At 44.7% G+C, this 57,671-nt stretch carries 53 protein-coding genes; 32 read left to right on the forward strand and 21 right to left on the reverse strand.

Translation table 11 applies throughout. The annotated features are described in order from the left end of the window. Window positions 1-53: 53 nt before the first annotated feature. Window positions 54-1,280, forward strand: a complete 1,227-nt coding sequence (locus tag CLV98_RS04675) for a PAS domain-containing sensor histidine kinase (RefSeq protein WP_229203215.1) — start codon at window positions 54-56, stop codon at window positions 1,278-1,280. Between the two features lie 45 nt (window positions 1,281-1,325). Beyond that, window positions 1,326-2,390 carry a response regulator gene (locus CLV98_RS04680; RefSeq protein WP_109673161.1) on the forward strand — a complete coding sequence of 355 codons (1,065 nt, stop codon included), beginning with the start codon at window positions 1,326-1,328 and terminating at the stop codon, window positions 2,388-2,390. Between the two features lie 29 nt (window positions 2,391-2,419). Here the strand turns inward: CLV98_RS04680 and lpxB are convergent, their stop codons facing one another. Next, entirely contained in the window at window positions 2,420-3,538 is a 1,119-nt protein-coding gene (gene lpxB, locus CLV98_RS04685; RefSeq protein WP_109673162.1) for a lipid-A-disaccharide synthase, read from the reverse strand. Window positions 3,539-3,574: 36 nt separating this feature from the next. Continuing rightward, entirely contained in the window at window positions 3,575-3,994 is a 420-nt protein-coding gene (locus CLV98_RS04690) for a 6-pyruvoyl trahydropterin synthase family protein (RefSeq protein WP_109673163.1), read from the reverse strand. A 224-nt stretch (window positions 3,995-4,218) separates the two neighbouring features. On the opposite strand from CLV98_RS04690, the gene rfaD reads away from it, so the two are divergent. The 3 genes from rfaD to CLV98_RS04710 all read left to right on the forward strand — a co-directional run bounded on the left by rfaD (window position 4,219) and on the right by CLV98_RS04710 (window position 9,287). Continuing rightward, complete coding sequence (rfaD, locus tag CLV98_RS04695; protein ID WP_109673164.1) at window positions 4,219-5,184, forward strand: ADP-glyceromanno-heptose 6-epimerase; 966 nt, start codon at window positions 4,219-4,221, stop codon at window positions 5,182-5,184. 276 nt (window positions 5,185-5,460) lie between these two features. Then, window positions 5,461-6,906 (forward strand): Fe-S cluster assembly protein SufB, encoded by a 1,446-nt coding sequence (gene sufB / locus CLV98_RS04705; RefSeq protein WP_109673166.1) that lies wholly within the window; start codon window positions 5,461-5,463, stop codon window positions 6,904-6,906. Between the two features lie 101 nt (window positions 6,907-7,007). Beyond that, window positions 7,008-9,287: a monovalent cation:proton antiporter family protein gene (locus CLV98_RS04710; protein ID WP_109673167.1), complete on the forward strand. Its 2,280-nt coding sequence runs from the start codon at window positions 7,008-7,010 to the stop codon at window positions 9,285-9,287. Here the strand turns inward: CLV98_RS04710 and CLV98_RS04715 are convergent. Next, entirely contained in the window at window positions 9,271-10,176 is a 906-nt protein-coding gene (locus CLV98_RS04715) for a 1-aminocyclopropane-1-carboxylate deaminase/D-cysteine desulfhydrase (protein ID WP_109673546.1), read from the reverse strand. The two genes, CLV98_RS04710 and CLV98_RS04715, sit on opposite strands and share 17 nt — an antisense overlap. A 77-nt stretch (window positions 10,177-10,253) precedes the next feature. Here CLV98_RS04715 and CLV98_RS04720 point away from each other — a divergent pair, with 77 nt between their 5' ends. Both CLV98_RS04720 and CLV98_RS04725 read left to right on the forward strand, forming a co-directional pair. Then, window positions 10,254-11,285, forward strand: coding sequence for an RluA family pseudouridine synthase (locus tag CLV98_RS04720; protein WP_109673168.1), 1,032 nt, complete (start codon window positions 10,254-10,256; stop codon window positions 11,283-11,285). A 50-nt stretch (window positions 11,286-11,335) separates the two neighbouring features. Beyond that, window positions 11,336-11,779, forward strand: coding sequence for a GNAT family N-acetyltransferase (locus CLV98_RS04725; RefSeq protein ID WP_109673169.1), 444 nt, complete (start codon window positions 11,336-11,338; stop codon window positions 11,777-11,779). Between the two features lie 15 nt (window positions 11,780-11,794). On the opposite strand, the gene trmD is transcribed toward CLV98_RS04725, so the two are convergent. The 5 genes from trmD to CLV98_RS04750 form a co-directional block, all read right to left on the reverse strand. Beyond that, entirely contained in the window at window positions 11,795-12,469 is a 675-nt protein-coding gene (gene trmD / locus CLV98_RS04730) for a tRNA (guanosine(37)-N1)-methyltransferase TrmD (RefSeq protein ID WP_109673170.1), read from the reverse strand. Beyond that, window positions 12,459-13,019 (reverse strand): ribosome maturation factor RimM, encoded by a 561-nt coding sequence (gene rimM / locus CLV98_RS04735; RefSeq protein ID WP_109673171.1) that lies wholly within the window; start codon window positions 13,017-13,019, stop codon window positions 12,459-12,461. The genes trmD and rimM overlap by 11 nt, the downstream gene beginning before the upstream one ends. Before the next feature lie 146 nt (window positions 13,020-13,165). Then, complete coding sequence (locus CLV98_RS04740; RefSeq protein ID WP_109673172.1) at window positions 13,166-13,732, reverse strand: 30S ribosomal protein S16; 567 nt, start codon at window positions 13,730-13,732, stop codon at window positions 13,166-13,168. Window positions 13,733-13,834: 102 nt separating this feature from the next. After that, window positions 13,835-14,110, reverse strand: coding sequence for a hypothetical protein (locus CLV98_RS04745; protein ID WP_109673173.1), 276 nt, complete (start codon window positions 14,108-14,110; stop codon window positions 13,835-13,837). A gap of 119 nt (window positions 14,111-14,229) precedes the next feature. Continuing rightward, window positions 14,230-14,511: a YtxH domain-containing protein gene (locus CLV98_RS04750; RefSeq protein ID WP_109673174.1), complete on the reverse strand. Its 282-nt coding sequence runs from the start codon at window positions 14,509-14,511 to the stop codon at window positions 14,230-14,232. 329 nt (window positions 14,512-14,840) lie between these two features. Between CLV98_RS04750 and CLV98_RS04755 the strand changes: the two genes are divergently transcribed. Next, window positions 14,841-15,209, forward strand: a complete 369-nt coding sequence (locus tag CLV98_RS04755) for a response regulator (RefSeq protein WP_109673175.1) — start codon at window positions 14,841-14,843, stop codon at window positions 15,207-15,209. A gap of 90 nt (window positions 15,210-15,299) precedes the next feature. Here the strand turns inward: CLV98_RS04755 and CLV98_RS04760 are convergent, their stop codons facing one another. The 4 genes from CLV98_RS04760 to pgmB form a co-directional block, all read right to left on the reverse strand. After that, window positions 15,300-17,579: a tetratricopeptide repeat protein gene (locus CLV98_RS04760; protein ID WP_109673176.1), complete on the reverse strand. Its 2,280-nt coding sequence runs from the start codon at window positions 17,577-17,579 to the stop codon at window positions 15,300-15,302. 117 nt (window positions 17,580-17,696) lie between these two features. After that, entirely contained in the window at window positions 17,697-18,431 is a 735-nt protein-coding gene (locus tag CLV98_RS04765) for a 3-keto-disaccharide hydrolase (RefSeq protein WP_109673177.1), read from the reverse strand. A gap of 534 nt (window positions 18,432-18,965) precedes the next feature. After that, on the reverse strand, window positions 18,966-21,287 hold the full coding sequence (locus CLV98_RS04770) for a glycoside hydrolase family 65 protein (protein ID WP_109673178.1): 2,322 nt from the start codon (window positions 21,285-21,287) through the stop codon (window positions 18,966-18,968). A 24-nt stretch (window positions 21,288-21,311) separates the two neighbouring features. Further along, window positions 21,312-21,986 (reverse strand): beta-phosphoglucomutase, encoded by a 675-nt coding sequence (pgmB, locus tag CLV98_RS04775; RefSeq protein WP_109673179.1) that lies wholly within the window; start codon window positions 21,984-21,986, stop codon window positions 21,312-21,314. Between the two features lie 141 nt (window positions 21,987-22,127). Between pgmB and CLV98_RS04780 the strand changes: the two genes are divergently transcribed. From CLV98_RS04780 to CLV98_RS04790, 3 genes are all read left to right on the forward strand, one after another. Continuing rightward, a complete protein-coding gene (locus CLV98_RS04780) occupies window positions 22,128-23,873 on the forward strand; it encodes an alpha-amylase family protein (RefSeq protein WP_109673180.1) in 1,746 nt (581 codons plus the stop codon). A 184-nt stretch (window positions 23,874-24,057) separates the two neighbouring features. Continuing rightward, on the forward strand, window positions 24,058-24,921 hold the full coding sequence (locus CLV98_RS04785) for an N-acetylmuramoyl-L-alanine amidase-like domain-containing protein (protein ID WP_109673181.1): 864 nt from the start codon (window positions 24,058-24,060) through the stop codon (window positions 24,919-24,921). After that, a complete protein-coding gene (locus tag CLV98_RS04790; protein ID WP_109673182.1) occupies window positions 24,914-25,978 on the forward strand; it encodes a mechanosensitive ion channel family protein in 1,065 nt (354 codons plus the stop codon). The genes CLV98_RS04785 and CLV98_RS04790 overlap by 8 nt, the downstream gene beginning before the upstream one ends. A gap of 313 nt (window positions 25,979-26,291) precedes the next feature. Here CLV98_RS04790 and CLV98_RS04795 read toward each other — a convergent pair whose 3' ends face one another. From CLV98_RS04795 to CLV98_RS04805, 3 genes are all read right to left on the reverse strand, one after another. Then, entirely contained in the window at window positions 26,292-27,662 is a 1,371-nt protein-coding gene (locus tag CLV98_RS04795; RefSeq protein ID WP_109673183.1) for a sensor histidine kinase, read from the reverse strand. Continuing rightward, the gene (locus CLV98_RS04800) at window positions 27,659-28,336 is read right to left on the reverse strand and encodes a response regulator (RefSeq protein ID WP_109673184.1); all 678 of its coding nucleotides are present in this window, start codon (window positions 28,334-28,336) and stop codon (window positions 27,659-27,661) included. The genes CLV98_RS04795 and CLV98_RS04800 overlap by 4 nt, the downstream gene beginning before the upstream one ends. 225 nt (window positions 28,337-28,561) lie before the next feature. Then, on the reverse strand, window positions 28,562-29,119 hold the full coding sequence (locus CLV98_RS04805; protein WP_109673185.1) for a DinB family protein: 558 nt from the start codon (window positions 29,117-29,119) through the stop codon (window positions 28,562-28,564). A gap of 235 nt (window positions 29,120-29,354) precedes the next feature. Here CLV98_RS04805 and CLV98_RS04810 point away from each other — a divergent pair, with 235 nt between their 5' ends. Both CLV98_RS04810 and CLV98_RS04815 read left to right on the forward strand, forming a co-directional pair. Then, a complete protein-coding gene (locus CLV98_RS04810; RefSeq protein WP_109673186.1) occupies window positions 29,355-29,963 on the forward strand; it encodes a DUF4136 domain-containing protein in 609 nt (202 codons plus the stop codon). Window positions 29,964-29,998: 35 nt separating this feature from the next. Further along, the gene (locus CLV98_RS04815) at window positions 29,999-30,652 is read left to right on the forward strand and encodes an outer membrane beta-barrel protein (RefSeq protein WP_109673547.1); all 654 of its coding nucleotides are present in this window, start codon (window positions 29,999-30,001) and stop codon (window positions 30,650-30,652) included. Window positions 30,653-30,712: 60 nt separating this feature from the next. Here CLV98_RS04815 and pheA read toward each other — a convergent pair whose 3' ends face one another. Together pheA and CLV98_RS04825 are read right to left on the reverse strand one after the other, a co-directional pair. After that, on the reverse strand, window positions 30,713-31,786 hold the full coding sequence (gene pheA, locus CLV98_RS04820; RefSeq protein ID WP_109673548.1) for a prephenate dehydratase: 1,074 nt from the start codon (window positions 31,784-31,786) through the stop codon (window positions 30,713-30,715). A 36-nt stretch (window positions 31,787-31,822) separates the two neighbouring features. Beyond that, window positions 31,823-33,697, reverse strand: coding sequence for a DNA topoisomerase IV subunit B (locus CLV98_RS04825; RefSeq protein ID WP_109673187.1), 1,875 nt, complete (start codon window positions 33,695-33,697; stop codon window positions 31,823-31,825). 271 nt (window positions 33,698-33,968) lie between these two features. Here CLV98_RS04825 and CLV98_RS04830 point away from each other — a divergent pair, with 271 nt between their 5' ends. From CLV98_RS04830 to CLV98_RS04915, 18 genes are all read left to right on the forward strand, one after another. Further along, window positions 33,969-36,467, forward strand: a complete 2,499-nt coding sequence (locus CLV98_RS04830) for an SLBB domain-containing protein (protein WP_109673188.1) — start codon at window positions 33,969-33,971, stop codon at window positions 36,465-36,467. A gap of 5 nt (window positions 36,468-36,472) precedes the next feature. Beyond that, complete coding sequence (locus CLV98_RS04835) at window positions 36,473-37,543, forward strand: hypothetical protein (protein ID WP_109673189.1); 1,071 nt, start codon at window positions 36,473-36,475, stop codon at window positions 37,541-37,543. A gap of 9 nt (window positions 37,544-37,552) precedes the next feature. Further along, window positions 37,553-38,380: an ABC transporter permease gene (locus CLV98_RS04840; RefSeq protein WP_374755172.1), complete on the forward strand. Its 828-nt coding sequence runs from the start codon at window positions 37,553-37,555 to the stop codon at window positions 38,378-38,380. Window positions 38,381-38,396: 16 nt separating this feature from the next. After that, window positions 38,397-39,650, forward strand: coding sequence for an ABC transporter ATP-binding protein (locus CLV98_RS04845; RefSeq protein ID WP_109673191.1), 1,254 nt, complete (start codon window positions 38,397-38,399; stop codon window positions 39,648-39,650). Beyond that, window positions 39,643-40,725 carry a DegT/DnrJ/EryC1/StrS family aminotransferase gene (locus CLV98_RS04850; RefSeq protein WP_109673192.1) on the forward strand — a complete coding sequence of 361 codons (1,083 nt, stop codon included), beginning with the start codon at window positions 39,643-39,645 and terminating at the stop codon, window positions 40,723-40,725. The genes CLV98_RS04845 and CLV98_RS04850 overlap by 8 nt, the downstream gene beginning before the upstream one ends. Window positions 40,726-40,729: 4 nt before the next feature. Next, window positions 40,730-42,778: an ArnT family glycosyltransferase gene (locus tag CLV98_RS04855; RefSeq protein WP_109673193.1), complete on the forward strand. Its 2,049-nt coding sequence runs from the start codon at window positions 40,730-40,732 to the stop codon at window positions 42,776-42,778. A 56-nt stretch (window positions 42,779-42,834) separates the two neighbouring features. Further along, entirely contained in the window at window positions 42,835-43,533 is a 699-nt protein-coding gene (locus tag CLV98_RS04860) for a WbqC family protein (protein WP_109673194.1), read from the forward strand. A gap of 3 nt (window positions 43,534-43,536) precedes the next feature. After that, the gene (locus tag CLV98_RS04865) at window positions 43,537-44,196 is read left to right on the forward strand and encodes an acetyltransferase (RefSeq protein WP_109673195.1); all 660 of its coding nucleotides are present in this window, start codon (window positions 43,537-43,539) and stop codon (window positions 44,194-44,196) included. Between the two features lie 65 nt (window positions 44,197-44,261). Continuing rightward, on the forward strand, window positions 44,262-45,488 hold the full coding sequence (locus tag CLV98_RS04870) for a glycosyltransferase family 4 protein (RefSeq protein WP_109673196.1): 1,227 nt from the start codon (window positions 44,262-44,264) through the stop codon (window positions 45,486-45,488). Then, window positions 45,485-46,468, forward strand: a complete 984-nt coding sequence (locus CLV98_RS04875) for a glycosyltransferase family protein (RefSeq protein ID WP_109673197.1) — start codon at window positions 45,485-45,487, stop codon at window positions 46,466-46,468. The genes CLV98_RS04870 and CLV98_RS04875 overlap by 4 nt, the downstream gene beginning before the upstream one ends. Beyond that, the gene (locus CLV98_RS04880; protein WP_109673198.1) at window positions 46,468-47,250 is read left to right on the forward strand and encodes a DUF5672 family protein; all 783 of its coding nucleotides are present in this window, start codon (window positions 46,468-46,470) and stop codon (window positions 47,248-47,250) included. The genes CLV98_RS04875 and CLV98_RS04880 overlap by 1 nt, the downstream gene beginning before the upstream one ends. Before the next feature lie 14 nt (window positions 47,251-47,264). Then, window positions 47,265-48,218, forward strand: coding sequence for a hypothetical protein (locus tag CLV98_RS04885; RefSeq protein ID WP_109673199.1), 954 nt, complete (start codon window positions 47,265-47,267; stop codon window positions 48,216-48,218). Between the two features lie 30 nt (window positions 48,219-48,248). Further along, a complete protein-coding gene (locus CLV98_RS04890; protein ID WP_109673200.1) occupies window positions 48,249-49,127 on the forward strand; it encodes a glycosyltransferase family 2 protein in 879 nt (292 codons plus the stop codon). After that, on the forward strand, window positions 49,124-50,455 hold the full coding sequence (locus CLV98_RS04895; protein WP_109673201.1) for a hypothetical protein: 1,332 nt from the start codon (window positions 49,124-49,126) through the stop codon (window positions 50,453-50,455). The genes CLV98_RS04890 and CLV98_RS04895 overlap by 4 nt, the downstream gene beginning before the upstream one ends. Before the next feature lie 61 nt (window positions 50,456-50,516). Beyond that, complete coding sequence (locus tag CLV98_RS04900; protein ID WP_109673202.1) at window positions 50,517-51,587, forward strand: acyltransferase family protein; 1,071 nt, start codon at window positions 50,517-50,519, stop codon at window positions 51,585-51,587. A gap of 51 nt (window positions 51,588-51,638) precedes the next feature. Then, the gene (trxA, locus tag CLV98_RS04905) at window positions 51,639-51,935 is read left to right on the forward strand and encodes a thioredoxin (protein ID WP_109673203.1); all 297 of its coding nucleotides are present in this window, start codon (window positions 51,639-51,641) and stop codon (window positions 51,933-51,935) included. A 14-nt stretch (window positions 51,936-51,949) separates the two neighbouring features. Continuing rightward, window positions 51,950-53,065: an N-acetylglucosamine-6-phosphate deacetylase gene (gene nagA, locus CLV98_RS04910; protein WP_109673204.1), complete on the forward strand. Its 1,116-nt coding sequence runs from the start codon at window positions 51,950-51,952 to the stop codon at window positions 53,063-53,065. A gap of 211 nt (window positions 53,066-53,276) precedes the next feature. Continuing rightward, complete coding sequence (locus tag CLV98_RS04915; protein WP_109673205.1) at window positions 53,277-54,734, forward strand: alkaline phosphatase D family protein; 1,458 nt, start codon at window positions 53,277-53,279, stop codon at window positions 54,732-54,734. A 12-nt stretch (window positions 54,735-54,746) separates the two neighbouring features. Here the strand turns inward: CLV98_RS04915 and CLV98_RS04920 are convergent, their stop codons facing one another. Beyond that, complete coding sequence (locus tag CLV98_RS04920) at window positions 54,747-55,259, reverse strand: VOC family protein (protein WP_109673206.1); 513 nt, start codon at window positions 55,257-55,259, stop codon at window positions 54,747-54,749. Window positions 55,260-55,527: 268 nt separating this feature from the next. Here CLV98_RS04920 and CLV98_RS04925 point away from each other — a divergent pair, with 268 nt between their 5' ends. Then, on the forward strand, window positions 55,528-55,860 hold the full coding sequence (locus tag CLV98_RS04925) for a winged helix-turn-helix transcriptional regulator (RefSeq protein ID WP_229203217.1): 333 nt from the start codon (window positions 55,528-55,530) through the stop codon (window positions 55,858-55,860). Here CLV98_RS04925 and CLV98_RS04930 read toward each other — a convergent pair. From CLV98_RS04930 to CLV98_RS04940, 3 genes are all read right to left on the reverse strand, one after another. Then, a complete protein-coding gene (locus CLV98_RS04930) occupies window positions 55,857-56,417 on the reverse strand; it encodes a GNAT family N-acetyltransferase (protein WP_229203218.1) in 561 nt (186 codons plus the stop codon). The genes CLV98_RS04925 and CLV98_RS04930 overlap by 4 nt on opposite strands. A 49-nt stretch (window positions 56,418-56,466) precedes the next feature. Continuing rightward, window positions 56,467-56,919 carry a DoxX family protein gene (locus CLV98_RS04935; RefSeq protein WP_109673208.1) on the reverse strand — a complete coding sequence of 151 codons (453 nt, stop codon included), beginning with the start codon at window positions 56,917-56,919 and terminating at the stop codon, window positions 56,467-56,469. Between the two features lie 63 nt (window positions 56,920-56,982). Continuing rightward, window positions 56,983-57,549, reverse strand: a complete 567-nt coding sequence (locus CLV98_RS04940) for a Crp/Fnr family transcriptional regulator (RefSeq protein WP_109673209.1) — start codon at window positions 57,547-57,549, stop codon at window positions 56,983-56,985. Window positions 57,550-57,671 lie beyond the last annotated feature (122 nt).

Consider the following 57,671-nt stretch of genomic DNA (forward strand, 5'->3'; position numbering starts at 1 on the left):
ATGTGAACTAACTTGGTATGTTAGAATTAAAATCATTAAAACATACAATAACAATGACTCGGCATATCGAAATGCTGGACGCATTATTCAAATACGCAACGGAAGGGATTGTGGTCGTGAATAAAGAAGGCGTCATTGTAAAACTTAATCCCAAGGCCGTAAAACTATTCGGCTACACGGAACAAGAACTTACGGGCAAAAAAATAGAAGTACTCATACCACAACGTCATGCTGTCGACCATCAAAAACACCGGGCCAAATATTTCAATGCTCCCAGAGCTCGTGGTATGGGAGGCCTTCTCGATCTCTTTGCCAAAAGAAAGGATGGTAGTGAGTTTCCTGTAGAAGTAAGCCTTAGTCCTTTTAAGACCAGTGAAGGTGATTTTGTAGTAAGTTTTATCATAGATATAACAGACCGTAAAACTCAGGAGTCACTGATAGCCCAGGCCAATCAGCAAATAACCAAACTGAATGAAGAGTTGGAAGATCGTGTACAACGTAGGACCCAAGAACTGGCTTTGGCTATCAAAAAGGTGGAACAGTCGCAGGAGGAAGTGATGCGGGCACTCAAAAAAGAACGGGAACTCAACAATATGAAGAGCCAGTTCGTTACCATAGCCTCTCATGAATTCCGCACTCCACTGGCCACTATTTTGTCTTCAGCCTCACTGATAGGGCGTTATCAAACATCTGAAGAGGAAGACAAACGTAAAAAACACGTTCTTAGAATAAAATCGGCGGTGACCAATCTTACAGAAATCCTCAATGACTTTCTGTCTCTGGGGAAGCTGGAAGAGGGTCAAGTGAAGGTCGTCTATGTAGAAACCGACTTGCCTCAATACTTTGGTGGCCTCATTGAAGAAATTAAGGGGCTGTGTAAAAAAGGGCAAAAAATTCACTTTTTACATACTGGCATTGATGCCGTTTGGCTCGACAAGCAGTTGCTGAAGAATATTATTATCAATCTATTATCCAATTCCATCAAGTACTCCGAACCCGACACCAACATCCAATTGCATGTAGAAGCCACCGAAGAGCGGATCCAAATCACCCTGCAGGACGAGGGAATAGGAATCCCTGATGTGGATAAGGACCATATCTTCGATCGGTTTTATAGGGCCAAAAATGCTGGAAATGCGCAAGGTACGGGCCTAGGCCTCAATATTGTGCACCATTATGTGGAGCTTCTGGGCGGAAGCATATCCTTTACCAGTGAAATGGGTGTGGGTACCCGATTCGAGGTGATTATTCCCAATCATCAAGCTGACCATGAAGCTTAATGCATCAACGACTATTCTGACTCATTACAAACGTACCATCCAAAAGTGGAAACAAAAAAAATACTATTAATTGAAGATAATCCAGAAATGCGCGAAAACACAGCCGAAATTCTGGAGCTAGCCAATTATACCGTCCTCACCGCCACCAATGGCAAAGAGGGCGTTCAAATGGCCCAAGAATCGTCACCTGATCTCATTATTTGTGACATTATGATGCCCGAATTGGATGGCTATGGGGTGTTACACCTGCTGGGGAAAGACGATACCACCACCGGGATTCCGTTTGTATTCCTAACGGCCAAGGTCGAAAAAGACGATTATCGCAAAGGAATGACTATGGGAGCCGACGATTATCTGACCAAACCCTACGACGATATAGAACTGCTCAATGCCGTGGAAATGAGGCTACAAAAGAGTGAAAGGCTCAAGAAAAAATTCGAAAGAACCGCCGATGGGCTCGACGAATTTATACAGGAAGCCAAATCTTTGGACCTTATTGCCAAACTTGCAGAAGGTAAAAAAGTAAAAACGCTCAAGAAAAAAGAAACGATCTACACGGAAGGCAGCTTCCCTTCCAACATCTTTTTCCTTCAAAAAGGAAAGGTCAAGGCATATAAGTCCAACGATTATGGCAAGGAGTTTATAACCGACCTATATAAGGAAGGAGATTTTTTTGGATACCTTGACTTGCTCCAAGGAAACCCTTATCAAGAAACCGCCATTACCTTCGAAAACACCGAAGTAGCCATTATTCCTAAGGAAGATTTTTTTAATCTGCTTCAAGGAAATCGGGATGTAGCAACCAAGTTTATCAAGATGCTCTCCAATGAGATTAAAGATCGAGAAGAACGTCTCCTCCAGCTGGCCTACAATTCGGTTCGTAAACGGGTGGCTCAGGCACTCGTCGTGCTCGTTCAAAGATACCAAGACGATAAAAACAAATTATTCTCCATTTCCATTACCCGCGAGGACATTGCGGCTATGGCTGGTACCGCCACCGAAACGGTAATTAGGACCTTATCCGACTTTAAAGAAGAGAAACTTGTGGATATGAAAGGAAGCTTAATCACCGTACTGGAATATGACAAGCTCCTGAGACTTCGAAACTGAGGCCCCTATCATTGGGGGCCTTAGGGTCCTCATTTCTGGGTTTCGGTAAGGTATTGTACCATCAATCTTCCTGCCTGCTGGGAAGCCCCTCCTCTCCCTACCAGTTCTTGAAGCCGTTTGTAGTCGGACAATAAGTGGGTTCTCTTCTTGCCACCTTTTAAAATAGCGCCCAGTTCCGAAGTTAGGTGGTCCTGATTCAGATCCTGCTGTATCAGCTCACGTACCACCTCCCGGTCCATGATCAGGTTAACCAAAGATATATACCGCACCTTAATCACCGCTTTGGCAATGGCATAGGATATCCCGCTGGTTCGGTAACATACCACTTCTGGTACGTTGAGTAGGGCGGTTTCGAGGGTAGCCGTTCCCGAAGTTACTAAGGCCGCCTCTGCGATGGCTAGCAAATTATAAGTATCTTCATATACAATACTGCAGTCGAATTGAGCCAGATATGGCTCATATAACGCCGGAGGAAGATTCCTAATACCCGCTATCACGAACTGATGGTTAGGAAAAGCCTCTCTAACGCGCAGCATCTCCGACAACATAGCCTCCACCTCCTGCTTACGGCTCCCTGGCAACAAGGCGACCACCGGACGGGAGTCGATACCGTTCAACGATCTAAAGTCTGGATTTGGGTTAAAGGCCTCGATGGCATCCATCAATGGGTTCCCTACATAATCGACCCGATAATCGAACTTCTTGTAAAAATCAATTTCGAAAGGGAAAATAACGAACATACGATCGATATTTTTTTTAATGGCCCAGGCTCTTCCCTGGTTCCACGCCCATAATTTCGGAGAAATGTAATAGAAAGTCCGGAAGCCATTTTTCTTGGCAAATTTTGCCATCCGTAAGTTAAAACCGGGATAGTCTATCAATATGAGTACGTCGGGTTGATAGTCCCGAATGTCGGCCTTGCATTTTCGAAGATAACCGGCAATTTTATGCAGATTAAGGATTACCTCCAAAAACCCCATAAAGGCCGTTTGTTGGTAATGAGTCAATAACTTTAAGCCTTCTGCCTCCATCAGGTCCCCCCCCCAGCCTCTAAAATCGGCTTGGGGGTCGCTTTCTTTGATCCCTTTTATGAGGTTGGCCCCATGCAGATCGCCCGAACGCTCTCCGGCAATAATAAAGTATTTCATGGCTTTCGGGTTTTAAATCAATTACGAACCACTCGTTCATTCCCCATAGTATTCCACGTAGTTCTTGGGGGTTTCTACCAACTTAATATAATGCAATTGGGCCTGAGAAGCCGCCGCTTTAATGGCTGGATCCAATATTTTCCAAATCTCCATGACAAAAATTTCGCAAGACGCCATTTTTCCTTGCATAAAATCGACATCGAGATTCAGGTTTTTATGATCCACTTTGTCGATGATCGTAGCCTTTACGATATCGCCAAGCACCTTTAGGTCAATGACAAACCCCGTGTCCGGATCGGGTAGCCCTTTTACGGTAACGTACAGATCAAAATTATGCCCATGCCAGTTATTATTGGCGCAAGGGCCAAATACCTCTTGGTTTTTTTCGTCCGACCACTTTGGATTAAACAATCGGTGCGCCGCATTAAAATGCTCTTTTCTCGTTATATAAATCATAATTATGCCTTCCTTCTTAAAAATTGAGTACAAAATTACAGCTTGTATTGGTAGTTTTACGTTTCCTTATCGTATTAAGTAAATTAATACTTGGGTCTATTAAGGGGGGATCGGGCCGCGAGACGGCCCGATCACGATCACAACAAGTTGATTACAAGCAATATAACCAGCTTAAAAGTTAAACGTAAAGGACAAAATATAAATAGTAAGAAAACCATATCGATATGATCATAGTTACAGGAGCGGCCGGTTTCATTGGAAGTGGGCTCATCAGTACCCTCAATGCACAGGGCTTCAAAAGCATCATTGCCGTAGATGATTTTGGGCAAATCCAAAAGGCCGAAAACTTAGAAGGAAAAATCATTCAAGAAAAAGTGGAGCGCGACGATCTATTCACTTGGCTTGAACAGAACTATAAAGACGTTGAATTTATCTTCCATATTGGTGCACGTACCGATACCACGGAATTTGACAAGGCTATTTTCGACAAACTGAATGTCAATTTTTCGAAAGACCTATGGAAAAGTTGCGTTAAATATCAGATACCCCTAGTCTATGCCTCATCGGCGGCCACTTATGGGCTTGGTGAGCTGGGTTACGACGACAACGAAGCTTTAATCCCCCAGCTGAAACCATTGAACCCCTACGGAGATTCCAAAAATGATTTTGACATTTGGGCCCTAGAGCAAAAAGAAAAACCCTTCTTCTGGGTAGGATTGAAGTTCTTTAATGTTTATGGCCCCAACGAATTCCACAAAGCCCGTATGGCTTCGGTGATCTACCATGCCTTTAACCAGATTAAGGCTACCAGCAAAATGAAGCTCTTCCGTTCACATCATCCTGAATTTAAGGATGGCGAACAGATGCGGGATTTCATTTATGTAAAAGACCTTATCGATGTATGCCTTTATTTTATGCACCACCGACAGGACTCGGGCATCTATAACCTAGGAAGTGGACAAGCACGTACCTTCAAAGACCTGGTGATTAACACCTTTAAGGCCATGGACAAGACCCCCGAGATAGAATTCATTGATACCCCAATAGATATACGGGATAAATATCAATATTTTACAGAAGCCAACATGGCCAAGTTAAGGGCTATTGGTTATGACCGCCCTTTCCACACCCTGGAGCAAGGTGTAGAAGATTATGTCAAGAATTATTTAATCCCTCACCGATATCTGTAACGTGTTGAGCCCAACGGTTAAGCATCGCTAAGGATTAGCTATGGCCAACGGGCACCAAAGGCCGCCAGCAGCCGGGATGGCCGAAAGACCTTATAGGCGTAAATAGGGCCTTTCTCAGCCCAAAATCTGGATCTAATAGGCCAAATGCTGACATAAGATATGATATTGGTCATAACTTTGTCAGCATTTTTGTATAATTTTGGGCCTTTTATTAAACTCATCATAGCGACTCGGTGTTACACCACTAGTAATATCATTGCGATGAATCATTAGACTATGAGCAAAGAAGAAGAATTGTTGGAAGAAATCACCAGTTCGGAATATAAATATGGCTTTGTCACCAATATTGAAGCAGACGAAGCCCCTCCGGGACTGAACGATGATATCATTCGTTTTATATCTGCCAAGAAAAACGAACCAGATTGGATGCTACAATGGAGGCTCAAGGCCTATCATCATTGGTTAGGAATGACTGAGCCCAAATGGCCCAATGTTCACTATCCAGAGATCCGATTCGATGAAATTAAATACTACTCGGCGCCCAAGAAAAAGAAACCCGTCGAAAGTTTGGACGATATCGATCCCGAACTTAGGGATACTTTTGAGCGTTTAGGAATCTCTTTGAATGAACAAAAGAGAATTTCAGGAATAGCGGTGGATGCTGTAATGGACTCCGAATCGGTATTCACTACCTTTAAAGAATCTTTAAAGGAAAAGGGTATTATTTTTTGCTCAATCAGCGAGGCCATTCGAGAGCATCCTGATCTGGTAAAAAAATACCTTGGATCGGTAGTACCTCCTAAAGATAATTATTATGCAGCGTTAAATTCGGCGGTATTCTCCGATGGATCCTTCGTATACATCCCTAAAGGGGTGCGTTGTCCTATGGAGCTCTCTACCTATTTCCGTATCAATGCAGCCGGAACTGGGCAGTTTGAAAGAACTTTAATTATTGGCGACGTGGATAGCCACGTTAGTTATTTGGAAGGATGTACCGCTCCGATGCGGGACGAAAACCAGCTTCATGCGGCCGTTGTTGAGATTTTTGCGCATGAAGGTGCCAATGTCAAATACTCTACAGTCCAAAATTGGTACCCTGGCGACAAAGATGGCAAAGGGGGGATTTACAATTTTGTAACTAAGAGGGGCCTATGTGATGGTGCTCATTCCAAGATCTCCTGGACTCAGGTAGAAACCGGATCGGCCATTACCTGGAAATACCCATCGGTAATTCTTAAAGGGGACCATTCCATTGGAGAGTTCTACTCCGTGGCCGTGACCAACAATATGCAACAAGCCGATACCGGAACCAAGATGATCCATATTGGTAAAAACACCAAGAGCCGTATCGTATCGAAGGGTATTTCGGCGGGTAAGAGTCAAAACTCCTACCGAGGGTTGGTAGAAGTATTTAAGCGCGCCGACAAAGCACGTAACTTCTCACAATGCGATTCCTTACTCCTTGGAGATAAATGTGGAGCTCATACCTTCCCCTATATAGAAGTGAGCAATCCTTCCGCTACCGTGGAGCACGAAGCTACTACTTCTAAGATTGGAGAGGATATCCTTTTTTATTGCAACCAACGGGGTATCCCTACGGAGCAAGCCGTAGCACTTATCGTGAATGGATATGCCAAGGAGGTACTCAACCAACTTCCTATGGAGTTTGCGGTAGAAGCCCAAAAGTTACTTGAAATTAGTCTGGAGGGAAGTGTGGGATAATATCCACACACCGATAAAAAAGTTATAAACAAGAGCCTTTGATTCGTCAAAGGCTTTTTGTATTTTATTGGCCAAGAATAATTGGTAAACTAAAATTTTGCATGTCTCACGTTCCACAGTTGATAGTCGACCTGTCGCTTATCCTAGCCATAGCGGGTATAATAACCCTTATATTCAAGAAATTAAACCAACCCGTCGTGCTCGGGTATATTCTCGCAGGCCTACTGGTAGGTCCCAATATATCCATATTCCCCACCATTACCGATATCAAAACCATTGAAATATGGGCGGAGATAGGAGTCATCTTTTTGTTATTTAACCTCGGACTAGAATTTAGCTTTAAGAAGCTCGTTAAAGTCGGCAACACGGCGGCCATTACAGGGTTATTTGAGGTGACGATGATGCTTGGAATCGGCTTCGCCGCAGGGCAGTTTTTGGGCTGGACCAAAATCGACAGCCTTTTCCTGGGAGGTATCATCGCTATCTCCTCTACAACCATTATTTTTAGGGCCTTCGACGAACTGGGCCTAAAGACTCAAAAATTCACTCGGATGGTATTTGGAGTCTTAATCATCGAAGATCTGGCAGCGGTATTATTGATGGTATTGCTATCTACACTCTCTATCAGTCAGCAGTTTGCGGGTTACGAGCTCCTAGAATCGATCCTTAAATTATTCTTCTTCCTTACCTTCTGGTTCCTAGGTGGGATCTTTATATTCCCTACCCTATTGCGGCGCTACCGCAACCTGATGAACGACGAAAGCGTACTGATCACCTCCATCGCCCTGTGTTTCGGTATGGTGCTATTGGTGACTAAGGCGGGTTTTTCGGCCGCTCTAGGCGCCTTTATCATGGGATCTATACTCGCTGAAACCACGCATGCCGAAAAAATAGAACACCTGCTAAAACCCGTAAAAGATCTATTCGGAGCTATATTCTTTATCTCTGTTGGGATGCTGATCAACCCGAGCTTGCTCATGGAATATGCCGTCCCGACCGCTATATTGGTTTTTGTGGTCATATTCGGAAAGGTAATTTTTGTAAGCACCGGTGCACTTATTTCGGGGCAGCCCCTTAAGACTTCCCTACAAGCGGGCATGAGCCTCTCTCAGATCGGTGAGTTTTCTTTTATTATTGCCACACTCGGGGTATCCCTCAACGTAACCAGCGACTTCCTTTACCCCATAGCAGTAGGGGTGTCGGTGATCACCACCTTTACAACCCCCTATTTGATGCGTGCTGCAGAGCCATTTTATGAATGGCTTAACATTAACTTACCCGAGAAATGGAAAACATATCTGAATCGCTATAGCAGCGGAACAGAAAAAATTGTCCAAACTACCCACTGGAACTTGGTCATGAAGTCGTATGCACAGACGGTCATCATCAATACCGTGGTGGTGATAGGCATCACCCTGATCTGCTCTCGACAAATAGCCCCACAGGTATATACCCGCATTCCGAGCACCAACTTGACCAATTCGGCTTTAGCCATTATTACCTTCATGCTTACGGCCCCCTTCCTATGGGCATTGGTATTTAAAAGAAATAATCGTAAGGCCTACTCATCCATTTGGCTCAACCGGCGCTTTAGCCGGGGACCTTTGATCTTACTTGAATTGTCGAGGGTATTGATAGCCATTTTGTTGATGGGATTCTTGTTAAGCTCCTTCTTCGCTACACCTACCGCCTTACTAGTTGCGGGGGTTGTTATGGCCCTTGCCATCATTATTTTCTACCAACGCTTACAAAACTTTTACGTGAAGATAGAAGAAAGGTTTGTCCAAAACCTCAACGCAAGGAAACTCGAGGGAAGCGGCAAGTCCAAGCGACTTTTACTACCTTGGGACGCTCACTTTGCCTTTCTGGAAGTAAGTGCCGACTCCACATTCATAGGAAAGTCGCTTCAGGAGCTAAAAATACGGGAGAAATTTGGCATCAACGTCGTATTGATAGAACGAGGAAGCAAGACCATTCGCCTCCCTAAGCCTACAGAAGTCCTTTATCCCTGCGACCGTATCGAGGTGATAGGAACCGATGCACAATTGGAAGAATTTAAAGGACATATCGAGATCAATACCATCGATCATATGTTTCTTAATTCAGACGATATGATCGTCCTCGAAAAAGTAGAGATCCAATTGGACTCCAAACTACTTGGTAAAACCATACGAAATAGCAAAATAAGGGAGATGATTCATTGTATGATCGTAGGCCTAGAGCGAAATGGGGAACGCATCCTTAACCCCGATTCTAATATGATTATCGAGTATGAAGACGTTCTTTGGATAGCTGGAGACAAGGAACTTATTAGGGAATTCTTCAAACAGAAAGAACCAAAAGCAGAATCGAATTCGTCCCTTGCTATCGACGACTACTGAGCAGGCCTTGCAGTCCACCGGTATGGATGGTCACAATGCTGGAGCCTGGTTTAAAATAACCACGCTCCAGCAACTGATATAGTCCATACATCATTTTTCCAGTATATATTTGCTCCAGCTGAATGTGATGCTCCCTGTGGAACCAATCTATAAACTCGAGCAACTCGGTATTCCAACGACCATAGCCACCAAAGTGAAAATCAGTAAACAGGCTTAGGGAGACATCTGGAGATAGCTCCCCAGCCAAATCTAAAATATCTTTTTCCAAAAACCCCCCGCCCTTTAGTACTGGAAAAGACAGTACCGAAGCACCCGCCGACAGGATTCCCGCCGCAGTACCGCCAGTACCGGAAGCTAGTGCATAGTAGTCGGGGCGCCGGCCGAGTTGCTCCCGCACTTCTCCCGTTAGCTCTGCTACTCCTTGCAAGGCCAGTGGTCCGGTACCCCCTTCAGCAATGATCATCGGTGAATCGAAACGCTGGCACAGTTCATCTAAGAAGGGGCGTTCAGCCCGTTGCTTGTATTCCTGGCGAGTCACAAAAACCAGCTCCATACCCTGCGCTTCGCAAAAGGCGAGTGTAGAAGAGCGCTCTTTATCTTCGAGTTCCTCCCCTCTGACGACCCCTATGGTACGAAAGCCCAAGAGCTTACCAGCGGCCGACAAGGCGAACAGATGGTTGGAAAAAGCTCCACCAAAGGTCAGGATGGTTTTCACATCCCTTTCGTTAGCCTCTTGTAAGGCATACTTTAATTTGCGCCATTTATTTCCCGAAACCAAAGGATGTATCAGGTCGTCGCGCTTTATATATAGCTCAACTTCAGCCGTTTTCGTCACCGAATCCGTGAGTCTCTGCAGAGGACTGGGTAAGGTAGTTGCAAGTAATTTCACAATTTTTAATATTTTTGTAGTCTGAATACCCCAGCACAAGGGCTGTATGAAAGCCTATCATTCCTTATATCTACCGAATGTCTATTGACTTACAAGAAATACCTTCCGAGGAAGACGATCTATTTGAACACTACAGAATCGTAGTCGATAAGGGACAAACCCCTATCCGGCTAGACAGATACCTGAGCCATCATGTAGCCAATGCTTCTCGAACAAAAATACAAAATGGAATTGAAGCCGAGGCAGTAAAAGTAAATGACATCCCCAGCAAGGCCAGCTATAAAGTAAAGCCCCTGGATGTTATTACCTTGTCGCTACCCGAGCCACCGAGGGATACGGACATCCTCCCCGAAAACATCCCACTGGACATCATATATGAAGATGATGTGCTGCTGATCGTCAACAAACCTACCGGAATGGTGGTACACCCTGCGCATGGTAACTGGACAGGAACCCTCATCAACGCCCTGGTATATCATTTTAACAATCTCCCGACTGGTCGGAATGGCGAAGGACGTCCCGGACTGGTACATCGTATCGATAAAGACACCTCGGGGCTATTGGTGATCGCCAAAACGGAGTTTGCAATGAGTTTCCTTGCCAAGCAGTTTTTCGATCACAGTATTGAACGCACCTATCAGGCGATCGTCTGGGGCGTTCCTGACGAAGAGAAAGGCACTATAACGGGGCATATCGGACGGAGTGCACGCGATCGCCGGGTGATGTCGGTATATACCGATGGTAGCCAGGGAAAGCATGCGGTTACGCATTATGAAGTCCTGCGGCCCTTGCGTTATATATCCTTGGTGAAATGTAATTTAGAGACAGGACGCACGCATCAGATAAGAGCCCATATGCAGCACATAGGCCACCCTATTTTTAATGATCCCAGCTACGGAGGCGACCGCATCGTGAAGGGAATAGCCAACGGCACTTATAAAACCATGGTACAAAACTGCTTTGGGATGATTTCAGGACAGGCGTTACATGCCAAATCGTTAGGCTTTATCCACCCTAGCAGCAAGCAATGGGTGCAATTTGATACCGAACTGCCCGAAAGCTTTCAGAACATCATCGATAAATGGGAAACCTTTGTCCAATATCAGTAAAATATAGTAAATTGTATTTTCATTAATCATTAAGAGTAGCGACTATAAGAATGCAAATATCAACACGACAAGGTAAGGAAAGTGATATACCAGCAGTACTAGAACTGGTCAAAGAATTGGCCCTATACGAACGGGCCCTAGACCAAGTAAGTAATACTGAAGAAAAAATGCGTCAAGATTACGAGGATAAACTCTTCGATTTTTTCGTGGCAGAAGTGGATGGTACCATCGTTGGGCTTTCGCTGTACTATTATCGCTACTCTACCTGGAAAGGCAAGAGACTATATCTTGAAGACATCATCGTGACCGAATCTATGCGGGGAAGCGGTATCGGCAAAGTACTATTCGATGCCACTATTCAGGCAGCTAAGGCTAGTGCATGCAGCGGAATGATGTGGCAAGTATTGGACTGGAACACCTCTGCCGTCGGTTTTTACCGGAAATACGGCACCAATTTCGATAGCGAATGGATTAACTGTAATTTGGACTTCTAAGGCTTAGTTCAACACTCAATCGAGCAGGTCCGGGCGTCGTGTGCGCGTTCGGATCAAAGCCTGCTCATAGCGCCAATCTTCTATCTTTGCTTCATGCCCCGACAACAAGATATCGGGCACTTTACTCCCTTCAAAATCGGCCGGCCTTGAGTAAACCGGTGGGGCGAGCAGGTTGTCTTGAAAAGAATCGGTAAGTGCTGACGTTTCATCGTTGAGCACCCCAGGAATAAGCCTCACGATGGAGTCGACCAAAACGGCTGCTCCGAGCTCACCGCCCGAAAGCACATAATCACCAATACTTAACTCTCTGGTGACGAACAGATCACGTACCCGTTGATCTACCCCTTTATAATGGCCACAAAGCATGATAAGATTCCCTTTGAGCGACAACTGGTTCACTATTCCCTGATTAAGGCGCTCCCCATCTGGCGTCAGGTATATCACCTCATCGTACTCGTGCCGGGATTGCAGGTCGCGTATACAACGTGCTATAGGCTCCACTTGCATGACCATCCCTGCCCCCCCGCCAAACGCATAGTCGTCGATGGTGCGGTGTTTGTTGGTGGAATACTGCCGCAGATCATGGACTACAATCTCGGCATGGCCAGCCTGTTGGGCACGTTTTAGAATGGAATGCGAAAAAAAACTATGCAGCAGGTCGGGTACACAGGTAATAATATCAATCCGCATCGTCGGCAATGTTTTCTGATTCAGTATCTAAATATACGTCTAAAAGCCCTTCGGGTAGGTTCACAAAAAGGATCTTTTGAGATTTATCGGCTTTCAAAACAATATCGTTGGCCGTAGGAATAAGGACTTCGGCACCTTTATACTTCATATTGATCAGATCCTGACCGTTCAAGGAGTACACTTCTTCTACCACTCCCAAAGCACCCAGTTCTTGATCGCTCACCTGATAGCCCTTAATCTCGTGATAGTAAAACTGATCGTCGTCTAGGGATTGCAAATGATCGATAGGCAAGTACAAGGATGCTCCTACCAAGGCTTGCGCTTTTTCTATAGTATCCACATCCTCAAAAGTTACAATGGCGTTACTCTGCTTTTGAAGGTTCAGATCTTCGATAAAGTAGGGAACCAATTCCCCTTTCAATTCCACAAAAACCGTCTCCAAATCCTCATAATCGGACGGGTCGTCCACATCGAGAAAGAACACCAAATTCCCGGCCATTCCGTGGGTACGAACAATGTAGCCTAGTAAAAAACAATTATCTTGATTCACGGCAATCCAAATTTTTTAAACCTATCCCTTTTTGCCTAAGTTGGCATTATATGACGCAAGAAACATCTTGCTTACCATTCACTTTAAACAAATATGAGCCTGACGGAGGACCGCAGACTCATATTTCTCCTAAATTCTATAATTTCTTATTCAGCTGCAGGAGTTTCTGGCGTTTCGTCAGCAGGAGCTTCAACTTGTGCCTCATCTTCTGTGGCTTCAGCTGCTGGCTCTTCTACTACTTCTTCTACTACCGGAGGTGCATTTTTCTTCGCGATCGCTTCTGCACGATTCTGGTTTACCTTACGTTCTGCATCCAACTTAGCATCTTTATCTGCTTTAAGTTTGTCTGCCAAAGATCCAGCTGCAGTAGCTTTACGGTCTGTTTTGGATACACTCCATTCTTCAAAGCGCGCATCGGCCACTTCTTGAGTGATGGCTCCTTTGATCACCCCTACTTGCAAATGCTTACGAAACATTACACCTTCGTGTTGCAAAATAGAGCGAGTAGTATCGGTAGGTTGTGCACCTTTCAACAACCAATCCACTGCCTTAGCAGATTCCAATACAATAGTTGATGGATTTGTACCTGGGTTATAGCTACCCAATTTTTCAATAAAGCGACCATCCCGTGGTGCTCTGGCATCAGCGACAACTATATCATAAATCGCCTTCTTTTTGCGTCCCCGACGCGCTAGTCTAATTTTAACTGCCATTGTTTTGAAATGTTATGTTGGGATCTCGTCCCGAATAATAAATAGGCTGCAAAGGTACTAAAATTATACGACTATTGGAATAATGGACTCAAGAATAAAATGTTAATAGCCTCTAACCGGATCGGCTGTAGCCCTTTTGACCCATCGCAGTGCTTGAATGAGCAGATCCCTACCTTGCGGGACGGCATGCTTGGCAATCAATTTCTCTACCACAAAAGGCACCGCATAGTTGAGCGGTGTGGGTAACCGACGGAGTAAGGTCTTTCCCAATATGGTACTAACGCTTAATTCGAGTCCCTGAAGGACGCTATTGGACGGGCCTGCAGTTAATAAATCCTTCACATAGGAAGCTGCAGGAGTTTTATTATTTTCAGACATAGTGCATATATTAAGTGAATATCCATTTAATCAAAACACCCCATAATCGATCTACAATGGATGGCGTTATCAATACGCCTCATAGCTGTCGTTATGGGGTGCTCTACTTTATCAGGGATTTATAGCATTTCGACATCCTGCTTAACACTTTTCAAATCCTCGGCCGACTTCTCAGTCTTATGCACATAGGCTTCCCCTTTAGACTTTAGCTCGTCCACTTTCTCCATGGCCTTGGCCTTGCTTTTCTCTAAAGCATCCAATAGTTCGGAGGCCAGGTCGTTGGTTTTCTTTTTCAGTTTTTTACGGGTTTTGTCGCCATCCTCTGGCGCACACAACATCCCTATAACGGCTCCTACTACTGCTGCGGAAATTATGCCAATCAATGCTTTGCTATTTTTCATACTAATATTTGTTAATTTGGTGAAAATCGAATGGAAAGATTAAAAAAGCATTCCAACCTCCCAACGAAAACTATAATATACTCAATTACTGACAATTAGACACCATTATTTATTCTGCATATCCTATATTTTAGCCAAAATGATGAATTATTGGGATAACTTTCCACAGTAATCATGATATAACGCAACACAATCACCAAAATGGCGTATCCCTTGGCAAGGTTCTTGCTAGTTTGTATTTAAGGCCTTTTTCCTCATTTTGAAATAGGTAACCATAAACTACCAACCCCTCCTCTCTGAATATACAAATATAATCTAGAAGATGCCCTATGAAAATTGTGATAATTGAGGATGAAAAGGACTTGAGTACACTAATGCGCAACTTCCTTATAAAACAATTTCAAACCGACTCATCCGCCGCCGTGATTAAAATTGCACACACCTTATCGGAAGGAAAACATATTGTAAGTAACCTGAAGCCTGATTGGATTTTTCTGGACAATAACCTTCCCGATGGTAAAGGCATCAACGAAATTGTTCATCTTAAATCGACCCCATCGCCTGACCCCGTCAAAGTAGTGATGATGAGTGCCATGACCAACCTAAGAGATGAAGCCCTACACTTGGGTGCCGACTTCTTTTTGGATAAGCCTATCAGCTTCAATGCCGTTATCAAAATTATCGCCAGCAATTCCTAGAAAAGGTTCGTTATCCACCACACCTCTACTTTTTTTACTCAAATCGTAGAAAGAAATACCCAACGATTAGGTAAGACCTGAATCCGAGCGTCACCAGAAAACAGGGCACCTAGTGCCAGAACTGGCACGTTTCCCGGGCATTTTCACCTTCTGGGAGCGGTACTTGGTTCGTTTCCTTGATTTCGACTCTTCCTCTTGGGGAGCATAAGGCTCCATTTTAAAATCAAACTCAGGGATAAAATATTCCTCTCTATAATGCTCAGGAGGTAAAGGCATATAATGACGCCCTGGAAATGTAAGAGTATCGAAGGTGTAATCGTATAAAAAAATGGTCACAAAACCATCCCGACTATATTTAATACCAATATCAGAATAAGGACCATCATCACCAGCCGAGGCCACCAATTTCATCATTTCCTCTTGTTTCCCTTTCAAAAGCACGTTCATATTATATTGAAATACGCGGTGAAGGGAGTCCAACTGAATAGCCACCCCCAAGTAATAACGGGCATCTTTGACCATCTGTCTGCCTGCATACATCACAGCGGTATTATTCAAAGCACTCTTGTCCTGGTAATTCTGATAGCTAAGCTTGGCCTCATCATATTGTTCCCAGTATTTATATACATTGCCTTGATTTACATTATACAATTTTCGGCTTGGTGCTGCAGCCATGGCATTTTTAAAATCAGCAAATGCCCCGTCATATCTTATATTGGCTAGGTTCACTTCGCGTTTCTGCTCGTGACGGTTGCCAAGATAAGACTGTACGATTCCATGGTTATTCAACAAAAAGGGTAAGTCAGGGCGTTCCCCGAGCAAACTATCGAATAGGGCCATAGATTTGTCCAGTTGATCGTCCTCTAGCAATACTACGCCCCAGCCATTCTGAGCGTTAATGTTTTCGGGCTTTAAGGTTACTGCCTTTCTAAAAACCTGATACGCCTTGGTAAACATATCGAAATGGATGAGCAAGTTCCCATAATTGCTCCACATTTCACTATAGTTTTTTTCTAGCCCTAAGGCCTTGGCCAAATACTGACCGGCCCTACTATATTGTTTTTGGGCAATTAGGTTATTACTCATCCCAGCCATAGCTTCGTATCGATTTGGATCCAAGGCCAAAGCCGTTAAAAACGACTTTTCGGCCAGCTCCAAGCGTCCTAACTGCTGAGCGGTATAGCCTTTGGTCACAAACAGGTCGGCCTGCTGGGGGTTATTGTCATCCAAGGCGTCGCTCCCACTTTCAAAATCGTCCATAGCCCTCTGATAGCGCTTCCTGCCATAATTGGACACCGCCCTTCCCAAATAAGCCATTCCATAGGTATCATCCAGCTTTAGCGCCCTATCGAACAAATTAAAGGCGAAGTCATACTCGTGTTTGGCCAGATGAACATTTGCTATTCCACAAAGCAAAGCAGGGGTTTCACGCATAGAGGAAGCCGCTAGCCGATAATAGCGCATGGCCATTTCCAATTGGTTTTTCCCGTAAAAAGCATGAGCCAGACCTAAATAAGCACTGGCTCTAAAACCTCTGTGGCCACTTTGAATGTACGCTTCAAATACCTCTTTGGCCTTAGAGAATTCATTTAAAGACAATAAGGAATTGGCATAACGGATTTGGGCTTTATGGAAGCGTCGGGCCACCTTTTCAAAATCCTTCACGGCACTTTTCTCTTGGTTCAAATCCATATACAAATCTCCACGAAGTAGCCGGTATGCAGCCAGTTCATCTTTGGATCGAATCGCTAGGGAAAGCTCATCGACAGCCTCTGCCTTTTCGCCATTAAGATGGGCCAATAGCCCCTTATTATAATGCCACTTGGCTGCCTTCCTCCCATAATTTACCGATTGCGCATAATTATTAGCGGCCTCATAAGCCTGCTCACGTCCATAGCCATACAGCATATTAAGGTCTAAATGGGGCCTGCTGGGCACTTTTTGAAGATCCTCTCTGGATCGTTTATACTCCCCTGCTAGCATGGCTACCAGCCCCCGATTGTAGCGAAGGTCGTCCGATTGGTTCGACAGGTCTAAGCCTTTCAAAATCCGGTACGATTTATGAAAATTCCCACTCAAGGCCAGTAGTAGCGCTTCATTGTTCAGCCTGGCAATGGAATCGGAAGGGTTGTATTGGGCCTGGTGGTATTTATTATAATGGGCTTTTAGCTGCCGAAGTTTCTTCTGATAATCGACCGACCTTAAAAGCGCCGGGTTATTTTCTTCAAAAGACTGGTTAAACAACGGCAATATTTCTTTTAAACCAGAATTACAATCATCGAAGTTTTGGGCATACCCTCGCAAGCCTGTCCAAAAACAAGCAAGCAATAGCCAAATAAAGGAATAATCAGATGGAGTCCTTTTGTTCATTTTTGTTTAGGGCGCTACTCTCTATTGCGAACCTACATGGTTATGCTGACAATTCAAAACCTTTAACTAAACGACCCCAAAATAATCCTGTTCTCTAATCAGAAAAACTCAAACTACTTATTTAGAGACGATTGGCTTCCATTTAATATTTCTAAACCACACGGTACTCCCCCAATCTTGCAAGCCTATTCTTCCTGTAAAATCTCCTTTGGCAATGGGCGCCTGATTAATTTTACTATTGGCCATTTTCTGTTTCCATTCCGGGCTACTCAACCGATGCTCTTGTATCATAAACCCATTTTGATAGACCGTTAGCTTGTCATTTTTGAGTATAAAATGAATGCTATTCCATTCCCCCACCGGGTTGATCTCCCTCAAACGGGCATTGGCCACGCTAAAGAAATCACCGGCCCTATGGGTGTTCTCCTTGGCTCCATCATAAATCTGATCGTCGAGTACCTGTAGTTCTAGGCCAGTAGTGTAAACTTTGGGGTAGCGTTTTTCTTCCTTAACAAAGAAAAATATGCCACTATTGGTATATTTCTCCACCTTCCACTCCGCCTTAAATTCGAAATCGCCTTTTATAATTTGATCGGTAACTAAGTCTCCGCCGTTTGGCGCCTTATTACCCGCCCTTACCGGGACCGACAATTTCAAAGCACCCGTTTCTACCTGCCAGTCCTTCCCTGGCACTCCTCCTCCATACACATGCCACCCCTTCAAACTGGACCCATTAAAAAGCAACTTCCAACCTTCGGCAACTTCGCTGTTACTCAACTTGTTGGGAATCTGGGCCTGAACAGCCGTCACCCATAACACAACCAATAAACTACTAAAAATTCTACCACTCATCTTATCTAAAAATTTATAAACACTACAATTTAAACATTTATAAACAATTATTAGACATTCGGTTGTTAGAGCTTATTAGAAATCCACAGACTCGGCAGTATCAATACCACTAAAGTTATATTGGAGTAAACTTATCGGGACGATTAGGTATTGCTGTTGGCTGTCGGCATTGAGCGGCCAGATTTCCCCAAAAAACGATTAACTAGCTTATCGCTGACAGACCCCTTGCCAATGGTGAAAATGCATCTAAAATATCATTCCTATTACGGTCTAGTATTCAAATCCTATTCTACCGGGCTGCCTGTTTCAGATCATGAATAATAAGTTAGCGTGCAACACGTAAATAATTTGCAAGATATAATCAACGTAACGCAATCCCGTAAACGTACCAGATCCGATATAATTGAAGTCTAGACCCTTAGAAACCTTTAGGCCGAACCTCTACAGATTAAAAAGGATAGAGAGATGCAAAACAATATCGACTCCGTACCCATAGTACTTATTTTATGAAGTACTATGGGTAGGAGATTTATATTATAATTCAACAGTTTCGGTCTTCCCTGCGCCGACGAAGAGTCTTTGACCATACAACAAAAGACTAAGGTCGACTTCAGAAATATTTTGGACCGATACGGCCGCCTTAGTCACTCGTACCGACAAAAGGCTGCCCCGATAACCGATCCTAAAGGTGTAAGCTTCCCACTGCTCAGGGATATAGGGCTGTAGCAGCAATAAGCCGTCCTGGGTCCTCTGGCCAGCAAAGCCCTTTACAACGCTCATCCAAGTCCCAGCCATGGACGTGATGTGCAGGCCATCTTCCGTATCATTATTATAGTCGTCGAGGTCGAGGCGTGCCGTTCTCAGGTACATTTCATAGGCCTTTTCTTTAAGTCCTAGCCTAGCCGCCAAGATGGAGTGCACACATGGAGACAGGGAGGACTCATGGACGGTCATGGGCTCATAAAATTCAAAATTCCTACGAATCTCGTCTTCCTGAAAATCCTCTTCGAACAAATATATACCTTGGAGCACATCGGCTTGTTTGATAAAGCAGGACCTTAAAATACGATCCCAGGACCATTTTTGGTTGATAGGCCTATGCTCTGCTATATCGTTGACATGGAGCAGTTCTTTATCCAAAAATCCTTGCTGTTGTAAAAACACCCGGCGATGTTCATCGTAAGGAAAATACATATGGTCTACAATATGCCGCCAATCGCCCATTTCGCCATTCAGGTCAAAATTGGTTTTAAAAATTACTTCATTCAGCCGGCTGCTATTCGTTTCCCAAAGCTTATTAATGACCGTTAACGTGTATTTTAGGGTCCAAACGGCAATGTAATTGGTATACCAGTTATTATTGACGTTGTTCTCGTACTCATTGGGACCGGTTACGCCCAGCATTACATACTTCTCTTGCTGAGTGGACCAATGAACCCTTTGTTTCCAAAAGCGAGAAATCCCAATTAAGACCTCTACCCCCAGTTCATTCACGTAGGATTCGTCGCCTGTGTAACGGGTGTAGTCATAAATCGCAAAGGCTATGGCCCCGTTCCTATGAATCTCTTCGAAGGTGATCTCCCACTCGTTATGACATTCTTCACCATTCATGGTCACCATGGGGTACAGCGCAGCCCCATTGTCAAAGCCTAATTTTTGAGCATTCTCTATGGCTTTTTCAAGATGCTTATAACGGTAAACAAGGAGGTTTCTAGCCACCTTACTATCGGAAGTAGCCAGGTAGAATGGAATACAATAGGCTTCTGTATCCCAATAGGTGCTACCTCCATATTTTTCACCCGTGAAGCCCTTAGGCCCTATATTAAGGGTTTCATCTTCGCCGGTATACGTTTGCTGCAGATGAAAAATATTGAAGCGAATTCCTTGCTGAGCGGCTATATCACCTTCTATAATGATATCGTTTCGCTCCCATTTCTCTGCCCAAGCCTGTATATGTTCGGCACGCATCTGCTCAAATCCTTTTTCATATACCCGATCCAGATATGCCTTAGCTTGGTCGCGTAGCAACGCTACCTCACCAGTAGTAGTCGACAGATTAACGGCATATTTATAGACTATCAGCTCCTGGCCCTCTTGTACCTCCATAGTCACGGTCCCGGCTACGTACTTTTCATTTCGAATAGGCAAGGCTTGATAATCCTTCTTCAACTCATTGACTTTGACATCGAAGCGCATCCCAGTAGCGACCTTAAACTGCTCTACTCCGTAGGGGTTGGGCTTGGTTTCCATCACCAAATACCCTTCAGAAAAGCTGGTTTCTCGATGGAGTTCATTCCAGAAAGATTCGTCGTAGTTGGAATCCCGGTTAAACACATTACCGTCCAAATAGGGAGTGACGGTGATAGGCCCATTGAAGTTGAGCGGGGTAACACTGTACCGTATGGCGGCGGCACGGTCGTCGGCCATGCTGCAAAACCGGCTGGAGCTGATCCTTATCCGACGCCCTTCCGACATGACCACCGTAGCCGTACGCTCGAGGATACCCTCCTTCATATGGAGTACTCTACGGAAATCTTCTATCATTCCTTTATGAAGATCTAAAGTCTCCTCCCCTATTTTGACGTCGATCCCCACCCAGTTACAGGCGTTTAGTACTTTGGCAAAATAATCAGGGTAACCGTTTTTCCACCAGCCTACCCGAGTCTTATCGGGGAAATAGACCCCTGCCACATAATTACCCAATAGGGTCTTGCCTGAATAGGCTTCTTCAAAATTCCCTCTTTGTCCCATGCGCCCATTTCCTAGGCTCATCAGACTTTCCGAAATCTCATTATGAGCTTCATGGAAACCATCTTCCACAATACACCATTCATCTTGCGTGATATAGTTCTTCATTTTTCTATGGTTTTCAATGTCATTTTACCTCCTAATACGTTCAAATCCCAATGCTTCGGTTAAAGAAGCAAGTTGCAATGCTTCGAAACCAGGAAGCACCATATCTGCCTCACTAAGCACATCCACTTGTCCTATTCCAACGGTTTTCATCCCTGCGGCATTCCCTGCTTGCACCCCTGCCAATGCGTCCTCAAACACGATGGTAGCTGCCGGGTCCACACCAAGTTCTTGAGCCCCTAATAAGAACACCTGTGGGTCTGGCTTCCCTTTGGTCACCCGATTGCCGTCTATTAGGGCTTCAAAAACGGGGGTCATCTGTAGACGTTCCAGTATCAAGGGGGCATTTTTACTGGCCGAACCCAGCCCTATTTTTATATCGTTATCTTGTAATTCCTTAAGAAAATCGTGCACTCCGGGTAATGCATCCGAAGGAACGATCTGCTGACATAATTCCAGATATCTTTCATTTTTTATCGTGGCCTGAACCACCCTTTCCTCCATCGGCAGGTCTACCTCCCCCAGTTTCAGTATGATGTCGAGGCTTTCCATACGACCTATCCCTTTCAAAAGTTCATTCTGTTCTAAGGTCAAATCGAATCCATAACGCTGGGCCAGCTCTCGCCAAGCGATATAATGGTACTGGGCAGTATCGACAATAACTCCATCGAGATCAAAAAGGCAAGCTTGTAGTGCAGACATATCATTTCAATTTTAATATCTTGCAAAATAGTGAAAGAACAACATATATTAATATTCCTTTGGCAATATCGGAATAATGTCTTTTTATTTTTGGCGCAAACCATCGCCATTAGGCCTTAAACAGTAAATTATACTCATACCATGACCCTAAGAAATAAAGATAAGTTTATAATATACCAAATATTCACACGTATATTCAGCAATCAAAACACAACCAACCAATATTCTGGGGACCTAGCAGTAAACGGTTCGGGTAAGTTCAACGATATCAACCATGCTGCGCTAAAATCCCTGCAAAAATTCGGGATAACCCATGTATGGTATACCGGGGTTATAGCCCATGCAAGCCTTACCGATTATAGTGCCCATGGCCTCCCTGCCGACCACCCCCTCATCGTAAAAGGAAAAGCCGGATCGCCCTATGCCATTCGAGACTATTATGACGTAGATCCTGATTTGGCCGAAAATATTGAAAACAGAATGCAAGAATTTGAGGATCTCGTCGAGCGGACACACCAACAAAATCTGCAGGTGATCATCGATTTTGTCCCCAACCATGTGGCTCGCTCCTATCGGTCCACGGCCCGCCCCAAGGGCGTAAAGGACTTTGGCGAAAACGACGACGTGACCCAAGGATTCCACCCTCAAAACAACTTCTACTATATTCCTAACAAGGAATTCATCGTGCCAGAGGGCCCCGAACCCCTCGTAGAAGTACAGCATCCTTATCATGAAGTACCGGCCAAAGCCACTGGGAACGATGTATTTAGTGCTCAACCCAGTGCTTATGACTGGTATGAGACGGTCAAACTGAACTATGGCGTCGACTACCTGAATCATCGCAGTACTCACTTCGACCCCATACCATCCACTTGGCATAAAATGTATGAAATCCTCGCCTATTGGACCTCCAAAGGAGTCGATGGCTTTCGCTGCGACATGGCAGAAATGGTTCCCGTGGAGTTCTGGGGCTGGGTGATACCGCAAATCAAGGAGTTGAATCCCAATATACTATTTATTGCCGAAATCTATAACCCTTCCTTATACCATCAGTATATTGCTCAAGGACATTTCGACTATTTATACGACAAGGTAGGCCTTTACAACACCCTAAGACCCCTTATGGAAGGGCGTGGGGATGCCAATGACCTAACGCGTATCTGGCAGCAGGAATCGGGAGATATCTCGGAGCATATGCTTCGGTTCTTAGAGAACCATGACGAGCAGCGAATTGCCTCCGAATTTTTTGCTGGCGACCCCTGGATAGCCGTGCCCGCTATTACACTAAGTGCCACGATGCATACCGGCCCATTTATGCTATATGCAGGCCAGGAGCTGGGTGTTAACCCCCAAATAGCCGAAGGATTTCAGGGACACGACGGCCGAAGCACTATATTTGACTATTGGGGAATCCCCGAAATGCAGGAATGGATTAACGGTGGCCAGTTCAACCTTCGAAAAATGAAGAAAGGCACCAAGGAGCTACGAGCATTTTACGCAGAATTGAACCAGCTGATTACCTCTCAAGAAGCGATTCATTCGGGAGCCTTTTACGACCTTCAGTACGTCAATATTAACGGGCAAAGTCGAAACTATGATGGATCCAGACTATACTCCTTTTTACGGCATACTGATCATCAAAAACTCCTATTAATTTTTAATTTTGACCGACAACAAACCTTTCAAACATCGGTAAAAATACCTTATCACGCTTGGCACGAGGTAATGGGACTGGACCAACCGGAGCATTATACTTTACAGCCTATATTTCGAAATGAAGGAAAAAGTGAGCGCATAGAGGCCACAGGCATCATTGAGGAGGGTATTGACCTCAAGCTTCAGCCTTTGCAGGTATGCATTTTCATGATTGAAAGAAAAAAACAGTAATTACCAGCTTTCCTTGGCAAGCTTTTATAGTGGTGTGGAGAATACGGTGAGGACCTTGGCCATAGGTATTGATTACTCTTCCTCAGCATGAGTACTCATGATCCTATTGGCCGTCCTGAAGAGGCGTATTCATGTGGGTTATCGGAGATGAACTTTGGTTTTATAAGGCTATAAAATAAGTAAAATGAATCGAATAAATTATCTGACCCTTCCTTATGCAGGAAGATGGTCGACCCTCTTGTCTATTTTTCTTTTGGCCTCCACCGCGGTGGCACAGAACGAGATTCAGCAACAATTTGAAAAAAAGATGGACCTGCCCAACACCGGGGACATAGGCTTGGAAGTGCTCCGGATGGCCGAATCCTTCTTGGGAGTTCCCTATATGGCACAAACCCTGGAAACAAACAAAACAGAAAGGCTGGTCTGTAAGCTCGACGGCCTCGACTGTACCACCTTGGTCGAATCCACCATAGCCTTGGTGGTGGCTAAGGAACAAAATAAAAGCTTAGATGACTATAAGAGGGAATTAAGGAATCTACGATACCGCAAAGGCGTCATTGAAGGCTATGCTTCCCGCCTTCATTATGTACTCGATTGGCTTTACGAAAATGAGAACCGTGGACGGCTCGAAGACATTACCGAGCGACTTGGCGGTGTCCCCTTTAAGAAGGAGATAAACTTTATGAGCAACCATGCCAACTTATACCCTGCCTTGGCCCCATCGGAAGTGTGGAAAAAAGTAAAAAGCCAGGAGGCAATTATCAATACTAGAAAGCATTATTATATCCCCAAAAACGACATTAAAAGAGCGGAAGCTTCCTTAAAAAATGGCGATATCGTCGCTTTTACCTCGACGATAGACGGCCTGGATTGTAACCATATGGGGTTAATTACCAAAATCGGTAACCGGGCTTATTTACTACATGCCTCCTCCACCGAAAAAAAAGTGATACTATCCAAAGTACCACTGGCAGAGTATACCTCGTCGGTACCCAAACATTCCGGTATTTTGGTGGCGCGATTAAAGGAGATTATAGACAATGAATGAAGTAATAGAACTACTGAATTATAAAAACAGCCCCTGGCTGGGAATACTACTGGCCCTAATGATAGGCTTGGTGATCAGCTACAGTCTGATAAAAGCCATAAAGGTTACTGCCAACAGGAAGGACTGGCCCTTGATAAGGGTCATTCAACGAAACCTAACCAATGTCCTTTATTTTTTTATTCCTTTAGCTATCGAAACCGCTGTCACCAAGGCATACGCCCTGGTGAATACCGATTATCAAATTCTACATGCCCTTAGCAAAGTAGCTCTGATAGCCGTTAGCACCTGGCTGGCCATCCGTATTGTAATCATCATTGAAAAATACCTCATTCAGAAGCTCGATTTTGAAAATGAAGATAACCTGCATGCACGTAGGTTATTCACCAAAATCAAGTTTATTAAGCGGATGGTTGTCATCATTATGATTATCATAGGGATATCGGTACTATTAATGAGCTTTGAGAGTGTTCGACAATATGGAGTCGGTATACTGACTTCTGCAGGAATAGTGTCTGTAATTATCGGTTTTGCCGCTCAAAAATCTTTGGCCAACTTACTTGCGGGTATTCAGATTGCCTTTACACAGCCTATCAAAATCGATGATGTCGTCATCGTAGAAGGCGAATGGGGCCGTATTGAAGAAATAAACCTGACCTATGTTGTAGTCAATATATGGGATATGCGCAGGCTGGTATTGCCCATTACCTATTTCGTAGACAAGCCCTTTCAAAACTGGACGCGAAATGATAGCGCCCTGATAGGTACAGCCTTCTTTAGACTCCACTTCAAGACCGACGTCCCGACCCTTCGCAATCAGTTGCATATCATCCTTAAAGAGACGCCCCTATGGGATGGCAAAGTTTGGGCACTTCAGGTCACCGACACCAAGGATCAGTATATGGAGGTAAGGGCTATCATGTCCTCCCGCAACTCCTCGCTCACCTTCGATCTTCGCTGCCATGTACGCGAAAAACTTATTGAGTTCATCGTACAGAACATGCCCGAGGCCATGCCAAAATTCTTCCTGGAAGGCACCAGTCATCCAGACCAGCCCTAAACCAAAAATCGGCTTCCAGAAGCCCGGAAACCAATTTTTACTTACTACTCACCTAACTCAATTCAAATAATTGAATGTTACTTTTTATATTTTCAAATAAATATATCAGCAAAGGAATAGAACCAACCTGCGTATCTTAATCGCCGGCCCGATCGGCTTTCGTTGATATGCTATATTAATATCAGAAGAGGAAATAGGGACTCGAAACGGCGTCAATCTACGCTCCCTCTCTTCGCTATCATAGAGCAATAACTTATATAACAAAGAACCAACTGAGGGGTTAAACTGCCATTAATCCAGAATTAAAAACGTGTTAAAAAGAAGGGAATAGCAGGGTAAATGTGGTTCCTTCTCCCAGTTTTGTGTCGACGTCGATGCTCGCTCCTTGCATCATGAGTATACGCTTCGTAAGGGCGAGTCCTATACCAAAACCCGACTTATCCATCGTAGAGGTACTCCTATAAAAAGTATCAAATATATAGGGAAGTTCGTCGGGGTCCATACCAGCACCATGGTCTTCGAAGGTTATAAGAATCCCTTCGGCGGGTACCTTCAGCACCACTCTAACTTTTTTATTGTCGCTGTACTTGCAGGCATTGTCCATCAGGTTTACAAAGGCCGTACGAAGCAGACTTTCGTCCCCATACCTGATCAGCAGGTCTTCGTTATCGGGGATGTCACTGTACAAGATTTCTACTTGATAGTCGGGATGCCTCTGCTGAACGAACGATTTGGCTAGCCAAAGGACCTCATCCACTCGAATACGTTGAAAAGTCACTTTAAAAGCCTCTTCCTCGGTGCGGGCTAGGTCGAGCAGGCGATTCACCAGTTCATTCATCTCCTTGACTTCCCCGAGGATCCCCTTTAGTGCATCCTGGTAATTTTCAACTTCTCGCCGCTTCATTAGGGTTACTTCCACTTCGGTCATGATCAGCGCCAAGGGGGTCCGAAGTTCATGGGATGCGTGAGAAACAAAATTCTTCTGAGCCACAAAGGCGATTTGAAGCCTATTGAGCATAGAATTAAAGGTTTCTGCCAATAAGGCGAGCTCATCTTTTTCGCGGCCCACCGATACCTTTTGGTGCAGGTTCCCGGCCGATATTCTATTCACTTGCTCTATGATGTCGGACACGGGTCGGATGGCGTCGGTAGCAAACTGCCAGCCCGCCACAGCCACCAGCACCAGGCAAAGCAGCCAGCCGATCAGCAGTATTTCTCTCAAGCGCTGTAGCTGGTTAAGGCCCAGAAGATCCTGAGCCATAGCCACGATCACCCAGGGGTTGTTTTGGCTCTGTAGGATATGCCTAATTACGATGACATCCTTTTTGCCAATTTTGGTCTTGACATCGGTGCCTCCCCTCACTTCTGCCAGGGTGCTTTTGGGGAGATCGAATTCACTGCTCCCACTACTAAAGATCACTGAATCCTGACCATTATATACCGTAATTTCTTCATCCAGAAGCAGGGTATTATTGGCCTTCTCAATCTTTACAATTTCCTCATTGGTCAGGGCTCCCCCACCCTCCACCAATTGGGCGATGGTTTGCCCGCGCTCATTGAGAAACGAATAAAATTGTTTCTCACGGTATTGATCGTAAAAAAAGTAAATCGAAAGGCAAAATAGGGCCATAATGGACCCTACCAGCATAGTAAAAAGTAAGGTTAGCCTCGACTTTATATTCATTCCTCTTTGAAAATATATCCCATACCAACCACGGTATGGATCAATTTGTTAGGGTAATCCTTATCTACCTTTTTACGTAAAAAGTTAATATAGACATCAATTACATTGGTACCTGTATCGAAGCGTATGTCCCATACCTGCTCGGCAATGTCGACCCGAGATACCACCCTACCTCTATTACGCATCAGGTATTCCAGCAAGGCAAATTCCTTGGCCGTAAGATCGATCCGGTTACCAGCCCGACGTGCCACCTTTTCATCCAAGTTCAACTCCAGATCGGCCAGAGCCAATACCTGAGCCCCTTGTTCTCGACCGTTGGAGCGCTGCACCAAGGCCTTGATTCGCGCAATTAACTCCCTAAACTCAAAGGGTTTTACCAGATAATCGTCGGCTCCTGCTTCAAAGCCATCGAGCTTGTCCTCTATAGTCCCCAAGGCGGTCAAGAACAAAATCGGCGTAGCGAGACCGTCCTTTCGTAACTGACGTGCAAGGTCGTATCCATTGAGTAAGGGTAAATTGACATCCAGGATAATAAGGTCAAACTTATAATTAGTGGCCATTTTTTTTCCCAATTGACCATCAAAAGCGAGCTCTACCTCCCAGGATTGTTCTTCGAGTCCTCTTTTGAGAAACCCTCCCAATTTAGGCTCGTCTTCAACGACTAATAATTTCATATTCGATCTTGGTTTTAGCATTTTTATCTTACCTCGTCGACGCAATATTCCCAACCGATAGCTGACTTGCTGGGGACGTACTCCGAAAAAACTCTCCAATGTAACCACTATTTTGAAGGAAAAAACCAACAAAATAACCCTTCGATTGGACACCAATATTGGGACATTATTGGATCAAAAAAAAGCCATCCTTAAGTGGTATGGCCCTTTAATAGTATTTTAATGCTAATAATAATCCGAATCGGCACCATATTTATTACCATCGCCGAAGGAGTCCAACTCATCCTCTTCATTGGGCATGGTTTTTAATGCTTTTTTAATCAGGCCGATTTGCCCTCCATGATAAATATCATGATGCATCACCCCATGTACCAAGGTATGGTAAGAGTAATCCCGCCCAGGAACATAAGTTTCCAGAAAGCTATCGTCGGTGAGCTTTTGCAACTCGGTAATCAGTTCTTCTTGCGACAAACTTAGCTCCATCTGCAAGGCTTCCCACTCAAAGTCATCGACCACCGGAAATTTCTTCCAATCCTTATCTTTGGTGGTAATATCGAACTCTTTATCCCCTTGAAGTTTACGAACCGCAAAAATCCTCCAGGTAGTAAGATGATAAACGATCTCGGCGATGGAATGCGTATTAGTCGACAGTCGCCTTTCAGCAAGCTTTGGTGTAACGTCCCTTAGGCTTTCGACCAAGGAGTTCCCAAACCACACTTCTTCACTTTCATAGGTATCGTTAAGTAAGTCTATGATCCTTAATATTTCTTCTTTAGTTTCCATATTTATATTCAAATGCAAGTGGTCAATTTAGCATTTTTTGTTTTAAACTGCATATTTGTTCCTACTTTTTACTTATTAAGCAATTTATGCTGCGAAAGTACTTCGGGCATCCAACCATTTTGGCTCCATAATTGTCCCTATAAAGTGTGGAGAGCCCACCATCTATGGATTGAACCCACTAAAATAAAATCTCCGAATATTTTTTTCGTTGTTAAATAGATAAAACATACAACTCATGAAAAACCAAATAATCTCTATTGCCTTAATACTCTTCACAGGACTGCTGAGCTCCTGCAATGACGATCCCGTTGCCGATTTGTCGAGCGAAGAGTCGCTGGTATATTATACCAACCGCGACAAATCGGTTGATTTTATTCAATACAAGACCTTTAGCGTGGCCGATTCCATCCTGGTCATTCAGAATAATCGGCAGGGCTATTCCCTTACCAGCATAGACAAGGACATGCTCGAAGGCATTATTGCCAATATGAAAGCGTTGGGCTATACCTACGTGGGCCCCAATGACAATCCAGACCTAGGGCTTACCGCCTCTTGGATTTCGGATACTTATCTGAATGTAGCCAGTATTCCTATTTCATCTTATTGGGGCTACGGTGGCTACGGATACGGCTATGGCTACCCGAGCTATTACCAATACTACCAGACTCAGGAAAATTATTGGCTGGTTAATATGTTGGATTTTAAAAATGCCGACACAACCAAAAAAAGTTTCCCTGTCGTGTGGAATGCACAAATTAAAGGGAATGATATAGAAAACCCGCTACTCATCAATACGATGGTCGATGCATTATTTTCTCAGTCCCCGTACCTTAAACAGAATTAAGCTTGAAGGCCCGATATTTCAATAAAATGACAGCAATGAAAAATATAATATTAATGGCTTTCCTTTGCATAGCCACCGCCTCGTTGGCACAAGATAAGCCTAAACTTTACACCTTACCTTCTCCATTCGAAAGGTACAATTATAGCCTCGCTACCATCCGTTTTGGGGCTGCTGTCCCAATAGGGCAGCTCTCGGACCAGTACATAGACAAGGCTACTTTCAAAAATTTTTCGGCCTCTCTCGAATGGGTCCTCCCCAACAGGCTTTCGATTGGTGGGGAAATTGGATCTTCCAATCTCCAAAAAAGAATTCCTAGGGCCGTTTACGAATTCGAAGACCAAACCATATCGGCCGTTCAAACCCGCACCCTCGTTTTACAACCTTTTCAGGCATTTGTGAACTACCATTTTGCCAATAAAAATGACCGGATACAACCTTACATTCAGCTGAGTGGTGGAGGCAGCCGGGTCGATTATAGCCTCTATTACGGGAACTTGGTGGATCAATACCAGAAGATTAGGCCCACTTATGGCGTGGGAGTAGGTTCCAAGTTCCTCTTCAAGCCTGATGGATCCGTAGGAGCCGATCTGCGAGCCAAATATACCAATACACCTTTCAAATACGATTATATAGATGGCAATGCCTCGACGCTAAACGTATCGGTGGGGATATTTTACCGCTGGTGGTAAGCCCTACTTGACAATAAAATCGCCCGAATGATACCATTCGGGCGATTTTGTTATAACCTACTAAGAAACACGCACATAGCTACCCAACCATTTGAGGTGTGTGCCGTACTTTTGAATAATTTCCTGAATGACCGGATCATCGTAGTGACCGATAAACTCTACCAGGAACCAGGCTCTAAACGACGCTTCTCCACGCACTGGCCTACTTTCGATTTTGGTGAGGTTGACGCCCCTATCGTTAAAGTCTTTCAAAAAGTCGTACAAAATACCAGGCCTGTTGGTGTTAGGTAGATTGGCAATAATCGTCGTTTTGTCCTCCTCACTTTTGGCGTTCACAATATCCTTGGCCAGGATCAGAAACCTCGTTATATTCTGATCACTATCTTCAATGTTCTCGAAAAGCATGGGCACCTCGAAAATTCGTGCAGAAATGGAAGAACAAATGGCCGCCGAATCCGGCTCCGTGGCCGCTATTTTGGCCGCTTTCGAGGTGGACTCCACCGGGATAATCTCCACGGATTCATCAGAAATATACTCCTTCAAAAATTTACCACATTGCCGAAATGCAATGTCTTTCGAATAAATCCGCTTAATATCCTTCAGAGAGTCGGCCTGAGAAACGAACGAAAAGTGGATAGGCAATAGCACCTCAGCCACAATCGTCAGATTTTTCTCCCTCAAGTAGTCTACCGTTTCCACCACAATCCCCTCTTGGTTGTTCTCTATAGGTACTACTCCAAACTTGGCCCTGCCAGTTTCTACACTTTCGAATACAGAATGGATGCTGGGAAGTACCAAATACTCACTCATGGCACCGAATCGGCCTTCGGCCGCTTGATGCGTAAAACTACCTTCGGGCCCCAAATAAGCTACACGCTCTGGCAATTCCAGATTTCGTGATACGGCAAAAATTTCAAAAAATATAGCATCTATCGCCGAGCGTGTCAGCAACCCATTATTATTCCTTTCCAGTCGGTCCAAAATCTGTTTTTCTCGCTCGGGCCTATAAATGATGGCATTCGACGAGCGCTTCAGATCCCCTACTTTTTTGACGACCTCCATTCGTTCATTGAGTAGATGGAGCAACTGATTGTCCAGCTCATCAATTTTATTCCTTAAGTCTAATAAATCCACTAGTATAACTTTTATATTGAGCAACTTTTGGTAATCCTACATGGCCAAGGCCAATTCTTCTATAGATTTTTCTGTCTTCAGATTTTCTATGATGAATTTCTGACGATCAGGCGTATTTTTCCCCATATAATAGGCCAACAACTTTTGAATGGAGGTTTCCTTTTGCAGAATGATAGGCTCCAGATGCATATCCTCCCCTATAAAACGGCCAAATTCGCTTGGGGAAATCTCACCTAACCCCTTAAAACGGGTAATCTCTGGCTTATTACCTAGTTTCTCTACCGCTGCCTGTTTCTCTTCCTCCGAGTAGCAATATATGGTTTCCTTTTTATTTCTTACCCTAAATAAGGGAGTCTCCAGCACGTACAAATGCCCATTCCTGACCAGATCCGGAAAAAATTGAAGGAAAAATGTCATCAATAATAATCGTATATGCATGCCGTCAACGTCGGCATCTGTGGCGATTACAATCCTATTGAACCGAAGGTTTTCCACTCCATTTTCAATATCTAATGCATGTTGAAGTAGATTAAACTCCTCATTTTCGTAAACAATTTTCTTGGTCAGGCCAAAGCAGTTGAGGGGCTTCCCCCTGAGACTAAATACGGCCTGAGTCTGGATATTTCTAGACTTCGTAATAGAGCCACTAGCCGAGTCACCTTCGGTAACAAACAGGGTGGTCTCATACCTTAGCTCATTTTTGGCGTCGGTCAGGTGCATCCGACAGTCTCTCAACTTCTTATTATGCAAATTGGCCTTTTTTGCCCTTTCATTAGCAAGTTTCTTAATCCCTGCCAATTCTTTTCTTTCCCTTTCCGACTGTTCGATCCGCTTTTTAATGGCGTCGCGAGTCTCGGTATGCATGTGTAAATAGTTGTCGAGCCGTTCTTTTACAAAATCGTTGACAAAAGTACGAACGGTAGGGCTGTTTGGGTCGGGCGTGACGGTATTAGATCCTAGCTTAGTTTTGGTCTGCGACTCAAATACCGGCTCCTGAATACGCACCGCCACGGCGGCTATAATAGAAGAACGCACATCCTCAGGGGCATAATCCTTCCCAAAATGCTCCCGTACTGCCTTTACGATAGACTCTCTAAAGGCACTCAAATGGGTGCCCCCTTGGGTGGTATACTGTCCGTTAACAAAAGAATAATATTCCTCACCATACTGGTTTCCGTGGGTCATGGCAAACTCTATATCCTCGCCTTTCAGGTGAATAATGGGATACCGAATGGCCTCAGGGTCCGACTTGCTTTGAAGTAAATCTAAAAGCCCATTTTGAGAAATATACTTCTGCCCATTAAAAACAATCGTTAACCCGGCGTTCAGATAACAGTAATTCCAAATCATGTTATTCAAAAACTGAGGGATATACCTAAAGTTTTTGAAAATAGTCCCATCTGGCTCAAAAACCATATGTGTACCATTCCTCTGGTTGGTGGGCTCCTCTCCCGACTCATGGGTAAGCACCCCTTGTTGGAATTCGGCAATCTTGGCCTTCCCATCCCTAAAAGAGCTCACTTTAAAATAATGAGAAAGGGCATTTACCGCCTTGGTACCCACCCCATTGAGTCCCACAGACTTCTGGAAGGCTCCGGAGTCATACTTCCCTCCGGTATTAATCTTAGACACACAATCCACTACCTTTCCTAGGGGGATGCCCCGCCCATAGTCCCTCACCTCTACGCGATGTTCCGAAATTTTTATTTCTATAGTCTTTCCATTCCCCATCATATGTTCATCGATGGAGTTATCAACTATTTCCTTTACCAAAACATATATTCCATCGTCGATCGACGATCCGTCGCCCAGCTTACCAATATACATCCCAGGCCGCAGACGAATATGTTCCTTCCAATCCAGAGACCTTATACTATCTTCATCGTACTGAACGTTAGTCGAATTATCCATATTTATATTTATTCTGATGTATAATAAAGTACCTATAAAACTATTTTCAGGTCGGGGTATTAAATAAATAAACTAGAATCGTAACTTTGTAACACAAAGTACTTTTTAAACCGACAAATAGAAATTCTTTAAAAATAGGAAAAATCTAATTTACTTTGTCCAAAATATGAAAACCAAATACACACGAAAGCGCTCATCGGATTGCAAAAGTAATAAGTCCAATGATGGTTTAACCAAATTCATGAGAAATCCTGGTACAATAACGCAATATATGAACCGAATAAAGTTAGTTTCACGTCGCAAGCACATTTTCTCGTATCTTCTCTGCTTCTTACTCACCATTCCAGCTTTCTCACAGGTTACTGCTCCCACTACCGGGCCAGCGAGTACTGGGGGGCAAACGCAAGCACCCACTCAATCGGGCAATACGCGAGGCACCACGCAAGGCAACAGCCAGCAGGGAGTGCCTACCAACCAGACCAACAATCCCCAAGGAAAAACAAACGCCCAAGTAGGCAACGACGGGAATGCAACGGATGGTCAAAACGCTCAGGAAGGTAACGACCAAGGCCAAAACGTGGACGACCAAGGGAAGGTAAACCGTGGAACGACCAATGCGCTGTCGGCAGCCGAAGAGGCCAAGCAAGTGCTCCGTAACAAAATATATGGCTATTCTATATTTGCCAATAAGAACTTCAACCCCATTCCTGAATTCCAGATCAGCACACCTACCAACTATATAGTGGGATCTGGCGATCAGCTGAACGTCTATCTGTACAACTATGCAGAGGCTACCTTCGAGCTCCTCGTTAACCGGGATGGATTTGTTACCATTCCTAAAGTAGGGAATGTATATGTGGCTGGCCGAACCATCGAAGAGGTTCGGAAGATCTTAATCGACAAGCTCGCACGCTTTACTCCAGGACTGATAGGAAATGGCGGACAGACGGCCCAAACCAAGCTTATGGTAACTCTAGGAGAGGTTCGTACCATCAAGGCTTATGTATCGGGTGAGGTAATCAACCCGGGCTCTTATGAATTGACTTCCCTATCCTCCGCTTTCAATGCCTTGTATCTGGCGGGAGGGCCCAATGAAATTGGCTCTTTCCGGGACATACGCGTAGTTAGAGCGGGGAAAGTCATTACCCACTTAGATATTTATGATTTCCTGTCGAATGGTAAAATTGATGGAGACGTTAGGCTCCAGGATAACGATAACGTTATCGTAGGGTATTACCTCAAAAGAGTAGAAATTGACGGCTTGGTAAAAAGACCCGGGCTCTTCGAAATGAAACCAGGGGAAACGCTTCAGGACCTGATCAACTACGCGGGTGGGTTTTCGGATAAGGCGTACCGGGGCCGACTTAAGATTGAACGCATCACTTCTACTGAACGCCGGATAGTGGACGTACCCGAAGCCCAATATGGTCAATTCGAATTGCTTACTGGCGACTTGGTACACGTAGAAACGGTATTGGACCGCTTCGAAAATATTGTGACCATAGAGGGGGCTGTCATGCGCCCAGGGAATTACGCATTGGAAAACAGTGCAACTCTAAAACAACTGGTAGAAAATGCCCAGGGCCTTCGTGAAGACGCCTTTGTAGGAAGGGTGAATGTACTACGTACGCGTACCGACCTCACCATCGAAAACATATCGCTTAACTTTGCCGACATCTTAAATGGCACCGTTCCCGATCTGATCCTTAACAGACTAGACCAGGTCGTGATTCCTTCAAAATTCGAGATGGCCCAGTCGGCCGTTATCACGGTTGAAGGCGAAGTTAACAACCCTAAGATCACTGAAAATGAAGGGCAATTTGCATATACCAGCAATATGACCTTAGAAGACGCCCTGCTATTGGCAGGTGGGCTAAAGGAATCGGCCTATGCGTCGGAAGTGGAAGTGGTAAGGAGAAAGAGGAACAGCCCCGCTGGAGCAGCCAATGCCCAGATAGCCGAAGTGTATAAATTTAATGTAGACCGCGACCTTACTCTCAATAGCAACGAAAGCAACTTCGTTCTTTTCCCATTCGATCAGATCATCGTCCGCAAGTCACCAAATTATGTAGAACAACAGTCGGTATTTCTGGAAGGGGAAGTATTGGTTACGGGTCCTTTCAGCATTATTAACAAAAATGATAAAATTAGCGACATCATCAATAGAGCCGGAGGACTTACGGAACTGGCCTACCCCGAAGGGGCCACCCTACTCCGCCGTACGGTTGTTACTAGCTTACAGGAGGCTACCGACTACCTGGCCGAAGAAGCCAGCGAGCAGAGCATCAAAGAAGGCCGTATCATAGGTGATCAGCCCAATGTTAAAGAGGAATCGATTGGTATTAAGCTAAAGAGTATCCTGAAGAATCCGGGATCTTTTGAAGACTTAGTCGTACAAGAAGGGGATATTATTAGGGTGCCTAAGCGCCTGGAAACGGTGCAAGTAAATGGAGCGGTATTGTACCCGACCACCGTTAAGTACGGAAAAGGTCTTAACTTTACCGATTATATTTCTCAATCGGGAGGATTTACCGTATCCTCATTAAGAAAGAGTTCCTATATAAAATACCCTAATGGCAATATTGACAGGACCAGACGATTCTTGTTCTTCAATGTATATCCGAAGGTAGAGCCGGGTTCTGAACTGTTTATTCCGCAGCGTGCAGCACCTAGCCTAACTCCGCAACAAGCCATACAGACAACAACTGGCATATTATCGTCTGTGATGACCTTAGTAGTAACCATTTTAGCATTCCGTACGATCCAATAACGACCATGTCACAAAATACACCATCTATACCCGACGACCAACTTACGCCAAAGGACGTTATTGAAAAACTAGTCCTGGTTAAGGATGCCATCATTAGAAACTGGAAATTCTTAATATTGTTTCCATTAATCGGACTTGGCATCGGATTTGTGCTCGACAAGGTGCTGAAAAACCCCACTCAATATGAGGCTGTGGTCGTGTTTAACTTAGGAGCAGGTGGCCAGAATAACGGCTTGGGCGACGTAGCAGGCTTGTTGGGGCTAGGTTCTGCTCCCGATGCCAATATTTTTACTGGGGAGAACTTCTTCTATTTCGTAAAATCAAGGCCCGTTCTTGAACGTAACCTAATGAAAGAGGTAGAGGTAGACGGGAAGAAAATGCTCCTAGCCAACTATTTTATATTAAAAAGTGGCATAAAGGATAAAGAATGGAAAGACAGGCCCGATATGGAGAACTTTCAGTTCAAAGAGTCGGACCCCGCCAAAATGACCCTTGACGACCATGTAGTGCTCAACGAAATCGTTACCAAAGCCGCCAACAGCACTGAAATTGGAACGCTGGACAGGAAGTCGTCCTTTATTGCCTTGGCCACTAGCATGGAAGATGAATTACTGGCTGGCCTGTGGGTCACCAACTTACTGGATACGGTAGAAGAAATGTATACCGAAAACCAAACTCAGAAAACAAGGAAAACCAGAGACCTCTTAAAAAGGCGTGCCGATTCACTGGCCACTGTGTTGGGCATCACCGAGCATAAGCTCGCCAAGCAAATGGACAATAGCCAACAGTTGATCTTTGCAGCACCCAAGCTTCAAACTTCTAGTACCGAACGTAAGTCGGCATTCTTACAACAGCTTTACTATGAAGCGCTAGGAAGTGTAGAAAAAATGAATGTTTCCCTCGTGCGGGAATCCCCTTTATTCACCAAGATTGAGGACATAAAGGTACCTCTAGATATGAAATACGAAGATTCGAAAAGAGCTAAAATCGGGGCCTTGGCGGGCTTCCTCCTTTCCCTCATTTTCATTTACTTCAAAACTGTTTTTTCTACAGTTCCACAAAAAGAACAATCATAACCTATTAACATGCTACATAACATTACCATCAAGGCAGGAGGATCTGAAAAGGACTACTGGAAGGATCTATGGCTGAACCGCCAATTACTACTCATTTTATCGAAAAGGGATATATCGGTTCGCTACAAGCAAACGCTGTTGGGAGTGGCATGGAGCGTACTTCGACCTTTAATGACGATGACCGTCATGGTTTTCGTATTCAGCTACTTAGCCAAGATCAAAAGTGATCCGGGCATCCCCTATCCACTCATGGTATTGAGTGGGCTGACCATCTGGACCTTTTTTGCCAATACCTTCACCCAGATCAGCAATAGCATTCTGATTAACTCTAATCTGGTTTCTAAAGTCTACTTCCCGCGTCTATTGATGCCTTTGAGCTCCATAGCGGTGGGGTTCGTCGATTTTCTGATTGCCTTTGGAATCTTCCTCTTCCTGACAGCCGTATTCCAGCACCCTTTGAGTATCAATTTAATATACCTTCCATTTTTTGTGCTCCTTACCTTTACCACTTCCTTAGGTTTTGGGCTATTTTTTGCCGTACTCAATGTACGCTTTAGGGATATTGGCCAGCTGATTCCGTTTATGGTTCAAGTAGGAATGTATGCTTGTCCGGTAGCGTATAGCAGCACCTTGGCTCAAGGTACCTGGTTCGAAAAATACTACAACCTCAACCCACTGGTAGGGATCATCGATGGGTTCCGCTGGTGTCTTCTCGGTGATAAAGCTTACTTCAACCCAGCAAGTCTGATTTCTACCGCTATTATATCCACCGTGGTTCTGGGCCTTTCCCTGATTTATTTCCGTAAAAAGGAAAATAGTTTCGTTGATCATATCTAAATGACTATTTTTGCTTATGTCTGTAATTGTAGCTGAAAATATCAGTAAAAAATATATCATAGACCACCAACGTAAGAATGGTTCGTCTAGCTTAAAGGATATCGTATCAGATAAATTTGATAATATATTCAAGTCAAAAACTCAAAACGACTCTAGTAAGGAGGAATTTTGGGCCTTAAAAGATGTCAGCTTTAAGATAGATCAAGGCGACCGAATAGGGATAGTTGGCCATAATGGGGCGGGAAAATCGACTTTACTCAAAATATTGAGTAGGATTACCGAACCCAGCACCGGCGAAATCCGTATTCAAGGTCGTATTGCCAGTCTATTGGAAGTAGGTACTGGCTTCCACCCCGAACTAACCGGAAGGGAGAATATATTCTTAAATGGTGCTATTCTGGGGATGGCCAAGAGTGAGATCAAACAATCTTTCGATGCTATTGTCGATTTTGCTGGTGTCGAGAAATTCTTAGATACTCCTGTGAAGCGCTACTCTTCGGGGATGTATGTGCGGTTAGGCTTCGCTATTGCAGCACATTTGAACCCCGAAATACTCATCGTGGATGAGGTATTGGCCGTTGGCGACACCGAATTCCAGAAGAAATGCCTGGGCAAAATGAGAGACGTTTCCGAAAGTGGACGTACGCTTTTGTTCGTGAGCCATAATTTGACGGCTATTCAGGCCTTGTGCAATAAGTCATTCTATTTTGAAAAGGGCCGCCTGATCGACCAAGGCGACACTACCCATATTGTTACCAACTATTTGAGCAAAGTATCGCACAAATCGTTGGAGAAACATTGGGACCATATTCATGATGCTCCCGGTAACGACGAAGTACGCATCAAGTCCTTCAAGTTAACCCCCGACTTCCAAGATAACCTTTCCCATATTGACGTCCGTACGCCTGTAGATTTCGAATTTGAGTTCTGGAACATGGTAGAGGGTGCCAATCTAAACTTGAGCATGCATTTGTACACCTTTACTGGTGAATGTATTTTCAACGTTGGGACACCATCACAGGCCTTTGGAAAAGGATTGGTGAAAGGGGTATGCCAGCTACCAGGCAACTTCCTTAACGATGGATCCTATGTGGTATCCATGATGATCGTGAAAGACACCAGCACGGTTCTTTACAATATGGAGGAAGCCTTAATTTTCGATATTGAAGATTACCGAGAGAATGTTACCTGGTACGGTAAGTGGCCAGGCTATATTCGTCCCCAATTAAATTTTTCAATACAACAATCTGAACACCTAGTGAATGATTAACGTCACTAAAACTTTCTTGCCCGATCAAGAACAATATTTGGAGTATGTACGGGGAATTTGGGAGAGAGGGTATCTTACCAATAACGGACCTTTGCTTCAGGAACTGGAATCGCAATTAAAGTCCTACCTGGGGGTGGATCATCTATATTTTTGTTCGAACGGGACCATTGTATTACAGATCGCCATAAAGGCTTTGGAGCTAGAAGGTGAGATCATTACGACGCCATTCTCTTACTGTGCTACTTCTAACGCGATACTATGGGAAAATTGCCTGCCCGTATTCGTCGATATTGATGCCAATACTTTTAATATAGACCCCGCCAAAATAGAAGCTAGCATTACCGACAAGACTACCGCCATATTGGCCACTCATGTATATGGGAACCCTTGTGATGTGGAAGCTATAGAGCAGATTGCTCAAAAGCACCAGCTGAGGGTCATCTATGATGCAGCACATGCCTTTGGTGTTTCGTATAAGGGCCGTTCCCTTCTTTCTTTTGGGGATATCAGCACCTGTAGCTTCCATGCTACCAAAGTCTTTCATACCATTGAGGGCGGAGCCCTCATTTCGAACCATCCTGAGCTCGATAAAAAGCTACATCTGCTCAGAGCCTTCGGTCATCAGGGCGACGAAGTATATCTGTATGCCGGAATCAACGGTAAAAATTCAGAATTCCATGCGGCCATGGGGCTATGTAATCTACCTCAGGTACGGAGTATAATAGAGGCTCGCGCCCAAATCTTCGATTGGTACCACGAGGGCCTTGACTGGGAGCATATGAGCAGGCCCCAGTTGATGGACGATGTGGAGTACAACTATGCCTATTATCCGGTAGTACTACCATCCGAAGAAAAGCTTAAGGGCGTAATGAAAGCCCTGGCAGCACAGGAAATAATTCCAAGAAGGTATTTCTACCCCTCTTTGAACACCCTTTCCTTTATGCCGCAGCGCTTCGACTGTCCCATTTCCGAAGATATATCCTTAAGGGTAATGTGCCTACCCTTGTATGTGGGACTTCCTCAAGAAGATGTTAAAAGAATCTGTAATATTATAAACGATTATTTGTCGGCCTAATCTTATGGTTATTTTTTACTGGATAGCCTTTTTGGTCTTTATAATAGGGATTGGGGGCGTTGCAAAGCGCATCGCCAGCCCCTCCTTGTCCGAATGGCTCATCATATGCTTTACCCTATTCACCGGTACGGTAGTCCCTACCGGATTCCTGCTATCGGCCCTAGACCTTACAGCGAGCACCCTTTCGTGGATTTTGGTAAATTTTGCCCTATTGGGCATTCACTACCTGCTATGGACGCGCCTTAGTCCGGGGCGTCGGGCCATCCCCCTGGCTGCCATATTGAGCAATCGGGTCCGTACCTTCAAGGTATGGTACCTAGAACTTTCGACTTATCTGAAATTCCTTTTCCTGGTGATGATCTCTACCTTTATTGTGGTAGCGATTACCAATCTGATACTGGTACTCTTTACCGTCCCCAACGAATGGGATAGTATGACGGGGCATTTGAATAGGGCGGTGCGCTATATTCAACGGGGAACCATGGCTCATTTTGGGGGTACCAACTGGAATATGGATACCTATCCCAAAAGTGTTACCGCCATTCAGATTTATACCTACCTGATCAGCGGGAAGATTGAGAATGCCTTCAAGTTTATCCACCATATTGCCTATTATATTACCCTTGCATCAGTTTTTGGAATCGCCCAAAGGATAGGCAGGAACCTGTCGGCCAGTTTGTTTTGTGCCTTGGCTTATGGATTTTTCCTAGACTTTCTGATGCAAGCCGTCACCACCGAAACCGACAGCGTGCTGGCAGCCTATCTAAGTTGCCTTTTGTATTTCCTTTTCAGTTTTTATGCTACCAAAGAAAATAAGTACCTGTATCTCTCGGGTATGGTATTTGGGCTAGTACTAGGGCATAAGGTTACCTTTGTTCTGTTAATGCCCTCGGTATTCGTTATAATGCTCTATACCGTATTTTTGGCCCCCTCTTTTGCCGTATTTTTCCAAAGGTTCCTCAAATTATCGATCTCTATTGGTTTGGCCTTGATGGTCTATACCTTACCCACGGGATACATCAAAAACATCCAAGTATTTGGCCACCCTATTGGGCCCCCTACCGCCTTAAAGCATCAGTCGGTAGAACGGGCGGGAACCATCCGGAATTGGGCCGAACAAGGGAGTCGGAATGTGGTACGCTATGGATACGACTTTTTTAATTTGGATGGCATCCGTAATGCCCAGTGGGGGTACGATCTCAATACCGTCATCCGCAAGCCGATCGTGTTTTTAGAAGATAAGCTACAGATGGGCTTAGATGAGGAAACCTCATTTACCATCATCCCCTTCTCCTTCCAACGTCGGTTCGACTTTTATAATGCCAATCCCTATTGGGGAATTTTTGGGTTCGCCCTCATTCTCCCACTTATCGTACTGGTGTTTTTCAGGGTTCTTAACTCAAGGGTACATTGGTTCTTAGCGGCAGCCTTTTTCCTACATTTTGCTGCCATTTCCTATTCTGCGGCTTACGATCCTTTTAAAGGGCGCTATTTTATAGAGACAGGCCTTTTTGGCGTACTATTTCTATTGCTGCTGTTTAGTAATCATCGCCTGTCGATCATCAAACCACGGCGTCAGCTATGGAAAGCATATATTGGAATGGTGGTCGTACTCGCCTGTGTTTCGGCCGTCATGTCGGTCTATCTCAACGTTCGATGTTTGCCTATTTCGGCTTACGGTCATGAATCAGCCTTGACCATGGACCGCATCGCATATCAGACCTTCGCCCGTCCCGACGTCACCAAAGCCTATCAAAAATTCGACTCCTTGGTACCACAGGACGCCGTTGTAGCTCTCGCTACCATCAACGACGACTTTGAATACCCATTATACGGTAAAAACCTTACCCGAAAACTCATCACCATCAACCCCTTTGAGCAAGGCTTACAACCTATACCCGAAGAGGCTGAGTACCTCTTTTATGACCGTAGTGTAATTAACGACACGACCAAAATAAAAGCATTGCCCACAGACATCCGGCTTGGAACCGACACCACCATGGTGAACCTAATCGTAAAAGGGGAGGATCATTACCTCCGGAAATTAAAATAACGCTAACCTGGCCCTTTTAGGGCCATTAGCCCACATCAAAAAAACGCGCAGGCATTATGACCCTAGGTATTATGCAGCCATATATATTTCCCTATATAGGCTATTTTCAATTGATCAAGGCAGTAGACCAATTTGTGATTTATGACGACGTCAATTTCATCAACAAAGGCTGGATCAATCGCAACAGAATCCTAGTGGGAGGACAAGCCTATCAATTTACTATTCCCTTAAAGGATGCCAGCCAGAATAAACTTATTCTGGAAATCGAAATTTCTAAGGACCAGGCTTGGAGAAAGAAATTATTGAAAACCATCCAGCAATCCTATCTAAAGGCGCCTAATTTCGGTGTAGTATTTCCTATGCTTCAGGAAATAATTCAGACTCCCTATACCAATATTGCCGAACTTACCGTTCAGGCATTGATACGGCTATGTACCTATATGGACATAGACACCGAAATTATCCCCTCTTCGCGTATATACAACAACACCCACCTCAAAGGCCCGGAGCGTATTTTAGACATTTGCCATCAAACCGGTGCCAACGCCTATATCAATGCCATTGGCGGTCAGGAATTGTACGATAAAAATAGATTTGAACAGGAGAAAATAGCCCTTTCTTTTATCAAAAGCCTACCAATCTCCTACCAGCAACTAAAAAATGAGCACATTCCTTGGCTTTCAATCATAGATATCCTTATGTTTAATAGTCCAAAGGACGTAAACAAATTCTTAGACCAATACGAATTAGTATAATATATGTCAAAAGTTATCATCTTCGGAGTACTGGATACGGCCGAACTAGCACACTACTACCTACAGCACGATTCAGAACATGAGGTGGTGGCATTCACTATTAACAAAGAGTATTTAGAATCCGACAGCTTCAAAGGCCTTCCTGTAGTACCCTTCGAAGAGGTTGAGAAACACTTTGACCCTACAGAATATAAGTTTTTTGCCCCGATGACGGGACGGAACATGAACCGCAACCGGGAGAGTATCTATCACCAAGCCAAGGAAAAAGGCTACTCCTTTATTTCTTATATCAGCTCGAAAGCCACTATTTTTGATAGAAGCTTGATAGGCGAAAACTGTTTTATCCTAGAAGACAACACCATTCAGCCATTCACCACCGTGGGAAACAACGTGGTGATGTGGAGTGGAAATCATATTGGTCATCATGGCAGCATACAGGACCATGTTTTTTTTACTTCTCATGTGGTCCTTTCCGGGCATTGTCTCGTAGAATCTTATAGCTTTTTCGGCGTGAATAGTACGATCAGGGATTATACAAAAATTTCGAAAGGTACCTTGGTAGGCATGGCCTCGGCCATCACGAAGGAAACCGAAGAATGGGGAATTTATATTGGAAATCCAGCTAAAAAGGTTCCAGGAAAGAAAAGTTACGATGCTTATTAAAAAAATTGGCGAATCATGATCGGTCGAAATGGCTATAACAGCACGAAAATAAAAGCGGTAGGGGAATGACGCAGAAAAAAATATTATTCGTTTGCCATGATGCCAATAGGGCAGGCAGCCAATTACTCTTACTTCAACTCATCAGACTGTTGAAGGAAAGAGGTGTACCCATGCATCTGTTGCTTTGCGATGGAGGCGAGTTGGAAAAAGATTTTGAGGAAGTCATTAGCATCACCAGGTTTTACCATCAAAATCCGGACGGGACTACCCTACCCCTGACGGATAAGCTATTAAAGAAAGTAAGCCTTTATAAGCTATATGAAGAATATACCGTTCAAAAGGCCAACGATCGTATTATTGCCGAGCTTAAAAGTCAGAATATTGGACTTCTATTTATCAATTCGGTAGCCAATGCTACGATTTACCACGATTTCCTACAGTTTTTCCATGACCTCCCCGTGGTACTTTTTGTCCACGAATTGGCCATGTCTGTCAAAATATACACCTACGAAAAGCACCTAAACTTCCTTTTAAGGAAGACCGACCATTTGATTGCGGTAGCCCAAGCGGTTGCCAATTTTTATGTCAAAAAATACGATTTCCCCTTGCGGAACGTCAGTATTTTCACCCTGATCGACCATGCCCTGATCGACCAAAAGCTGGAAAGGGTGCAACATGGTGTGCTCGAAAAAAATTACAAAATTCCGGAGGAAGCCATCGTCATTGGTGGCTGTGGCAATGCCGAATGGCGGAAGGGCAATGATATATTTAACTGGATCGCCAGAAAGGTCATACAAACTACCAGCCCACTTCCTGTATTTTTTGTGTGGGTAGGTGCTGGCCCACAACACGAAATATACGAATTGATACAGAGCGATATCCGCCTCATGGGCCTGTCGGATCGTATCATACTGATCCCGCCAACTCCTCAGGTACTGGACTATATTAACCGCTTCGACGTACTGCTCTTATCCTCTCGCGAAGACCCCTACCCTTTGGTGGTATTGGAAGCCGCCTTGCAGGAGATTCCGGTAATCTGCTTTAAGGATGCTGGAGGAGCTCCCGAACTTATAGAAGCGGACGCCGGCTTTGTCGTTCCGTTTTTGGATATAGATGCCGCGGCTGAAGCGGCGATCAAACTGGTGCTGGACCCCGCACTGCGTGAAAGCCTTGGGCAAACAGCCCGCCAAAAGGTACTCGCAAGACATAATACGCTTAAAAGCATCGGTAACATCGAAGCCATTATACAAAAGTTTATACCTTTGCAGGTTTCGGAAAAGCAGAATCAATGACAATTGCCTTTACTATTTGCTCGATAAATTACCTAGCCCAGGCCCGCACCCTCGGCGACTCATTAAAAAAAACGAATCCTGAGGTTCGTTTTTTCATAGGATTAGTCGACCGCCTCGAAGGGGTAGCCTTTCAGGAAGCGTATTTGCCCGAATACCCTATGATTGAGATCGACAAGATCGAAATTGAGGATTTTGACGAAATGGCCAATCGCTATAATATTACGGAGCTCAACACGGCCGTCAAGCCATTCTACTTCACCTATTTTTTCAGAAATTACCCGGAAGCTACCAGGGCGATATACTTCGACCCAGACATCATCGTATACCAGCCGCTTACCGAGTTACTCCATAACGTAGACCGCCACGGGGCCGTGCTGACGCCCCATATCAATAGCGCTATAGAGGATCGGCTCACTCCCAACGAATTACACCACCTCAATACAGGAATCTACAACTTGGGCTTTGTAGCCTTCGGGCGTAACCAAGCCAATATCGACTACCTCCATTGGTGGGAAGAGAAACTGAGATACGAATGCTATATCGATCTTTGTAATGGCCTATTTACCGATCAACATTGGATGGATTTTTTGCCCATTTTTGTCGATGGGGTACATATAGAACGCAGCCCTGGCTACAATGCCGCCTATTGGAACTTGCATGAACGCACCTTCTCCGAAGGTAATAATGGGTTTATAGTCAATGACCAACACCCCCTTATATTTTTTCATTATAGTGGGTATGACCCTGCCAAGCCCGAAGTGCTCTCCAAATATCAGGATCGCTTTGAGTTGTCACGTCGTCCCGACCTAACCCATCTGTTTAAAATATACCGAGAAAGTTTACTTAACTTAGGCAATGCCTATTACCGAAACTTTCCCTGTGCCTATATTAAGCCAGTGGTTGTCAAGCGTTATTTACGGGTACGCAAATGGCTCAAAAAACCCTTTGAATCTGTGATCAATCGGCTTCAAACAACCTAATGAGAGAGCTCGTCACCGTTATTATCCCTGTTTTCAATACCGCCCTGTCGCCCACCGAAAACGCTATACTGGACCAATCTTTAGGCCTGTTGAAAAGCTACCCGATCATTTTTATTGGAGCCGAAGGAAATGGCCTCGTCAAGGATATGCCTATTAATGACTTAAAAACTCAGTTCATCACTTTTCCTGCCAAGTATTTTAGTTCTCGAAAAGCGTTTTCTAAATTACTACTGCTAGCCGATTTTTATGAACGATTCAGCTGGAGCGAGTTTTTACTGATACACCCTCTCAATACTTGGCTGCTTCGAGATGAGCTACATTATTGGTGCAAACAGGGCCACGACTTACTCATGGCACAACCCGATTGGCAGCAATGCACCATACAACCGGGCCTTAGGGGGCAGTTTAAAAGGATTATGGGTCCTTCACCCGGGGAAAAAGTATCCTTGGGAACCGCCTTTGGGATGGGTGGATTTTACTTGTGCCATTTAGAACGTATTCGTTCGGTTCTAAAGAAATTCAAAAATGAAGCCTATCAATACCGTCACGCAGAAGCAATTGACAATGCCGAAGCCGTTTTCTTCGAACTTGTTCCGAATAGAACCTTACCCCAATTGAGAAGACCCACCACCATCGTCGAGAACTTTTTTGCCCTCCAGCAGGGGCAATTCGCAGGGATGGAAAAGGGATTAAGTAAAAAAAACCTTCCATTTGCGATCACGGGCATTCGCACAGGCCTAGAGCTATCGCAAACCCTGCAGAAATTAGCCCGCAGCCATTAAATAGTTTCAAAAAAATGAATATTATATATACTGTCTGTAACCGAAAATCATTACCTCATGCCTTGGCGCTTGGCGACTCGGTTCGTAAGCACCAACCCACCGATAGATTTGTGCTGGGCTGGGTCGACGACGTGATCCCGAATCAGCTACCCAAGGATGTAGAACTATTGGAGGTTACTAAGCTAGGCATTCCACAATGGGAGGCTATGAAGACCCAGTACTATACCTATGAGCTCCTGGCAGCGACGCGCCCCTGGTTTGCTCAGCAACTGATCGGGCAGCTAACTTCATCAGACAGGCTGATATTTTTGGCTCCCACAGTGGTACTTTGGACCGACTTGCAGCATAGTTTACAACGTGAAGAACAGGCACTTTTTACCCCCCAAGCCAACCGACCCATACCTAAAAGTGCGTTACTTAAGGACCATCAGATCCTGAATACGGGGATGTTTCATGCCGGGTCCTGGATATTAAGCGCGAGTGATCAAGGCAAGGATTTCCTTGGCTGGTGGGCTCAACGGACTCAAGACCGAGCCTATTTTGACCTATGCCAGGGCATGTGTATGGACCAGTTATGGCTCAATTACGCCCCGATACACCTCCCTAATTGGGGAAAATTAGCTGCTGACAGCTGGCATTACGGACTCAATAAATTGGCATTTCAAGATATTACGCTACAAAATAGCAAACCATACTTAAACAATATGCCCGTATGGTCGACAGACTTTGCCGGAATCACCTTCTTCGACCCCATATGGTCGGACTATAGCAATTCGGTAAGAAATCGGCCTCAATTTGCCACCTTACTCAATGCCTACCAACTCCAGCTGGATGGGCTCAAGACCGAATATGGTTTGGGGGGCAATGCTGGTTATGGGAAAGTGGCCCAGATAAGTCCGAATAGGCTCCTGCGCAACAGAACGGCTAAAAAAATAAAATTGATCACCACATTCATAGATAATTACTAACCCATGATAAGGGTTAGGAATGGACCAAATATGACATTTCTCCAAACACATACTCGAGCATTAAGGGAATTAATATCCCCGACAACGCTACCACCGGTGGTCGAGACGGCCGCTGGCTGGCCCAAGCTTACCATTATTACGCCCTCCTATAATCAGGGCGATTTCTTGGAGCGGACCATACTGAGTATTATCAACCAAGGCTACCCCAACCTCGAATATATGATTATTGACGGGGGCTCCACCGATCATAGTGTAGAGGTAATCCGTAAGTACGAAAAACACCTAACTTACTGGGTGTCAGAAAAGGACAAAGGGCAGGTCGACGCGATCAACAAGGGGCTGGCTCGTGCTACAGGGGAGTATATTGCCTTTCAAAACTCAGACGACGTCTATTTTCCAGGCACACTCCGGCGCTTCGGCCAAGCGGCCCAACAACGCCCCGACGATATACTCTATGGTGACTTATTTATGATCACCACCGACGATGAAGTCACCGAATTGCTTAAAACAACCTCTTATAGCCTGCAATGCCAACTTTTGGAAGGCATGCAGATACACAACCAATCCTTGTTTTTCAAAAAGTCGTTGGTCGACCGCCATGGTCCTTTCGACGCACAGTTTCGTTTCGCCTTCGACTATGAATTTATTACCCGATATACGATCGACGGAAAGTCGACCGTTAGGAAAGTCGAAGGGTTGGCGGGGGCCCTTAGGGTGCATGCCGACGCCAAGTCCTCAACCATAGCCACAGTGGGGGTAAGCGAACATGAACAAATTCAAAAAACTTATCTTGCAGCGAGTTCTTTGGCACCCACCAAATTAAGCTACCTTTGGTGTAGAATGCGCAAGATCCTTTATTTTGCGACCAACTTCGATTTCAAATACATACTATACAGAACCACCAGATGAACTGGAGTTTATTAAATATTTGGCAAAACTTTACCTATCTCAGATACTCCTTGGGCATTATGATGATGTTCAATGGGTTTCCCCTTATTTTCTTTATTAGGGACACCCTGAAGATAGGTCCTGCAAGCAGTGTATTTACGGCGGCTTTTATGTTGCTAGCACTACTGCTAATGACCCCGCCACATTTATTTAAACGCTATTATAAGCCAAATCCCATCCTATTCAACCTAGGATTGGGATTCTTGGTCATAGCCTTCTATTATTTTATGTTTATCAACACCTCTGGCAAGGCTGTTGCCGATATGGGAAACTTCGTGTTTACGGGTGCTTTCCTATTTCTGTTGATGCATATCCCCAATGATATCCGGGATACCTTGCTGGTCATGATATTCCTAGTTTCGTTGTTCTGTAATGTTACCTTGGTGTATTCTTTACTTACCGACCCCAATTGGTCGCCAGGCATGCGGGCTGCGGTCAATTTCTCTAACGAAGGGGCACAACCCGGAGGAAATCCGCATATTACGGCCCGAAATGGCGTCATTTGCCTCGTATCGGCATGGGTCATGTTGGTGGAGACCAAGGGGATATTCACAAAAATCTTCCTATTTTTCGCCAGTCTTTTCAGCCTGGGTGTGGTGATACTCTCCTTAGCCAAGTCGAGCTATTTGGGTATAGGACTCATGATAGGGTCTTATTTTATCTTTAAGTTCAAGGCCAAGAACATTGTGACGTCCATTATTGGATTGTTCAAATTTAGCAATATGGTCATCTTAATGATCATCCTGTTGATCATCAATTATTTCCTCAACCGATACGCCGATGTATACTACCTGATAATGGGTTATTGGGATGTGTTCGAAAATAGGATCCTGGATGTAATCTTTACCTCTACCGGTTTGCGACTATCGGAAACGGCCGATGTTGACTATTCCGCGATGGGGCGAGTCAGCGGTTTTGGGACCTTCGTCGAAACCTTCTTTTCCTGGAACGTATTCCTGGGTATGGGTTATAAATACAAATACCTCGATGTACCCATCCTAGAGTCGTTTGTGAATCATGGGGTATTTGGCTTTGTTTTCTTTGCCGGTTTCAACCTATTCCTTTTCATTTTTGCCTTTAGGGAGGTCAAGCGTAATACGCACCCCTTGAATACCTTTTTGGCCTATTTCTTTATTTCCATGTCTATTTTATTAGCCACTGGCGGCAGGCCCTACGACGTTACCTTCTGGTTCCCTTATGCAGTCATGATACGCTTCCTGGGCGTTCATTATCCCGCTACTGGTATAGCGAGCAGTAGTAGTGCACCGTCCTTGGAAGCCGCCCGATAGGATGGACCTAACCCATACTAAATAAAACTAACAACCGATATAAATCGCATCATTCGTTTAAATGAAAGGAAGAGTAGAACAATTGGATGGTCTGCGAGGGATATTTTCTGTTCTGGTGGTGGCCCATCATCATAATGCTTTTAAGGAATCCATTTTCTACAACAACTTTTTCGTTATCAATTCGGATCTTTTTGTAGACTTTTTTTTCGTTCTCAGCGGATTTGTGATTGCGATGAACTACAACGATCGGATTAAAAGCCCGTCCGATTTTTTTAGTTTCCTAAAAAAACGGATCATACGCCTTTACCCACTCCTGGTATTTACTGAACTCGTCTTTCTGCTCTTTAATATTATAGGGGATCATAGCCCGCTGAAAAACTTCAGCATGGATCCTATGTATTACGTGCGGACCGTCACGGATACGCTAACCTTTATGGGCTCTACCCCCATTTTTGGCGACTGGATAGGCCTCAACTACCCATCCTGGTCCATCTCCGCCGAGATGATCGCCTACGTCGTGTATGGCCTGGTCATCCTATTGGCCCTTCGAAACCGCTATGTTGTCCTTACGCTTATTTCCATGGCTTGCATAGGGTTCATAGTCTGGAAGGGGGATTATATCTTGGCTTATGACTATGGCTTCATCCGTGGCATCCTCTGCTTTTGTGTAGGCGTTTTTACGCATTTGCTACTCTCCAAAGTACGCCTCCGTCTCAGTACCGCCGAATTCCCCTTTATCATCCTCATGGTGGCGGCCATGTATGCGACCCATCATTGGGAGCTCCATCTAGGAAAACTGATGTTTCCCTTTATATTCTCCATGGGTATCATCGTATTTTCAAGCTCTACTGGTCCCCTTACACGGCTCTTGAGTAGTGGTCCCATGCAATATCTGGGAAAAATCTCTTACTCCATTTATTTGAACCATGCCATCGTTTTGATTCTAATGAATGTAGTTCTATTCCGCTTTTTCAAACTATCACCCACTGAGCCCATGATTTTTGCCTCTTTGGTAGGCTCTATTGCCCTTACAATCGCCTACTCCCATCTAACCTATCACCTGGTTGAAATGCGGATAGGCAACTATTTTAGAAAAAAAACGACTACATCTCGAACTATTAGCAGTCATTAAACCTTTTGCACGGCTAAATGGTTATTTATAAAAAAATAAATAACTTATATTATGGCTACTTTCAAAGAACTCATCAACAGTAATAAACCCGTCGTGGTCGATTTTTTTGCGGAATGGTGCGGCCCCTGTAAGACCATGAAGCCAATTCTAGAAAATGTAAAATCGGACCTAGGCGATTCGGCCTCTATTATCAAGGTAGATGTAGACAAGAACCCTTCTGCCGCTCAAGCCTATAAAATTCAAGGAGTACCCACCCTCATTATTTTCAAACATGGCAAGCCAGTATGGAGGCAATCAGGCGTGGTTCAAGCCGACCAGCTAAAATCAGTAATTAAGAAATATCTCTAATATTGAGTCCATAAATGACTGGCATCCAACAAGTATTCGCAGCAAATGTATATTCGGGAACTACGCATCTCACCCATCAGGTGCTCACCATTCGGGAGGGGCGGATCCTAACGATGGCTCCCGGCGAACCTACCGAAGGGATGCCGTCCTACAGCCATCTCGCTCCCGGCCTATTCGACATCCATATCAACGGCGGGGAGCACTTTCATTTTACACAAAAACCCGACGAACATACCCTGGCGGACATAGACGCTGCCAGCGCCTCCTCGGGGACTGCCTACACCTTACCCACGCTTATTACATCCGATACTGGCAACATCCTCCAAGGACTGCAGGCCGTTAGGAATTACCAAAGCAAAAACCCTACGACCGGTGTGTTGGGCATGCACCTGGAAGGGCCCTTTATAAACCCTAAAAAGCGAGGCGCTCATTTGGCACAATTTGTACGAAAGCCTAAAAACTCGGAGCTAAAGGAGATTATCCATGCAGGGGAAGGGGTATTAAAAATGATGACCATAGCCCCCGAACAATTTTCGGTGGAGCAAATCACCATGCTTCAAGAGGCTGGTATTGTTATTTCGGCTGGCCACTCCGATGCTACCTATCAACAGGCACAAGCAGCATTCGGGCAGGGCATACGGCTGGTTACTCATCTATACAACGCCATGTCGGCATTCCACCACCGGGCTCCAGGATTGGTAGGGGCCACCTTCGACCACCCCGAAGTATACGCACCCATCATCGTCGACGGGGTTCATTGCGACTATGCCGCGGCACGTGTAGCCTATCAACTCAAGAAGAAAAAGCTAATCCTTATTTCCGATGCCTTGTTCCTTCACCAAAAGGTAACGTCCTTCCAATGGGGAGACTTCGATGCGCAGCTGGTCGACGGTCAGTACGTGAACCAAGAGGGGAATTTGGCGGGAGGTGCCATTACCTTGGGCGAGGCTATTCATAACGCGGTAACCTTCCTGGGCATTCCACCCATAGAGGCCTTAGAAATGGCCACCTCACGGCCGGCTATGGCCATGGGACTTAGTGAGCACATCGGCCAAATTGCCCCCGGATACCCCGCTGTATTCACGGCATTTAACCCATCCTTGACGAATTTTGAAGTGCTGCGCTTTTAAATATATGGCGAAGTATTTATTGAATAAGGCCTTTAAAAAAGACCTCCTATACCTCAGCAATCATTAAATAGTCGAGGGTCTGCCCCTCGTAGCGTGGAGGCCAGCCGTCTAATTGAGTAGAAAGTCGAATACCCGCACTTTCATTCTACAGCAAGAACGGATCGTTTTTTGTTACCACACTCAAACCTTTTGGCTCGCAAAACCCTATAAGATGTCCTCGAATAACCGACGCATATTCCTAAAAAAAGCGGGTGCCGCCGTAGCACTCTCTTCACTTACATTTGACGAGAATCTATTTACGTCACTCCCTACCCTGAAGGGAGAGCCTGACCTGTATTTTAGCAATGGTATCAAGATAGCGGAAGTGACTACCGATTCGGCCATTTTCTGGACAAGGCTATGTGCCGACCGTACTCCCAAACCCGTAAAACACGAACGCCGTGAAGAGGTATTCAGACATCCCATCGATTTCGATGAAAATGGAAACGTCCCTGATATGGATGGGGCCGTAGCGGGTAAAAGTGGTATGGCAAGGGTTAAGCTTCGGCACAAATCCTTTCGCTATACTTCGGAGTGGATAAAAACCGATGCCGACAAAGACCATACTATCCAAATAGAAGTGGCCAATCTGAAACCGAATACCCGGTATGACGTGCTTTGGGAGGCTAAGAGCCAGGAAAATGGCCCTGTTTCTCGTAGTCAAGGACAATTTACGACCGCTCCAGCCCCCATGGCTACCGAGGATGTCAGTCTGGTAACGTCTACCTGCCAGTACTTTTGGTCATTCGACGACCAGACTCGTGGGTTCCGCTCCTACGACGCCATGCGCCAATTAAAACCCGATTTCTTTATCCATACCGGCGACTATATCTATTACGACAAGCCGGGGCCCATGGCCACTAACACCGAAAAGGCCCGCCACAAATGGCATGCTATGAACGGATGGCCTTCCCTACAGGATTTGTTTGCACAAACGCCCATCTATATGCTCAAGGACGACCACGACCTGCTTCGTGACGACGTAGACCCCAGCAAACCCAAATTTGGCGAGCTGACCTATACGGACGGCCTTAAAATATGGAGCGAAAATGCCCCCCTCCATGCCGAGCCCTATCGCACCATACGTTGGGGAAAAAACCTACAGATATGGCTCTTAGAGGGGCGTGAATTCCGTAGTAAAAACAAATCGGAGGATGGCCCCCAGAAGACCATATTAGGAGCCAAGCAAAAACAATGGCTGGAAGAAACCGTAAGTGCCTCCGATGCCACCTTTAAGCTGCTCTTCTCGGCTACTCCGGTAGTTGGCCCCGACCGCCCCCAAAAGACCGACAACCATGCCAATAAAGCCTTTGAAACGGAAGGCAAATGGCTACGAAACCTTATCGCCAAACAAAACAATATGTACGTTGTAAATGGCGATCGCCACTGGCAGTACGTCTCCCAGGATGCCGATACCAAAATTATGGAGTTTGGCTCAGGCCCCGTTAGCGACTTTCATGTTCAGGGCTGGGATGCCGACGACGTCCGTCCCGAACACCGCTTTTTGCGACTGAAAGGAGGCTTTTTAGGGATAACGGTAAAAACACGCCCCGACAAAAAGACTGAAATCGCCTTTACGCATTACGACGTAAACGGGCAGGCGGTACATCGAGAAACATTTGAAGCCTAGCCGTACATCCACTTAGTTTTGATAAGCACCAGAAGAATAGGTGAGTTCATAACTATGCGTATAAATTTCAAATACGATGCCAAAGGGGTCTTCTACGTAGCACATCTTAAAGGGCTTGTCTTCCGGATAATATTCCCTAATCGGCATGCGTTGCTTGCCCCCTTTGGCCACTATTTTACTTATCAGCTCTTCAATATCTGGATCCTGAACGCAAAAGTGAAACAGACCCGTATTGAAGGGACTGAACGCAGGGGCGTCCTTTATCCCATGAGGGAAAGAGAATAGCTCTACGCCAATGCCATCTGAAGTGGCTAAATGGGCAATTTCGAATTCTTCCCAATCCTCCCCAAAAACGTCTATACACATTTGACCAATGGCCGTTTCTTTCTCCTTTTTCACTTTGGAGGGCTCCATAATCACATACCAGCCCATCACTTCCGAATAGAAGTCTACGGCTTGCTGAATATTCGGAACGGTAAGTCCAATATGCGAAAATGATCGTGGATAATTTTTATTTCTTTTCATAGGTTCTATTTTTGCCTACAAAATTCGGCTATATTTACCCCAATAGCAACAACTTACTAAAAAGTAATATAGTACCCAAAAAGAGTATAATTAACATTATCAACAGATTAGACTTATCACAAGTGTACAAATTGTTCTCAAAAAACGGATTGGGGCGATCCATTTTTTTCTAGACCCGATCATCTAGTGGATAGCTGATGGCTCACTACCGGTCGTAAAAATGCGCACACACCATCATTCGTGATACGGTCTCTTAACTAAATTTATTTTGACTAAACCTGTAAACTGCCCCTTAGACTACACCATGAATCTAATTGGCACCAAATGGAAACCCTTGGTTTTATTCCACCTACTAGAGGGCTCCATCCGCTCGGGAGTGTTGCAGAAGAAAATCCCCGGCATATCCAATAAGATGTTTACCCAAACCGTCAGAGAACTGGAAAAAGATGGACTGATCACCAGAAAAGTATTCCCAGTGGTTCCTCCACAAGTGGAGTACAAACTAAGCGACCGAGGACGATCGCTAGAAACCATCTTAAGGGGATTGGACCGATGGGGTATGGAAGATAGTACACTAACCACGAAAGAACAGGCGTCCTAATTAGTACTGTACAATATGCCCAATTTATTTAAGGCCTGTGGGATAAGGGCCAATTGCATTTTCCTTAATTCATAAACATAACAAACGGATTGATCAAACACCCGTTCTTGACGCCACTCAAAACCAAGCCGCTCATAAAACCGATGGGCCTTATGGTTACTTTTCAGAGGATCAACCAAAATTCCTGTTACCTCGGGATTAGCAAAACATCTCAGAATGGCCAATTTCATCATGAAGCTACCATAGCCTTTGTTTAGGTTTTTCTCCTCTCCTATCCAGATATCGATGGCCCTCTTATTGGGCTCCACCATTCCCCAATAATGGGTTTCTTCGTAATAAGGATCGATGATTTGAATAAAACCTATGGGTTCCCCCTGCAGTTCCGACACCAGTTGCTCACGCCATACTGGCGCCCTACCGAGTTCAAACTCCCAATTCCAGTCTTCACTAGGGTCACAGTCAATCACATGCTGTTGGGTATCCCAATACAGCAGCAACTTAAGATCATCTATTGTGGCGGGTCGTAAGGTAATTATTGGGCTAATTCCTTTTTCCATAATATCGACTGTTATAGGCGCTATGAGGCAGAACAGACTTGGCGATTGCTCAATTACGGAGCGTACTCAAATAGGTCCAGATGATCCATAGTACCTGCATGGGTATTCTAAACCATAAGTATGCGAGACCAGGTCCATCGAAGGTCCCCGTTTGGTAATTTACATGATGGTAAGAAGCGTAAATATTGGCCGGTAGCATCAGTAAAAGAAACAGGATAAGTGCCCATCCCGAGGGCCCTTGAAGACGAGGAATGAGCAAGCCGACAGCCAATAGAATTTCAAATAGTCCGGTTAGATATACAAGGCCTTCTTTATACGGAATAAAGGCGGGGATCATCAGGGACATACCTTTCGTAAAGGCAAAATGCCCAATAGCCGTAAATACCAACATCACAGACATCGCAATCCTGGCCGACAAGGCCATATCATATTCCTTCTTTATCCCCTTCAAGACAAGCATTGAGATCGCAAAAGTGATTAAAAGTACGAGTAATGGTTTCATAACATGGTAAATTAATGTATTACAAAGGTCCATTATCCTTAGGTCATTCACACTGAACCTAAGTTAAGTAATGCGGCTGCGTATTCTGCTTAAGGCCTGCGGGGTGACGCCTATATAGGAAGCAATGTAGTTTAATGGTATTTGCTTCAGAAGCTGCGGTCGTTCCGAAAACAGATCGAGGTACCTTTCCTCTGCCGATTTGCTCAGTAGGGCCATTTCACGTTTCGATTTGACCAAAAACATTTTCTCGGCCATTTTTCGTCCAATCAGATTGCCATGCTCCGTTTTCTGATACACCTCTTCCAAATCAGCACGTGTGATTCGCCATAAATCACTATCTGTCAGGGTTTCAATTTGATAGTCGGAAGGCCTTTGTGTTAAAAAGGAATCATAACCTGTCACGAACTCTTTTTCGAATAAAAACCCGAAAGTCAAATCGTTCTCCTCCCCTTCGATATAAAACCGGACTATTCCCTGGGTAATAAAGGATAGATAGTGCTCCACTTCTCCTGCCTGCAGCAGAATAGAATTTTTTTTGAGCGCTACCCGCTGTAGCTTCGATGAGAAAAACGCCCAGTCTGCCTCACTCATAGGGGTAATTTTTTCAATAAACTCCCTGATTTCATTCATAGCAAAGGGTCTCGTTCTATTGGATACCATCTATTAAGGCGATGACATCGTACCACAATAGTATAGAAACTCTAGGGAGAAATCAAGTGTAGCAAGTAACCATTATTTCAAATTAATCAAAT

The organism is Dyadobacter jejuensis, assembly GCF_003149085.1.
Lineage (GTDB): Bacteria > Bacteroidota > Bacteroidia > Cytophagales > Spirosomataceae > Dyadobacter > Dyadobacter jejuensis.

What these genes read in the sequence shown, in the direction of transcription:
- CLV98_RS04675 (WP_229203215.1), top strand. Translation starts at nt 54, where the DNA reads ATGACTCGGCATATCGAAATGCTGGACGCATTATTCAAATACGCAACG.
- lpxB (WP_109673162.1), bottom strand. Translation starts at nt 3,538, where the DNA reads ATGAAATACTTTATTATTGCCGGAGAGCGTTCGGGCGATCTGCATGGG.
- CLV98_RS04690 (WP_109673163.1), bottom strand. Translation starts at nt 3,994, where the DNA reads ATGATTTATATAACGAGAAAAGAGCATTTTAATGCGGCGCACCGATTG.
- rfaD (WP_109673164.1), top strand. Translation starts at nt 4,219, where the DNA reads ATGATCATAGTTACAGGAGCGGCCGGTTTCATTGGAAGTGGGCTCATC.
- sufB (WP_109673166.1), top strand. Translation starts at nt 5,461, where the DNA reads ATGAGCAAAGAAGAAGAATTGTTGGAAGAAATCACCAGTTCGGAATAT.
- CLV98_RS04710 (WP_109673167.1), top strand. Translation starts at nt 7,008, where the DNA reads ATGTCTCACGTTCCACAGTTGATAGTCGACCTGTCGCTTATCCTAGCC.
- CLV98_RS04720 (WP_109673168.1), top strand. Translation starts at nt 10,254, where the DNA reads ATGTCTATTGACTTACAAGAAATACCTTCCGAGGAAGACGATCTATTT.
- CLV98_RS04725 (WP_109673169.1), top strand. Translation starts at nt 11,336, where the DNA reads ATGCAAATATCAACACGACAAGGTAAGGAAAGTGATATACCAGCAGTA.
- trmD (WP_109673170.1), bottom strand. Translation starts at nt 12,469, where the DNA reads ATGCGGATTGATATTATTACCTGTGTACCCGACCTGCTGCATAGTTTT.
- CLV98_RS04740 (WP_109673172.1), bottom strand. Translation starts at nt 13,732, where the DNA reads ATGGCAGTTAAAATTAGACTAGCGCGTCGGGGACGCAAAAAGAAGGCG.
- CLV98_RS04745 (WP_109673173.1), bottom strand. Translation starts at nt 14,110, where the DNA reads ATGTCTGAAAATAATAAAACTCCTGCAGCTTCCTATGTGAAGGATTTA.
- CLV98_RS04750 (WP_109673174.1), bottom strand. Translation starts at nt 14,511, where the DNA reads ATGAAAAATAGCAAAGCATTGATTGGCATAATTTCCGCAGCAGTAGTA.
- CLV98_RS04755 (WP_109673175.1), top strand. Translation starts at nt 14,841, where the DNA reads ATGAAAATTGTGATAATTGAGGATGAAAAGGACTTGAGTACACTAATG.
- CLV98_RS04760 (WP_109673176.1), bottom strand. Translation starts at nt 17,579, where the DNA reads ATGAACAAAAGGACTCCATCTGATTATTCCTTTATTTGGCTATTGCTT.
- CLV98_RS04765 (WP_109673177.1), bottom strand. Translation starts at nt 18,431, where the DNA reads ATGAGTGGTAGAATTTTTAGTAGTTTATTGGTTGTGTTATGGGTGACG.
- CLV98_RS04770 (WP_109673178.1), bottom strand. Translation starts at nt 21,287, where the DNA reads ATGAAGAACTATATCACGCAAGATGAATGGTGTATTGTGGAAGATGGT.
- pgmB (WP_109673179.1), bottom strand. Translation starts at nt 21,986, where the DNA reads ATGTCTGCACTACAAGCTTGCCTTTTTGATCTCGATGGAGTTATTGTC.
- CLV98_RS04780 (WP_109673180.1), top strand. Translation starts at nt 22,128, where the DNA reads ATGACCCTAAGAAATAAAGATAAGTTTATAATATACCAAATATTCACA.
- CLV98_RS04785 (WP_109673181.1), top strand. Translation starts at nt 24,058, where the DNA reads ATGAATCGAATAAATTATCTGACCCTTCCTTATGCAGGAAGATGGTCG.
- CLV98_RS04790 (WP_109673182.1), top strand. Translation starts at nt 24,914, where the DNA reads ATGAATGAAGTAATAGAACTACTGAATTATAAAAACAGCCCCTGGCTG.
- CLV98_RS04795 (WP_109673183.1), bottom strand. Translation starts at nt 27,662, where the DNA reads ATGAATATAAAGTCGAGGCTAACCTTACTTTTTACTATGCTGGTAGGG.
- CLV98_RS04800 (WP_109673184.1), bottom strand. Translation starts at nt 28,336, where the DNA reads ATGAAATTATTAGTCGTTGAAGACGAGCCTAAATTGGGAGGGTTTCTC.
- CLV98_RS04805 (WP_109673185.1), bottom strand. Translation starts at nt 29,119, where the DNA reads ATGGAAACTAAAGAAGAAATATTAAGGATCATAGACTTACTTAACGAT.
- CLV98_RS04810 (WP_109673186.1), top strand. Translation starts at nt 29,355, where the DNA reads ATGAAAAACCAAATAATCTCTATTGCCTTAATACTCTTCACAGGACTG.
- CLV98_RS04815 (WP_109673547.1), top strand. Translation starts at nt 29,999, where the DNA reads ATGAAAAATATAATATTAATGGCTTTCCTTTGCATAGCCACCGCCTCG.
- CLV98_RS04825 (WP_109673187.1), bottom strand. Translation starts at nt 33,697, where the DNA reads ATGGATAATTCGACTAACGTTCAGTACGATGAAGATAGTATAAGGTCT.
- CLV98_RS04830 (WP_109673188.1), top strand. Translation starts at nt 33,969, where the DNA reads ATGAACCGAATAAAGTTAGTTTCACGTCGCAAGCACATTTTCTCGTAT.
- CLV98_RS04835 (WP_109673189.1), top strand. Translation starts at nt 36,473, where the DNA reads ATGTCACAAAATACACCATCTATACCCGACGACCAACTTACGCCAAAG.
- CLV98_RS04840 (WP_374755172.1), top strand. Translation starts at nt 37,553, where the DNA reads ATGCTACATAACATTACCATCAAGGCAGGAGGATCTGAAAAGGACTAC.
- CLV98_RS04845 (WP_109673191.1), top strand. Translation starts at nt 38,397, where the DNA reads ATGTCTGTAATTGTAGCTGAAAATATCAGTAAAAAATATATCATAGAC.
- CLV98_RS04850 (WP_109673192.1), top strand. Translation starts at nt 39,643, where the DNA reads ATGATTAACGTCACTAAAACTTTCTTGCCCGATCAAGAACAATATTTG.
- CLV98_RS04855 (WP_109673193.1), top strand. Translation starts at nt 40,730, where the DNA reads ATGGTTATTTTTTACTGGATAGCCTTTTTGGTCTTTATAATAGGGATT.
- CLV98_RS04860 (WP_109673194.1), top strand. Translation starts at nt 42,835, where the DNA reads ATGACCCTAGGTATTATGCAGCCATATATATTTCCCTATATAGGCTAT.
- CLV98_RS04865 (WP_109673195.1), top strand. Translation starts at nt 43,537, where the DNA reads ATGTCAAAAGTTATCATCTTCGGAGTACTGGATACGGCCGAACTAGCA.
- CLV98_RS04870 (WP_109673196.1), top strand. Translation starts at nt 44,262, where the DNA reads ATGACGCAGAAAAAAATATTATTCGTTTGCCATGATGCCAATAGGGCA.
- CLV98_RS04875 (WP_109673197.1), top strand. Translation starts at nt 45,485, where the DNA reads ATGACAATTGCCTTTACTATTTGCTCGATAAATTACCTAGCCCAGGCC.
- CLV98_RS04880 (WP_109673198.1), top strand. Translation starts at nt 46,468, where the DNA reads ATGAGAGAGCTCGTCACCGTTATTATCCCTGTTTTCAATACCGCCCTG.
- CLV98_RS04885 (WP_109673199.1), top strand. Translation starts at nt 47,265, where the DNA reads ATGAATATTATATATACTGTCTGTAACCGAAAATCATTACCTCATGCC.
- CLV98_RS04890 (WP_109673200.1), top strand. Translation starts at nt 48,249, where the DNA reads ATGACATTTCTCCAAACACATACTCGAGCATTAAGGGAATTAATATCC.
- CLV98_RS04895 (WP_109673201.1), top strand. Translation starts at nt 49,124, where the DNA reads ATGAACTGGAGTTTATTAAATATTTGGCAAAACTTTACCTATCTCAGA.
- CLV98_RS04900 (WP_109673202.1), top strand. Translation starts at nt 50,517, where the DNA reads ATGAAAGGAAGAGTAGAACAATTGGATGGTCTGCGAGGGATATTTTCT.
- trxA (WP_109673203.1), top strand. Translation starts at nt 51,639, where the DNA reads ATGGCTACTTTCAAAGAACTCATCAACAGTAATAAACCCGTCGTGGTC.
- nagA (WP_109673204.1), top strand. Translation starts at nt 51,950, where the DNA reads ATGACTGGCATCCAACAAGTATTCGCAGCAAATGTATATTCGGGAACT.
- CLV98_RS04915 (WP_109673205.1), top strand. Translation starts at nt 53,277, where the DNA reads ATGTCCTCGAATAACCGACGCATATTCCTAAAAAAAGCGGGTGCCGCC.
- CLV98_RS04920 (WP_109673206.1), bottom strand. Translation starts at nt 55,259, where the DNA reads ATGAAAAGAAATAAAAATTATCCACGATCATTTTCGCATATTGGACTT.
- CLV98_RS04930 (WP_229203218.1), bottom strand. Translation starts at nt 56,417, where the DNA reads ATGGAAAAAGGAATTAGCCCAATAATTACCTTACGACCCGCCACAATA.
- CLV98_RS04935 (WP_109673208.1), bottom strand. Translation starts at nt 56,919, where the DNA reads ATGAAACCATTACTCGTACTTTTAATCACTTTTGCGATCTCAATGCTT.
- CLV98_RS04940 (WP_109673209.1), bottom strand. Translation starts at nt 57,549, where the DNA reads ATGAATGAAATCAGGGAGTTTATTGAAAAAATTACCCCTATGAGTGAG.